The organism is Pontiella sulfatireligans (assembly GCF_900890705.1).
GTDB lineage: Bacteria > Verrucomicrobiota > Kiritimatiellia > Kiritimatiellales > Pontiellaceae > Pontiella > Pontiella sulfatireligans.
On sequence record NZ_CAAHFH010000003.1, the window covers coordinates 115,344 to 172,257 of the forward strand.

The window sequence follows — 56,914 nt, forward strand, 5'->3', positions numbered from 1 at the left end:
AAATCCTAAATTCTAATTTCTAAATCCTAAGCAAATCTCAAAACACCCAACCTCAAAATCAAAAACACCCTGTTTCCTGCCTTTGGATTTTCCAATTTGAATTTGTTTAGCATTTCGGAATTGGGATTTAGCGTTTCCTGTTTGGCAACGCCAATCGGGTTATTTGCCGGTGATGCGCTCGCGCATGATCTTGCCGGGCTTGAACTTGACCACCTTTCGCGCCGGAATAGTCACTACGTTTTCAGGCTTGTTCGGATTGCGGCCAATGCGCTGCTTACGCTCGCGGACTTCGAATACGCCAAAGTTGCGGAACTCAACCGTGTCTTCGTTTTCGAGCGCTTCAACAATGTAGTCGAGGCTCTTCTGAATAACGGCGTAAACATCCTGCTGAATCAGGCCGGTTTCGTCTGCAATGCGCATTACCAAATCTCTTTTAGTCATTTATATATCTCCTTGAGTTTTAAACGGTTCAATAAAAGGGAAAACTGCTTTCCAAAAAATGAAGCACGGATAATAGTCTGCCGCGTTTTGCGGTCAAGCTAATCCGATCATTATTAGTGGATTAGATGAATTTGGCAGATGAATTTGGTCAGCGCGCGAGAACGTGGATTCCGAGAAAAATCCAGAACGCGAAGAAACTGAAGATGGCCAGACTTTTGTTGAAGAGGTAAAAATGATCCTTGGGATTGATCACCACAACGGTTTCGCCTGCGTCCACTTGGCTATGGGTAAAGGCCTTCAGCTCCTTCACCACCCCCTTGCTCGGAGACTTCAGCTCTGTTGAATCAAGCATTTCCCGCTGCTCGGTCACCTCAGCCAGCGCCGCGTTCATGGCGGTTTCGGTCGAAGAAAGGTTTTTCTTCAAATCCGCAATGCCCCCGTCGGAGGCGCCGTTCTTTTCGGCGTTGCGCACGGCGGCCTCCAGCATGGCGTGATGGTCCTTGGCTTCGGTATATCCCTTTTTAGCCATGTCGAATTTTTTCTGCATAGTAACCCGCCTCAACACGGCCAGAAGCTGCTTTTCGCCAATCGCATCGCCTTCCTGAACGTGCATCTGGCCAATTGCGCCGGAGATTTCAAAAGCCGCCACAACCTCACGCGGATGCTTTTCCATAACGTTCGGGGACGGGAACCACGCATCCTTTACCGCCCACAGACAGAGGAAAAAAAAGATGGCGGCAAGGACAATAAAATCATTGGTTCCCTTGATGTTGTACTTCCTTTCAGCTGGCATTATTGGCTGCTCCTGTTGGCAAAGAAGGGAGAAGATGACAAAGACCGCCAAGGTTGTCCACCCCGAAATCAAGGCACAAAGACATCCGCACCCAAGAAATAAAGGAAAGAAACGGGTCAGGGGAACAGGTCAGGCTTATTGGTTTGAGCACTTGGATTAAATCATGCTAGTTTCATTTCAATTTTAACCGTTGAACGAAAAAATGACTGCCTTTAAACTTATTATAACCGGCATGGCGCTGCTCGCAGCACCCTATCTAAACGCCGCCGTATTCCATGTGGACGGCGACTTCCAGGGCGACGCCTCAACCGGCAGCTCTTGGCTGGATGCATTTCCTAGCGTACAGGATGCCATCGACACGGCCTCGGCCAGCGGAGGCGGTGAAATTTGGGTGAAGGCCGGCATTTACCGGCCGGCCGGCACAGACCGGACCCATTCCTTTGCGCTCAAGCCGGACATTCAGCTCTACGGCGGCTTCCGGGGAGACGAAACCGAACGAGACGCCCGCAACCCCAAAGCCTACCGCACCGTGCTCAGCGGCGACATCGGCCAAATCGGCTCAGCCGACGACAACTGCTACCACGTGCTCCGCGGCGCGTCCAACTGCCGCATCGACGGCTTTTGGATTACAGGGGGCAAAGCCGACGGAAACGAGGTTGATGCCCTAGGCGGCGGCCTGCTGCTCGACAAAGCGCAAAACTTCACCGCCGCCAACTGCACGTTCGAGAAGAACCATGCCGAAGTTGGTGGCGCAATCCGGCTTCATACCGCCTCGGCGGCATTCAATAACTGCACCTTCTACGCCAACTCCGCAGATACCGGCGGTGCAATCATGACGCAAAACCGCACCACGCTGTGGATTGAAGACTCCATCTTTTCATCCAATTTTTCAAAAGAAAACGGTGGAGCCGCTATGGTGGAAGGAAGCACCGACACCCGCTTTGTGAATACCGTGTTCCTCTACAACTCCACAGAAGCTCATGGAGGGGCCGTGTGTGTCTGGGCACAGAACAACGACAGATCGAAAATTGGATTTTCCAACTGCACCTTCAATGAAAATTCAGCCCGAGAGTCTGGCGCGGCCATACAGTTCCACCATTCTTCGGCCCAGCTCTCGGAGTGTGCGTTCAACCGCAACTTTTCGGCCAAGGGCGCGGGGGCCATCGGCGCAAAAAATGCATCAACCATCAGAACCTCGGCCTGCACTTTTTCCAAAAACCGGGGCGCGCCCGGCATGGCCGAGACGGCGTTTGATGAGACATCCAGCCTCTCCGACGGACCGGTTGACATGGCGCATTTCACATCCATGCCCAAAACCGGCTTTCAAAAACCCGTAAAAGCCGCGCCGGCCGCACCAAGAGCCAAGCCCGCGCAAGCCCGCCCTAAACCCCAAACCCAAATGCCCGATGTCTTTGTGCTCAACGCATCCGGCAATAAAGTCAAACTGCGCAACATTGTGGCGGCGGCGGAATACACCGCGGTCGTTTTTGGCGACCTGACCGATCCCTACTTCATCAAAGCCACCCGCCAGATCGAAGCCTCCGGCCTTAGCTACAAAGACAACGGCGTAAACTTTTTCTACATCTACCGCCATCTGGCCTACCCCGAGAACCATGGCTACGTGCAGCCCATCAACGACCTCGAACGTCTGCGCCACGCCACCCTGGCCGCCAAGCACCTGAATACCCGCATTCCCTGGCTGGCCGACCCGATAGACAACCAAGTGGCCAAGGGCCTTAAGGTACGCTCCGGACGAGCCATCATGATCTACAACCAAAACGGATTCGAAGAATACGCGGGCTCTATCTCGGATATAAAACCGCTGAACGCCGCCCTCGAAAAACGGGTAGGCGCCCCAGCCGTCTCCGTCCAGCCCGAACAACTGCCCGAGCCGAACATCGCACCGGTTTCAATGCCGCAAGCCAAACTGGTCGACCGCATCGAAATCAATCCAAAGCGGAACCGCTACATCACCTTGCTGGCTACGCCGGTTGATTCGGATGCCCCCCACTATGTAAAAGCGCGCTTCGAGGGCACAGAAGAGCTGGTGAAAACCGGCAACGGAAAAATCTATATCGGCTTCCACATCGACCCCATCTATCAAGTGACTTGGAACAATCTGGAAACCCCGTTGAAATATTCCATCAAAACAACGCCCGGAAGCACCGTTGCACCCTCCGTCAATGTTGCGCCGCGCATTACCCAAGCCGCCACCGACAGCGAGCCGCGCGAATTCCTGCTCGAAGCCCGGAAGCTGAGCACCACCGAGCCCTTCAAACTGGCTGTGGCCTATTCCGTCCGCTCAAAAACCTCCAAACGCAACATTTCCGTCGTCCAGCAATACCTGGTTTATCTGAAGCACGATCCATTCGGAGGCAACACCCCCAACAGGCAAACCGAGCTCAAAGGATTCAATACCTCCTCGAAGGACAGTGCCACCCGGGCCCGCTTCAACCAGTTTCTCAAGATTATGGACCTCGATCGCAACGGCCGGATATCGCGCGACGAAGCCAGCGGGGTGATCCGCTTCAACTTCCATCAGCTAGACACAAATCGGAACGGATATGTTGAGCGGTCGGAATATGAAGCCTACAAACGGCAGCAATAATACCCCTTTTCGTCCGGGCACAAAAAAAACCGCCCGGCAAAGGGCGGCTTGGCATTTCCATAAAGCGGGAAACTAAGCTTTCTTCACTGCGCCGGAACGCAGGGCCTTCGTGGAAACCCATACACGCTTGACGGCTCCGTTTTCATCACGAACCCGTACACGCTGAAGGTTAGGCTTGAAAGTGCGCTTGGTTGCACTGGTCACGTGGAGACCGATTCCGCCTTTTTTCTTCGCCAAACCTTTACGGACGATACGACGTCCACTGATGGTTTTCTTCCCTGTAACTGCACATTCTCTGCCCATCTCAAATACCTCGGTAATGTTTCTTCAAAATTCTCTCTGATCAACAAGAGCAGGGAAATCTAAGCATTCCCGCCTGCTTTGCAAGTCTAAACCTGCGGTTTTTATACCCATCAAACCAGTTCAGAGAAAACCGCATTGCAGACAAACAGCGCTTCTGGGCTTAAAGCCAGCCGGTTTTCCCCTCTTTGGAGCAGCCCTTCCTCCTCCATTGACTTGATTGCATCGCCGCACAGCGCATCGGCATGATGGCCGGTCAACGACTCAAAACGGGCCAGATCAACCCCCTCGGTCATGCGCAGCCACATCACGAGGGTTTCGCGAGCCTTTTCCTCGAAGGAAAGCGTTTCCACTTCGTCAAACGGCCTTTCGTCCCGTTGCAGGCGGTCGCAATAGGCCTGCAAATCAGGAATGTTTCCAAACCGCCTGCCCCGCCAGTGCGAGTGGGCCGACGGCCCGCAGCCAAAATATTCGCCGCCCTGCCAATAGAGCACGTTATGCAGGCAACGGTTGTCACTTCGCTGCCGTCTCTCCGAGCCCGCCTCTCTTCGTGTCCGATTCTTTGCAAAATTGGAAATCTCGTAGTGGCCATAGCCGGCCTCTTCGAGCAGCGCCTTTACGGCAAAATAATTGTCGGCCTCTTCGTCGTCGCCCGGCGGCGAAATCCGCCCGGCATCGCGGTCGTGCGTCATCGGCGTGCCCGGTTCATAAATCAGATTGTAGTAGGAAACATGCTCCGGCCCTAGGTCCGCCAGCATCCGGGCATCCGCCAATATATCGGCCGGCGTCATTCCCGGTATGCTTTGGATCAGGTCAATGTTCACGTTGTCGAACCCGGCCTCGCGCAACATGTAGTATCCATCGATCGCCTCTTGCGATTCATGAATGCGCCCCAGCAGCCGCAGCGCCTTGTCGTTGAACGACTGCACGCCGATTGATACGCGGTTGATCCCGCCGTCGCGCATGGCCGCCAGCTTTTCCGGCGTCAGGGTTCCCGGATTCGCCTCGCTGGAAAACTCGACCACGTTCGACAGGTTGATGTGCCGGCGGATGGATTCCAGCATTTTGGCATAGTCAGCCGGCTCCAGCGCCGTCGGCGTGCCGCCGCCAATAAACACGGTGTCCGGCGCAAAATCTGCCGGGAGCCGCCCCAGCTCGACATCCAGGCAATGGAGAAACAAAGCGACGTTGTCCCACTCATCGGGCGTCATTTTATAGAAATCGCAGTAGCGGCACCGCGAAATGCAAAGAGGAACATGGATGTAAAGACCGGTCATGAGTAGGTTAATGGTTATTCGTTAGGATCTTACAGTCCAGCTCTTTGGCAGGCGCTTGCTTGCTTCCAAGCAACGACAAAGGGTTTTTAGCAGCTAATGAATGTAAAGCAACGAATTCTCCGTCGGTTTGGATTCGCTGCTTTTCATTAATTTGTTGCCATTCAATCTCTGATGCAGAGCCACCCGAGGGTATTGCCTTCGCTGAACTTGCCCTCAGAGTGTGTTCTTAGCTCCTAATAACCAATAACAAATAACAAATAACTGACTTTTTACGCTTGAGGCACACGTATCTTCTCGCAACTATACGTATGCCATGAAAACAAAACTCACCGTCACGATGGATGATGCGCTCATCCCAAAAGCAAAACGCTATGCACAGCAGCATGACCGCTCGCTGTCGAGCCTGATCGAGGAATCGCTCCGCAAACTCACCAGCGGCCAACCCGAAAGCTTTTCCAGCCAGTGGAAAGGAAAAATCGAAGTGGCCGAGAAAAAGGATGCGCGTTTCCAGCAGCTCGCGAAAAAATATCTATGAAAATTCTCGTCGATACGGATGTGCTGCTGGACGTTGCTCTTGACCGCCCTCCTTTTTCGGAACCGGCCGGCGAATTGATGGATCTGCTCCAACAGGGCCGTGCAACGGGATTTGTTGCGTGGCATTCGATATCGAACTTCTACTACATTTGCGCATCCAGCCAAAACGACAAGACGGTGCGCGCCTTTCTGGCCGACCTGTTCTCTTTCATCCAAATCGCACCGGTTTCCACAACGGACATGCAGCGTGCCCTATCCCTCAACATGAAGGATTTTGAAGATGCCATGCAGGCCGCCTCGGCATTGGCCTGCGGTGCGGAGATCATTGCCACACGAAACCTGCGCGACTACGTTAAATCGCCAATCAAAGCAAAGTCGCCCAAAGAGGCGCTTAGCCTAATTCAATAGTCAAGGCCCCTTCCTCAATGCCCAAAATACGACTCGACCAACTCCTCGTGCAAAACAATCAGGCCGACAGCCGCGAGCAGGCGCAGCGCCTGATCCGCGCCGGCATGGTGCGCGTCAACGAGCAGCCGGCCAACAAGCCGGGGCATCAATACCCGGACGACGCGACCCTTTTTGTGAAGCAGAAAGAAAGATATGTCAGCCGGGGCGGCCTTAAGATCGAGGGCGCGCACAAGCAGTTTGGCTTTAAGCTAGAAGGCGCCGTCTGCCTCGACATTGGCTCGTCCACCGGCGGCTTTACCGATTTCATGCTCCAGCACGGTGCGGTCAAGGTTTATGCCGTCGACTGCGGCACCAACCAGCTGCACTACAAGCTGCGCAAAGATCCGCGCGTGGTCGTGATGGAAAACACCAACGCGCGCTACATCACCACCGACGACATTCCCGAGCCGGGCGACTTCTGCAGCATCGACACCTCGTTCATCTCGTTGACCAAAATTCTCCCGCCGCTTAAGAGCCTTATGAAACCCGGTGGGCATATTATTTCGCTCATCAAGCCTCAGTTCGAGGCCGGCAAGAACCAGGTCGGAAAAGGCGGCGTCGTGCGCGATCCCGCCATCCATGAAGAAGTCATCGAAAAGGTCAAGGCATTCGGCACCCAAGAGCTCGGCTTCCAATGGCTCGGCCTCGCCACCTCCCCCATCACCGGCCCCGCCGGAAACGTCGAATTCCTCGCCTATTGGGAAGTTTGACCATCCAGAAAGCGGCTGCTCCTCTTGGATTTCAGGCAGAATAATTGGGTGGCAAAATAATTTTTCCTGCCCATGCGCAAAGGAAATTATTCTGCCCACCTCTCGCCCGCACAGAAATTTCCTGCGCATTGGCAGGTCTGATTATTTCGGTGTTTTTCTGAAAAACTGGATTGCGTTGCCCCTTACTTTCAGGCTCACTCTGCGGCGCTCGGGAAAAAGAACCCCGGGCGCAGGAAATCGCCATGCCAGAAACCAAGTCCATCCCACAGCAGGAAATCAGCAAGTCGCTTCGCAATAGCTCCTTAGCCGGCGCCATCGGCGTCTTCTTTTTCATGATCGTCCAGAACGGGCCGATTCCGCTGATGCTCGAAAAGCTGGGCGCCGGAGGCATCGCCATCGGACTGACGGCCACTTTGTTCCAGCTGGGCATGCTGATCCAGATTCCGGCGGCATTCTTCACGGAGCGGCTCGCCAGCCGAAAAATTTTCTGGGCCTCCACCACCATCACCGCCCGCGCGGCCATTGCGGTTCCCGGCATTTATCTGCTGCTCTTCCCCGACCGGCAGTCGCCGATGATCTGGCTGACGCTCACCGCGATCGGCGTATTCAGCTTTTTGGCTCAAACTAGCGGGCCCGTCTGGTTCAGCTGGATGGCCGACCTGATTCCCGACAAGGTTCGGGCCGGCTTCTGGGCAAAGCGGCAGGGCCTGTCCATGATTGCCAGCGTCGTCAGCGTCGCCCTGACCGGCTGGTTTCTGGATATGTTCCCTGACGACTCCATGGCTGGCTTCGGGTGGCTGCTGATTTTTGCTTCGTTCATGGGAATCATGGATATTGTGGTCCATTGGTTTGTGATGGAGCCACCGCCGAGCCCGGCCAACCGAACCCTCTCGCCGACGAAACGTATTCTTCAACCGTTGAAAAACCGCGACTTTCTCTTTTTCACGCTTTCCATGTGCATTTGGTTTTTCGGGCTCGGACTGTTCGGCCCGTTTCTCAACGTCTACCTGAAAACCACGTTCGGCATCACCTACACCCACCTCTCCGCCATCCAGCTGGCCGGCATGGTCAGCAGCGTGGTTTCCAGCTTCATCGGCGGCCGCCTGATCGACCGCGTAGGCCTGCGCACCTACGGCCTCGCCATGGTGGTGGCCATCCCGCTCTTCAGCGGCGTCTGGTTTTTCCTGAACGGCCGCGCAACCGGCCTGCTCCCCATTCTTGGAACCGTGCCCCAGCCGGTCATGATGCTCTGCATCAGCTCGCTGCTCGCCGGCGGGGTCTATGCCGCGGTCGGCATGCTGCAGCTCAACCTGCTCTCCACCCTCGCGCCCGCTCAGGGCCGCACCATGGCCATGGCCGTGCACTGGTCGCTCGTCGGAATTCTTTCTTCGGCCGGGCCGATTACCGGCGGATGGATCAAGAACTTCTTCACCGCGCACCCGCTCAACATCACCCTCTACGGCGGCACCGCGTTTTCCTACTTCCATGTGATCCTGCTGCTTCATGCCCTGTTGATCTGGCTGGTGATGCTCCCATTGCTGATGAAGGTTCAGAAAAAGGACGGCGAATGGCCGTTGGAAAAAGCGCTGGCTGATATTTTCGTCTTTACCCCGTTGCGCTCGGTTCGAAACGCCTACAACTTTAACCTCGCCGCTAGCACGGTGGCGGTCAATACAGTCAAGAAAACCGGCACCATCGCCATCCGCGCTGTAAAGGAGACGGTGGAAGCCGCCAGCCGCGCCGGCAAGGAGTCGGTGGAAAAGGTCAAAAAGAAGCAGGAAGAAAAACGTCCAAAAAACGGCTAGCCCACCGGAATGTCGTCGTCGGCTTCCACCGCCGGCACAACGACGGCTTCCGCCGGTTCATCCTGCAGCTGTTCGCTCGGCTCGATAACAATCGGAGCGGCGTTCGTGGCCGAAAGCCCTCCCAGCGCACCGCCCTCCAACCCCGGCAAGCCAGACATCGTAGATTCGGGCTCCGGTTCATCGCGCTCCTGAGGAGCCTGCCTTGGAAGCGAATCGGGATGCTCGCCGACCAGCTTTAGATAGGGTTCATAGGCCCACGGCGCAAAACGGCCGACGGTAGACGCCTTCAGCTCCACGATCCCGCCAATCACAGCCGCCTCGAAAATAAACAGTGCAACCACCAAAGCGGTCGCCACATATGCGGCCGGCATCGATCTGCGTGTTTCCAAATCTTTCATGGCCTACTGAAGTAATGGAGTTTGGCGCCCTTGTACACGCTTTTCTTGCGTTTGTTCTGCTTGACCCCCCCAACCGCCTTGGGCATTCTCGCCGGCTTATGAAAGCAAACGACTATCACGTAACGATGGACGCCCTTGTGAGTCTCTGCAAGCGGCGTGGGTTCATTTTCCAGACTTCGGAAATCTACGGCGGCATTAACGGCTTCTGGGACTACGGCCCCCTCGGCGTAGAGCTCAAGCGCAACATCAAGGCCTGCTGGTGGAAATCCATGACGCAGCTGCGCGAGGACGTTGTTGGCCTCGACAGCTCGATCATCATGCATCCCCGCGTCTGGGAAGCGTCCGGCCACGTCGGCAACTTCAAGGATCCGATGCTCGACTGCCGCGAAACCAAGAGCCGCTACCGCGCCGACCAAATCTTCGTGCTCAAGCACAAGACCGACGCCGAAGCCCTCATGTTCGCCTTCCACGAAAACGCACCGGCCCCGGCCGAGAAAAAGGTTAAGAAGGTCGCGAAAGGCAACGCCGCCGACTACGACCAAGTCGCCCTGCTCGACATTCCGCTCGAAGCCTACACCAAGCTCGTCGGCCCCGACACCAACGAACCCGGCACCCTCACCGAGCCGCGCGCGTTCAACCTCATGTTCAAAACCTACGTCGGCCCCGTCGAAGAAAGCTCCAATGTGGCGTACCTCCGCCCCGAAACCGCGCAGGGCATCTTCGCCCAGTTCGGCAACGTCTGCTCCACCGTCCGCAACAAGGTGCCCTTCGGCATTGCGCAGATCGGCAAGGCGTTCCGCAACGAAATCAACCCGCGCAACTACACCTTCCGTTCGCGCGAGTTCGAACAGATGGAACTCGAATTCTTCATCAAGCCCGGCACCGATGCCGAGCAGCATGAATACTGGGTCGCCGAGCGCCTCAAGTGGTACGAAAAGGTCGGCCTCCCCGAAGGACGCATGCACCGCGACATCCACGAAGGCGACGCCCTCGCCCACTATGCCAGCGCCTGCACCGATATTCTCTACGACTTCCCGTTTGGCACGCAGGAGCTCGAAGGCATCGCCGCCCGCGGCAACTTCGACCTGACCCAGCACCAGAACACCAGCGGCAAAAAACTCGAATACCACGACGAAGCGACCAAGGAAACCTACATTCCCCACGTCATCGAACCGTCCGCCGGCGTCGACCGCATCGCCCTCGCGCTGCTGTGCGAAGCCTATCGCATCGAATGGATTCCAAAAGGCAAAGACGGCGGCGAAGTCCTCACGGCCGAAGTCGGCGTTGAACGTGCCCCCGAAGGCTACGAAGCCCGCACCGTGCTGCGCTTCTCGCCCTGCATTGCTCCGTACAAGGTGGCCATCCTGCCGCTGGTCAAAAACAAGGAGCCCTTGGTTGAAAAAGCCCGCGGACTCTACGAGCAGCTTTCCAAGCGTTGGAAATGCTTCTACGACCAAACCGGCGCCATTGGCCGCCGCTACCGCCGTCAGGACGAGATCGGAACGCCGCTGTGCGTCACGGTCGACTTCGAAACGATCGAAGAAGACGATTGCGTCACGATCCGCGACCGCGACACCATGAAGCAGATCCGCCTGCCCATCGCCGAGTTGGAAGCCTACATCGCCAACATCGTCGACTTCTAAGGTTTCAATCCCTGGAAAAGCCCGCCCGCAACGGCGGGCTTTTTTGTTTGGCAGGGCGTGCTCGCCGAGCGCGCCATGCGGAGGACTCGGCCACCCGCATTGCGCACGGGCGGACGGCTCGGAGAGTTAAGGCACTCACTTGACGGAATAATTCAGAAATTTACCTATCTACTTCTGTCATCCGAGTTTATCGGTGGCAACAACTCCCGCCTGGTCGTTCTTGTGCGGTTCATTTCCGTTTCCAGGTTTACCTGCCCCACTCGTCAAGTCGAATGCCTCCGCTTCCAGTAATTCTAATTTTGGGACATGGCGAAAAGGTGCCGCCTGAACTTAGCCATTCTGATGGCGTAGGTCTGGCAAAAGCTCTGTGGCTGCGGCTGCCGGATCTACGGCTTCGCCTAAGTTCCGGCGTTACTGCTCCACAATTAGAATTGCTGCTCCACTTCGCTCCAGCTCGTCATCGCCATTCCGTGCGCTGGCTCGGACAGAGCCTCGCCCTCCAACCCTGTTCATGAAAAATCCAGCACAGCTGGCGGGGGTACTAAAACGAGGACAATGAAGAAGGCATGTAGTCCACAGCCTTTAGGCTGAATATGCGTGAGCAGGAAGCAGCTGCTCACGCCTCACCCGTCACTCGTCACGCTCAGAGCAAATCCAGCGGGCTCTTCGGCTTGCTGCTCATCTCCTTCACCACATGCGTATAAATCATCGTGGTTTCCAGGCTCTTATGCCCCAGCAACTCCTGCACCTCCCGAATATTCGTACCGCCCATCAGAAGATGCGTCGCAAAACTATGGCGCAGCGTATGAACCGTGGCGTGCTTATAAATCTCCGCGGCTTTAACCGCCTTCGATAACGCCCCCTGCATCACCTTTTCGCTCACATGATGCCGCCGTGTTTTTCCAGACCTTGGATCCACCGAAAGGTTTTTTGCCGGGAACACATACTGCCATTTGAACTCGCGCGGAGCATTGGGATATTTTTTATCCAGCGCGCCCGGAAGATAAACCGCCCCGAAACCCTTCTTCAGATCTCGCTCATGCAAATCCTTCACCTTTTTCAGATGCTCCTTCAGATCAGCCGTCAGCGAATCCGGAAGCAGCGTCGCCCGATCTTTATCCCCCTTGCCGCTCCGCACAAAAAGGAGATCATTTTCGAAATCCAGATCCTGCACCCGCAGCCGAATCGTCTCGGAGACCCGAAGCCCCCCGCCATAGGTCAGGCGCAACATGAGCTGCTTCGTCCCTTCCACTTCATTCAGGAGCCGCTTCACCTCATCCACCGAAAGCACAACCGGCAGCCGCTTGCCTCGCCGGGCGCGCACCGCGTCCACCTCAGGAACCTCAATCTTGAGCGTATCCTTAAACAAAAACATCAATGCGCTGAAGGCCTGATTTTGCGTGGAGGATGCCACATTTCTTCGGAGTGCCAAGTGCGAGAGGAAACTACGCATCGAACCCGTCGCCTTCCAGTCCAACCCCTGATCGGAAACATACCTGAAATAGCGGGCCACCCATTCCAGATAGGTCTGCTCCGTCCGGTAGGCATAATGCCGGATCCGCAGCAGCTCGCGCATCCTGCAGGCCGTCTCGCCGGCCTCCGCCGGCAGCGGTTCACCGGCCGGAACCGCAGGCGCGGCATCCAGCGGAGGGCGGTGCCCGTTGGCCTCGGGAAGATAAACATTCAGGTAGAGTTTCACCGCCTGTGCGGCCTGCCGTTGCCGCCACTCCTCCACCGAACCATCCCGCGCAAGTTGATCCGCAAAGCACATCACCTGATCCCGCCCCGAAAGCTCCTCAGCGGAAAACTCCGACAACAGAAAACGCCGTACCCAGCCCACATAGTACGAACGATACTTCTCTTCGACGAGATTTCTCAACTTCAAGAAATCCTCAAACTCCTTGAGATCAATATATTGCATCGACTGCTCCTTGTTTCGGAGATTATAAGAGGCTCTTATAATCTCCGATATACGTGGTTTTAGGAGCCTTTTCGCCCCAAAACCGACCTGTTCACCGATATTTGAACAGGATTATCAGAGCCTCTTATAACCCTGCTATTTCCGGTTTTTAAGATCATATCCATCCACAGTCTTATTCGCCCGGAACAAAATTTATATACTTTCTGGCAATAAGTATTTGAAGTTTTATCTCCAAAAAATTACGCTGTATTCAAATGAAATGCATTTAAAGAGAAGGAGCACGGGCCTCCTGCCGAAGCATAAAACGTCGATGCTTCGCTAAAAAAAAACCAAGGACGGTAGTTTGATGTCGCAAGAGAGCCAGACAGCGAAGATGCCAAAACCGGAAATTAAGAGGCTCTTCTAATTAACGTTCTCTTAGTAAAATGAAAATATACAAAACAATAATTACATCACTGTCTTTGCTCTTCTGTTTGCAAGGAATTGCCAATGCCGATAGTGAAGCAGCTCCATATCCATGGGTGACCACTTCAAAAAATGAAAAGATACTGTTCAAGATGGTTCCTCAGAAATTCCATTGGGAAAACGATGACAGAAGTCTGGTAGTAGACAGAGAAGCTTTCGGGATTGCTTATAAAATTGATGATAGCGGAGGTTTCGAGGAATTGTGGCGTGTTGAAGGTTGGTACGCCTTCGGGGGAGAAATATCTGACGATGGAAAATACTTCGTTCGCTATGGACCATGGGCCAGCGACCAAAAGGGGTTCACTGATCTAGCTATTGCCTTTTACGAAAGCGGAGAGTTGTTAAAGGAGTATCAGGTTCAGGAACTCATAAAGAATACAAACAGTCTTGAGCACTCCGTCTCCCACTACCAGTGGAAAGCTAGATCCCAGTCCAAACCCAATGGATTTGAATATCGTTCCTACTTTCATTTGGTCATGATTGATAAAACAGCCTACAGGTTTAATTATGAAACAGGAGAAATCGTAGATGTTGGAATAGATGTCAATGCCAAGTCTCCTACTGAGGCCAGTCATGAAAAGTTGGCCAGAAAAAATATTAGCGGGATCGGGATCTTATCAGAATCCGACTTCCAAGATGCGTATGAGGAACATTTCACCCTTTACTTTATTGAAGCGCACGAGGGAGAGATGTCTGACGTTCATTACAAAGACCCCGTTTGGGAAACGCATTTGCGTCCAAAGAAAAAATATTCGCACGTCTGTATCGGTTCAATGACACTGCCCATTCATGACGGAGGAGTTGTAAGGACTTCCATCACCCCCTCGGAAATTGACAATGCTTTTGAAACAGCCTTATCACATCCGTACATATTGCATCGTTTTGAAGGGGAAACATCACAGGCCCAACTAGTGCTGTATCTTCAAGAGGACTTACTTCACAAAAATACAAAGCATCTCAAGAATCAGTATAAAAAAGTCAAGAGAGCTGAACTGGCAGAAGAGAAGCTTCGTGATTGGACAGAGTTTTGGATTACTCCGAATTCACCTGAATGCACCTCTTTCTTTCTCAACACCAAAACAAAAGAGATCATATATTTCGACAGACCAAGCTGGAGTGCGCCATCTGTACTTTCTTTGGCAGGTCCTGACTGGAAAGAACAAACAAGAGAACCAGAACATTGACCCTACTCGGTACAACGCCCGGTGATCCGGTCAACGTTGGAGTCCCGAGCGGGTCATGTTGAACGTTGGGATGCGATAAAACTAAAACACATGAAAAAGAAAATATTCATTATCCAGCTTGCTGTAACTTTTTTTGTGAGTTTCATCATCGCATTAACGATGCGAGGGGAATCAATAGATTTTTGCTTTATGGAATATGCAGGAGTTATCTCTTCCTTATTGATTCCTGCACCATATTTCATCGCAATTGCAGTGGCTGTACTGGGAAGAATAGGTATATCTGCAGTCATAAATTTAGCACTCAAAAGATGGCCTATAGCTTCCATAATTATAGATGTGTTGATTACGTTATTGATCTCAGCATCGAATAATATTCCGTTAAGTTTTTAACCGTAAAAAATGAAAATATTTCCCAACCAGCAGGTCGAGCCTATCGTGACAACGCCCGTCGATGAAGTTGAAGCACAATCCACTCAGGCTCACCCGTAACGTTAGCGGATCATAAATAAAATGAATGAAGGTCAATCCATAATTCCTAGATACTTCCTCATGGGAACAGCCGGAATATTTGTTTTAAGAAATCAATCAGCCTCTCAATTTGTGAACACCATTGAAGGCACACCAGCCATTATAATTGGTTCAATATTATTCGTGGTTTCATCCTATTTCATTTTAAGAGATTATCTTTCACTTTCCAAAGTCGGGAAATCAGGCCTGACAGGATTAATGATCGTATTTTACATCGCCTTACTTTCAATGATTTGGATAAGCCCATCATTTGAAGAACTCAAGAAAGTTCTAATTTACAGCTCTCTAATTGGGATATTTATTGTTGGGAATATTTTTGAGCGAATTACTTATCGGGAACTAAAATGAAAAAATCGCTAACAATAAAGCAATGAAGTGATCTGTACTGAGGCACGAAGGGAACGATCAGCATCATTGTCAGGTTCATGTAAGCTGCGGAGAGGCGGCATGATTAAAGCGTCGGAGACGCGCTTGATCATCCGTGGAGGAAGGGGCCCCCTTATATATAGGGCAATGCTTAAGCGGCTTTGCCGCTGGTATCGGTTATTCGTTATTCGTTATGAGGAAAAGAGGATGCCTGCGAGTGCAGGTATCGTTTTCCGAGCTTCTTTCTCTCTTTTTTTATCCTGAATTTCGACTGTTTTTCCATTTTTCAAACGTCTGGACAGACCGCTGCGTTGCCGCTTCCAAAGCTTGGAAGCGGGAGGCCTTTATCGTGTCGCGGCCGTCCCGGCTGCGGGCTGAAACAGTCGGTCTACTAGCCCGTGCCGCGCGGACACGGGATAAACTCACGCCAGCGAATGAGACCGCCGCAGGTTTTGCATTTCCAGGGTTTACGGTGCGGTGGTTTCCCGGGGGGCAGCAACTCGACAAGAATCTCATAGAGCGCGCAGATGAGTTCGCGAATCCGCTCGAGCGGTACGCGGCAGTTGGACGCGAGGAATCCGTAGTGCCGCACCTTCATGAACCCGTGCGGCAGGACGTGCTGAAGATAGCGCCGCATGAACTCGAAAATCTTGAGGCTCATTGTTTTCCAGGCTTTGGAACCGGAAGGTTTGTATTTGAAGGTCACCTCGCCGTCGGCCACGCGGATGATTCGGCTCGGCGCGATGGCCACGCGAAAGACATATTGCGCGAGATACTTGAGCGCCCGCTGGCCGTTGCCGACGTTGCGGACATCGACAACCCAGTCGGGGTTCCACACGCACGGCGGCGCGGCGAGCCCTTCTTGTTTGAGCAGCTCCATGAACTTGGCGCGGTAGATTATCGAGAGCGGTTTGCCATGGATATAAAACTCAGCACCGGAGCTTTTCCATTCGGTCTCGTCTTTTGAGAGCCCGCCGCCGGGCACGATGAAGTGCACGTGCGGATGGTATTCAAGCTGTCGCGTCCACGTGTGCAGGATGCCGGTAAACCCGGCGGTTTCACATCCGACAAAGCGCGGATCTTTCGCCAGCTTTTTCAGAGCGCCGGAGGCCGCTTTGAAGAGCGCGGAATAAGCCGCCTTTTGGTTGGACCGGATCAGCGAGCGGAGTTCCTTGGGCACGGTGAAGGTGATCATGAAATAATTAACCGGCAGCGCCTTCTCAAGCTGCTTGATCAACCACTCATCCGACTTTCCGGCCTGGCAGGTCGGACAGTGCCGGTTGCCGCAGGAGCTGTCGGCATAGTGGCTTTCGCCGCAACCGTCGCACGAAAATGAATGTTGGCCGAAAGCACCGGTGCCGCAGTTGCGGATAGCCCGGATCACCTTCCGATGATTTGAGGGCATGTCCGCACCGAAGCGCGCAAGATAGGCCGCGCCGTGAGTCTGGAAAAGGTTCTGAATGGGATTAGGCATCGTCGAGCCCTCCCATCAGGCGGTTGATGCGCGCGGCGGCATCACTGTTGCCCATGTCGGTGACATGAAGATAGATCATGGTGGTTTCAAGGGAGCTGTGACCGAGATACTGCTGAACAATGCGCAGGTTAACGCCCGCCTCGATCAGATGCGTGGCATAGGAGTGCCGCAGCGTATGAAGCGTAGCGTGTTTTTTTATCTTGGGGAGCTCTTTAAGAATCCGGCGCATCATTTGCTGAACCGACGAGCGGGCCATGGGCGTGGTCGCCGTGCGTCCCTTTTTACCATCACGGCCAAGCGCCGGGAAAAGCAGGGCTTTATTACGATGTGTTTTCCAATATTCAACCAACAGATTATAGGTGGATTTCGGCAAAGGAATATAGCGGTCCTTCCCGCCCTTGCCCTGGCGGACATGGAGTGTCATGCGTTCTTTGCAGATATCATGAACCGTAAGGTTCAGTGCCTCCTGCAGACGCAGGCCGCACGAATACACCGTGGCCAGAAACGCGCGGGCCTGAGGCGTACGTGCCGCGCCCAGAATCAGGCGGACCTCGTTAATGCTAAGAACCGTCGGCGGCGTAGTCAGGCGCTTGATCTTCAGCAGCCGAAGCGTCTCCCAGTCCATCGGGAGAGTGTGGGTATAGAAAAACTTAATCCCGCTGTAGGCAATGCGCATCGTCGATGCACTCCAGCCCTGGTCATTTTTACAATACAGGAAATATTCACGCACCTGCTGTTCCGCGATCTCCTCTGCCGGCACATGCCAGAAGTTGGAGAGTTGGCGCACCGCGCGCGAGTATGATTTTTGTGTACGATCGCTGTAGTCACACAGCTGCATGTCCTCTATCATCTTATTTTGTAATTTGTTGTTCATATCAGCTTCCTTTCGCTCTGTTATGAGGACGCTGAATACGTCCTCTTTCAGAGTGGAAGCTATATGATTAACAGGGATTGTTTAACTGCCGCGCAGCGGCTTACTTGAACCAGAACTTGGAGCCTATCGTGACAACGCCCGTTGACAAAGTTGAACCACAATCCACTCAGGCTCACGTTTAACGTTCGACGGATAGAAATAATATGAAACACATCATAATATTAATGGGAATAATGTTTCTGTCTGGATGCACAGTCCGTGAGTCTGCGCACGATAAACTGCAAGGCGAACTCAAAGAGGTTGTCATGCAAAATATAGACGCATGGAATTCTAAAAATTTCTCGCAGTTAAAAGAAACCATCAATTTAGAATCTGATCTGTGGAGAAGAATAAAACAGTCGTGGGATATAGAACTTGAGATAGATTCTACATCTGAACTAGAAAAGGGGTCAGTCCTTGAATATTAACATTCAAAAGGGGCCAAAAAAAATGGCAATTGCTTGGTTAATCCGCCGAAATACATGCGTTAAAAATAGTTGGATATCAGATTTGTTAACGATGGGGCATCCGAGCAGTGTTTCGAGAAACATTAAATTAATGGAGAGCGCAACCAAGGGGGAGTTATGGACGCTGAAGCAGAAAATGTTAAAATTCAAGGACTGACCCCGGACCCAGCTGCATGTCCTCTATCATCTTATTTTGTAATTTGTTGTTCATATCAGCTTCCTTTCGCTCTGTTATGAGGACGCTGAATACGTCCTCTTTCAGAGTGGAAGCTATATGATTAACAGGGATTGTTTAACTGCCGCGCAGCGGCTTACTTGAACCAGTCAATTGAGGCTATCGTGACAACGCCCGTCGAGTCAGGCAAAGTTTGTTCGCACTCAGCCTCATCTCAAACGTTGGGGACATAAAAAATAATGATATATAAAATTCCAGCAATATACCTCGTAATGATCGCCTGTTGCTGGCTATTCATCCAAGTATCGCCTCATTATGTGAAAGAAAAATCCTTCAAACATTCTGAGTTCTCAAAGTACATCGAGGGACTGCAAAGCAGCGAACATCACCACCCCTTCATGATTATCGAGCACCCTCATTCAAAAACTAAGCTGTGGTTTAATATTAATGATGATGAGATAGAAGCATATTTCTCTATGCTCTCTGAATTCGACAAAGCCCGAGAACAGCAACTAACAAATGTATCGGTTCAAAATGATTTGGACCTGAGAGATAAAAAAGAGGGAAACTTTGTTTTGCATTGGGATTTCAAGGGCTCTCCTGAAGAGGTCTCGAAGAAAACCGGAATCCTGCTTGAAGAAGGATTTAACTTTAACGATTTCAGCGAATTGAAAATAATAACTCATGAAATGAAGGTTAAAAAGTAAGTCTCATCAGTGAAAAATAAAAACCAAAACATCTACCTACTCGTTGTCTTAATTTTCTCATTCGCCTGCTGTTGGGATGGTTATCTTGGCTCATGGATGAACACAACCTTCTTCAGTATATATACAGGAATTCCAATAATTCTTTCCTCTATACTTGAGGATGTCGTGGGTAACTGGTTCCGAAATGATTTCATATTCTTCCCCGCGATAACAGTAAGTATGGCTCTCCTTGTATTTTTACCTGTACTCAAATTTTCAAAGTTCAAAAGCATGAAAGGCTTTGTTTTTACACAAACCATTGCTTTTATAATATTCACAATAATCAATTACCCAATTAGTTTACTTACATGGCAATAATACCCCAACCAGGCAATCGAGAGGTACGAGGCAAAGGCGCCAAAAATTTAATTGATGAGGTTTAGCAAGTTGCGCCTTTGCTCGCCCCTCATCGCAGACGTTCGACACGAGAAATAGAAATGGAAGAAATAATATTCCAGAAAAGGGGTCAGTCCTTGAATATTAACAAGTTGGCTTAAACCTCTTTTTTGGATCGCGCAGATTACAGATTCGGTGGATCAATTCTAGGATTATGAGAAAAGGACTGCCCCTTTTCTCTCCACCAAGGCCGCTCCCGCCGAACTTCGTGGCGTCGGAGCCTCCCGCGTGCCGGCTCGGACGGCGCCTCGCCCTCCCCTGATCAGGAAGATGCCCTGAGATCCTGAAGCTGGAGCAAGCTGTTGCCGTTCCAGGGTCTGAACCGGCGCCACGAAGCCCACCCTCACCGGCGGGCTTTTTTTTGTAGGCGACTTCCAGCCGCGTTGCGGCTGAGCAGGAGGATCACTGCCCGCAGCGCCCATGGCCGGCGAGGACGCCAGCCCTCCACTCGCCTTGAACACCGTTCCCCGAAACTCCTTGTGAGGTTGAGAAAAAAGGGGTCAGTCCTTGAATATTAACAATTTGGCTTAAACCTCTTTTTTGGATCGCGCAGATTACAGATTCGGTGGATCAATTCTAGGATTATGAGAAAAGGACTGCCCCTTTTCTCTCCACCAAGGCCGCTCCCGCCGAACTTCGTGGCGTCGGAGCCTCCCGCGTGCCGGCTCGGACGGCGCCTCGCCCTCCCCTGATCAGGAAGATGCCCTGAGATCCTGAAGCTGGAGCAAGCTGTTGCCGTTCCAGGGTCTGAACCGGCGCCACGAAGCCCACCCTCACCGGCGGGCTTTTTTTTGTAGGCGACTTCCAGCCGCGTTGCGGCTGAGCAGGAGGATCACTGCCCGCAGCGCCCATGGCCGGCGAGGACGCCAGCCCTCCACTCGCCTTGAACACCGTTCCCCGAAACTCCTTGTGAGGTTGAGAAAAAAGGGGTCAGTCCTTGAATATTAACAAGTTGGCTTAAACCTCTTTTTTGGATCGCGCAGATTACAGATTCGGTGGATCAATTCTAGGATTATGAGAAAAGGACTGCCCCTTTTCTCTCCACCAAGGCCGCTCCCGCCGAACTTCGTGGCGTCGGAGCCTCCCGCGTGCCGGCTCGGACGGCGCCTCGCCCTCCCCTGATCAGGAAGATGCCCTGAGATCCTGAAGCTGGAGCAAGCTGTTGCCGTTCCAGGGTCTGAACCGGCGCCACGAAGCCCACCCTCACCGGCGGGCTTTTTTTTGTAGGCGACTTCCAGCCGCGTTGCGGCTGAGCAGGAGGATCACTGCCCGCAGCGCCCATGGCCGGCGAGGACGCCAGCCCTCCACTCGCCTTGAACACCGTTCCCCGAAACTCCTTGTGAGGTTGAGAAAAAAGGGGTCAGTCCTTGAATATTAACAAGTTGGCTTAAACCTCTTTTTTGGATCGCGCAGATTACAGATTCGGTGGATCAATTCTAGGATTATGAGAAAAGGACTGCCCCTTTTCTCTCCACCAAGGCCGCTCCCGCCGAACTTCGTGGCGTCGGAGCCTCCCGCGTGCCGGCTCGGACGGCGCCTCGCCCTCCCCTGATCAGGAAGATGCCCTGAGATCCTGAAGCTGGAGCAAGCTGTTGCCGTTCCAGGGTCTGAACCGGCGCCACGAAGCCCACCCTCACCGGCGGGCTTTTTTTTGTAGGCGACTTCCAGCCGCGTTGCGGCTGAGCAGGAGGATCACTGCCCGCAGCGCCCATGGCCGGCGAGGACGCCAGCCCTCCACTCGCCTTGAACACCGTTCCCCGAAACTCCTTGTGAGGTTGCTTGATGCTTGCTAGATTGCGCGGCCTCAAGCAACACGACACGACAAAAAGGGTATTCATGTCTCATATAAGCGATGAAAAGGCGGCGCGCGAGAAGAAGGAACTCGCGCGGAAACTTCAGCTGGTCGAAAAAGAGGCGCGGCGCAAGGCGATCACGGAGCGCAAAAAAATCAAAGGCCTGCAGGTTGAGCCGACGGCTGCCTTCTATGATGACGCGGAAAAAAGGGAACCGGGCGACCGCAACATCAAAGGCTTTGGTTTTGACATACACCCCTAGGTTACTTTTTTTTCCATTGCCGTGCTGACGGTTTTTATTCTCGCCTCCTTGATGTTTGCGGATCAGGCGAGCGAAATCATCGACAGGACCCTCGCCTTCACGACGAGAACCTTCGGCTGGTTCTTTATCCTGTCGGCAAATATATTTGTCTTAGCCGCGACTTACTTTGCCTTCAGCCCGATGGGTCGCATTCGAATTGGCGGCCATGATGCCAAACCGGAGTTCAGCACGGGCGCCTGGTTGGCCATGCTGCTCAGCGCGGGCATGGGCATTGGACTCATGTTCTGGAGTGTGGGTGAACCCATATTCCACCTTCAAACCCCCTCTCCGATGTTCAGCGGCGTTGAGGGCAACACGCCCGAAGCAGCACAGGCGGCGATGGCGACCACCTTTTTCCATTGGGGAATCCACCCATGGGGCATCTATGCCATTGTCGGGCTGGGCCTCGCGTTTTTTTCCTATAACCACGGCTTGCCGCTCACCATCCGATCGATTTTCTATCCTATTCTCGGCGACCGTATCTACGGATTTTGGGGCAACCTGATCGACGTACTTTCCGTGCTGGCCACACTAGCGGGCCTCGCAACATCGCTGGGGCTTGGCGTACAACAGGTGAACGCCGGCCTGAACTATCTCTTCGACATCAACATCAGCAGCACCGTCCAGATTGTTCTGATTGCCGTGATTACCCTTATTGCCACGCTGTCCGTAGTCGCCGGTCTCGACGGCGGCGTCAAGCGGTTAAGCAAGTGGAACATGGGGCTTGCCGGCATTTTCATCCTCGTCATCCTCCTCCTCGGCCCCACGGTCTATCTGCTGGGGAGCCTTCTCCAGAACTTTGGGTACTATCTAACGAAACTGCCGGAAATCAGCCTTTGGACTGAAACCTTCCGGGAGAGCAACTGGCAGGGCTCATGGACGGTCTTCTATTGGGCTTGGTGGATTGCCTGGTCACCCTTTGTCGGCATGTTTATTGCGCGGGTTTCCAAGGGGCGCACGGTACGGGAATTCATTCTTGGAGTGATGGTTATTCCCACGCTGCTCTCTTTTGTATGGATGTCGATACTCGGCGGCGCCGCACTTGAACTGCAACTCAGTGGTGCAGCGGACATTTCGGCTGCCGTTAACGACAATGTGGCCACGGCCCTCTTTGACATGCTGAAACACTTTCCCTTCACCCAGATTCTCAGCATGGTCGGCATCGTGCTCGTCACTATTTTCTTTGTAACCTCCTCCGATTCCGGCTCGCTGGTGGTCGACCACCTGACCTCTGGCGGGAAGCTCGACTCCCCGATTCCGCAACGCGTTTTCTGGGCGGTCATGGAAGGCGTCGTGGCCGCAGTATTGTTACTCGGCGGAGGGCTGAAAACGCTGCAGACCGCATCGCTCATCACCGGGCTCCCGTTTGCGGTCGTCCTTCTGTGCACCATCTATTCGCTCTACGTCGGCTTAAAACAAGAGCTGTTTATTGAAGACCGGGTGCAAAAGGAGCTGGGGCTTGCAAGGGAAAAGCACCGGGTGGACGGGGCGATTGAAGAGTGGGCCGACAATAATGAATCTGAGGGGTAGTAGCAATATATGTTAAATCGAATCAACGTTGTGGCTTTTATTTTTCTAACGGCCGGCCTGTGGAATACAAATACGTTCGGGATTGAAGTGGGGCCACTGGAAATCGGGGGCGCCATGCGTGTAAACTATATCCGTGGAGATTACACCGAAACCGGTGGTGATGAAGCCCAACGGGGCGATAATGGCGGAAATTTTGAGCTGGACACCTTCCGCATAAACCTCGACTACAATCAGGGCCCTTTCACAGGGAAAGCTGAGTACCGCTGGTATGATGGCTATAACTTTTTGCACACCGGCTGGCTGGGGTATAATTTTGAAGAGGCAGGGCAAGTTCAAGTTGGCCTAAATCGCGTTCCGTTTGGCGTAGGGCCCTATGGCCCGGCCAACAATTGGTTTTTCGACCTGCATTATTATGTCGGTTTGTCTGACGACATGGACTACGGCATAAAATACAGCGTGAAGCGTGGAGATCTGGCGCTGGATTTTGCATATTATCTCCGGGCCGAACACAGTTTTGTCGGGGACTCCAAAGAGAGCGCGCGCTACTCGTATGACATTGTCGACAACGGCTCCGACTATTCCGCTTACAAAGAGAAAAATCAGTTGAATGCCCGTTGCGTCTATTCGATTCTGGAAGATTCGGCGCCAACGGATATCGGCGTTTCCCTGCAAGTCGGACAGCTGGATGCCGACAACGCGCGGGCCAAAGACTCCATGGCATACGCCGGCGCCATCCATAGCAAAAGTTCCTTTGGGGCCTGGGGTCTTATGCTGCAATGCTCGAAATACAAATATGATGCCGACTACAAAGACCCGGCCCTCACCGATGATCTGATCGTCATGGGGGCATACGACTATCCAGCAGCGGTCGCCACCGAAGGCACGATTCCTTCGGTGGCTCTCAGCTACAACTGGAAAGTTGATAAACCCTGGGCCGATTCGATTACCTTCTACAACGACTTCAGCGTTTTAATTAAGGACGGGGAGACGGCCAGCGGCGAAAGCTTCAACGACAGCGCGATGAATGTGCTCGGCATGGCCATTGCCAACGGCGGCTGGTACATCTATGTCGATTATGCCTACGCCAGCGGCAATTTCTTTATCGGAGACGAAGGCGACTTTGGCGCCAATCTGGACGATGACTGGCAAAGCCGTTTCAACGTTAACTTTGGATACTACTTCTAATTCCTGCGGTTTCGCCGCCATCCACGGGTCCTCCTCGCGGTTCTATTGAATCCTTTTTTTTTCATTGGCTTGGAACCCCAAACTAACCCAGCAGCTATGTTGGGAAGGAAAGATAACAATGCGTCGTAAAGACCGAAAACTAACTGATAGCGAAGCCCAGTCCATCCTTGAAAAATGTCAATACGGCATCCTTAGCACCGTATCAGCTGACAACCTTCCATCAGGTATTCCCTTGAATTATTGTGTAATGGATAAATGCATCTATTTTCATTGCGCCATCGAAGGAGCTAAAATCGACAACATTAAGAACAACCCTCGGGTGTCATTTTGCGTTGTAGGGAAAGATGAAGTAATTCCTCACAACTTTACGTCTCTTTATGAATGCTGCATTGTTCACGGATTGGCGTCTGAAGTGTTTGAGGAAGAAAAATCAACTGCCCTAAAAGAACTCATATATAAATATTCCAACATTTATATGGCTGAGGGATTGGAGTATATTGAGAGGCTCAAAGACAAAACACGAGTGTTTAAAATTGCGATTGAGGCGATCTCTGGCAAGGCGAACAGATAAAAAGACAACTTTTGCCCACGCGAGCAGCCCCTACTTGGCCAACGCCCGTTTTTGAAGGCAGAGTCGGATTCCCAAGCGACTCACCTCAGACGTTGGGACCAGAAAGAAAAACAGGAAACATTATGACAAGCAGAAGATTCATCTCCATTATTGCAACGACATTAACCCTGTGTTCAATTTCAGCATATTCTAATGAACCTACGGAACAGCCTGCATCGCTCAGAATAGCCTGTGTTGGCGACAGCATTACCTTTGGCTCAGGAATAAAGGATCGAAATGCGAACAGTTATCCAGCGCAGCTTTCTGCGATGCTTGGGAAAAACACAACCGTCCGTAATTTTGGAGTTAGCGGCGCCACACTATTAAAGAAGGGCGATAAACCTTATTGGAACCAGCCAAAATATAAAGCCGCACTTGAGTTCAAACCTGATGTTGTGATCATCAAGCTGGGCACGAATGATTCAAAACCCGTAAACTGGAAACATAAAGCTGACTACGTCCCCGACTATATTCAGCTGATAGAGAGTTTTCAAAAGCTGGAGAGCAAGCCGACAGTATGGATCTGCTACCCAGTTCCAGCTTACCCCGGACGCTGGGGCATCACAGACAAGGTCATGAAAGAGCAAGTCATCCCGCTGGTTGATGAAGTTGCCAAACAAGCAAATGTTGAAATCATCAACCTCTACTCTGCCCTTAGCGACAAGAAAGAAATGTTTCCTGACACAGTGCATCCCAACGCCGCTGGCGCAAAAGTAATGGCGGAGACAATCGTCGCAGTAATCACTAGCAAGAAGTTATAACAGGCCGAACCGCCATTAAACCCTTCTGAGTAAAGACCTGCGAAGCACATTCTGCGAACGGCAGATCAAAATTCCCCCGTCACCGTCTAGGCGGACGTTGCGCCACGGTGGAGCTTGCCGGTCCACCCGCACGCATCATGGAAGCCCCAAAACGGAGCGCGACAGCAACGCCTAGAAACTGAAGGGCTTGTTTCGGGATTAGATATTCGTGCTTAGGATTTCCCTTTTTTCAGAGGCTGGAATACCATGTGAGCTATTTACGAGGAAATTCATGGCGGAGGTTAAACTTGAAGATGCGCCGCAGGGCGTTAAAGCATATTGCGACAAGGGCGTTGCCGCCATGGAGCGCAGCAACCATGACTACGCCATGGATATGTTCGAGGCCGCGCTGAAGGTTGAGCCGGGCCTGCTGCAGGTGCGCAGGATGCTCCGCGCCGCCGCCGTTAAAAAAACCAAGGCCAACCCGCCCGGGAAACTCGGGGCAGCCAAGGGCATCGGTCGATTGATGAAAGCCTCCAGCCTGCTGAAGAAGAATCCGCTTCAAGCCTTGGAGCTGGCCGAAGCGCTGATACGGATCGATCCGTTCAACCTGAAATTCGCCAAAGTGCAGTGCGAAGCAGCCGAGGCCGCTGGACTGCCCGAAGCGGCCATCCTGACCTTGGAATCACTGAAAGGCAACCAGCCGTCCTGCTTGAAGGTGCTGGAGCCGCTGGCCCGGCTCTACCAAAAAACCGGGCAGTTCGATCTCGAATATAAATGCCGGGACGCAATCGCCAAACTTAAACCGAACGACTCGGCCGCCCTCAAGGAACTCAAGGATGCCGCCGCGCGCCTAACCATGGGCCAGGCGGGTTGGCAGCGCGATGCCATGCGCAACCCTGCAGCAACGCCGGCGGCAAACGACATGGAACAAGTCTTGGCCCAAATTGAGAAGGAGCCAGGCAACCTTAACCATCGGCGCACACTCGCCGACGTACAGCTGCGCAGCGGGCAGTATGCCGAAGCGATCCAGACCTTGGAAACCAGCCTGGAACTGGCTGGAGGTACAGATCCGCGACTCGAAAGGAAGCTGTTTACGGCAAACGATCATCTGGTCGGATTCGAACTGGCAAACGCGGAGGATGCGGATGATCGTGAGCAGATCGCCTTCCTTCGGAAAAAACGGGCCGCCATGCAGATTGAACATGCGGCGCGCCAGGCGGAACGCTACCCGAATGATCTGCAGCTCAAGTTTGAATATGGAAAACTGCTTTTGGAGAGTGGTCAACACACGGAAGCCATCCAGCAATTCCAGCTCGCGCAACGCAATCCGCAACGGCGCGTCCGCTCGTTGCTTTATCTGGCGCGGGCCTTCAAGGCCAAGGCGCAACTCGATATTGCAAAGGAACAGCTCGGCGTCGCTCTGGAGGAGCTTCCTTCAATGGATGAGACGAAAAAGGAAGTGCTCTACGAGCTAGGCGCTCTTTGCGAAGAAACCGGCAAACCATCCGAGGCCATGAAATGCTTCAAGGAAATCTATTCCGTGGACATCGGCTACCGAGACGTGGCTTCCAAGGTGGAAGCCGTCTCGAATTGAAGATTAAACCGAGGACTAGTGTTTTCCCGGACGCACGCTGTACCACGGGAGCGGTTTCTTCGGGTTGCGCTTGTCTTGGATGGTAATGAGTTCGCCGGTGCCGTGAAAGACCGGAAGGCTTTCCACCCTCTTCCATGAATATGTCTCTTCGTCCCTGACGAATACCGTATAGTCGCAACCCGCCTCCGACATCCAGCTGAGCGTGACTACGCCATCGCTATTCTGGGCGGTGGATACGCGCGGGATATTCGCCGGTTCGATTATTTCAGAAACGCATCCTGTGAGGCTCAGCATGCCCACGATGGCCGCAATCGCTAAATACATTTTCATCCTATTGCTCAACCTTAGCCTCGACGGCGGCTTCTTCAACCACAACCGCAGCTTCTTCGGCATCAGCAACGCCCATAATGACCGCTGCCGGCACCTCGTTAGTCAACGGAGATTCGAGTGTATCCATTTCCAAAAAGTCTTCGGCCATCTCTTCTTCAGCGGCAGCCTCCTCGAGCATTTCCTCTTCTACGACCGATTCTTCAACTGCCTCGACGTCTATAGGCTCTTCAAACACCTCAAAGACGACCGGTTCGGGAATGCGCACCACGAACCAGTATTGGAGGTCCGATGCACCGACTATCGGCCGCGCCTTGAGGTGCTCATCCAAGCGCTGGTGGTACCATGCAATATTCAACCCTTCTGGATTGATGGAGGCCATGTCCATGCCGTAGCGATTGGCAAACCATTTCCAGTCCTTGTAGTCGAAATCGTAATACTGGCCAATGAGGTGAAGCAGCGGGCGGGTATCGGTAGTTGAGATCTTGTACACCGACTCAACCCAATCAACCGGAGGCACCAGACTTTCGGGAATAGGCATGCCGGGCTCCTCAATCAAGAGCGCAGAATTGGGGCCGTTGCGGAAAAACTCGCCGGTTTTGTATTTTTCCGGAGTAACGTTCACCCACTCGCTTCCGGCCCAGCCATGCAGAGAAACCTCTCCTCGAGCACCGATCTTGTAGCTCAGCAACAAGGTGGGGTAGCGGTTGGCAAGATCCAGCCCCTTTTGGAGAGAAGCCTCATCGCGAGGCACCATGACCAGCGTGACCTCCTTCATGCGACCGGCAAAGGACGACACGGCAGAAAGCAGCATGGCGGCAAGTATGAACAACCGAATGGATTTTATGGATTTCATCATTTTCTCCCAGTTAAGCAACTAGAGGTGTTGGGGCCAGTCGAACGGACAGTTTCTGATCAATCATCATCAGTCCGCCTTTGTCGTTGCCGACCATGCGCAGCGGCGCAAGGATATCATTAACGTTTGCCTCTTCTTCAACCTGTTCACTCACATACCACTGGAGGAAGGTTTGGGTAGCATAGTCGCGCTCTTCAACGGCGAGGCCCATCAACTTGTGAATGTAAGAGGTTATAAACTGTTCGTGCTCCAATGTTTGCTCGAAAACTTCCAGAGGCGTGCCGTATTCCAGAGGGGGCTCCTCGATGGTTTTGAGGTGGATGGTGCCGCCTTGATCAAGAATGTAGTCATACATCTTAGTGACGTGCAGGCTTTCCTCTTCGTACTGCATGCGCATCCAGTGGGCAAACCCGGGCAAGCCGATCTTGTTGCAATAGGCCGACATGGCTAGATACATGTAGGCGGAGAAAAACTCCTTGTTGACCTGCTCGTTCAGCTCTTCTTGCATTTTTTCTGAAATCATAACCACTCCTGTTGTTTGATGTCTCTTGGACTATCTGCCTTGAAAAAAAGTCAGTCAATCCCATTTGCACGCTTGGCCGATACCACCGTGTTGTACAGCAACATCGTAATGGTCATCGGGCCGACGCCGCCGGGCACCGGTGTAATCATCGAGGCTTTTTCCTTTACGGCCTCGAAATCCACGTCGCCGACCAACCGGTAACCGCGCTCCCGAGAGGCGTCCTCAACACGGTTGACGCCAACGTCGATCACCACAACGCCCTCTTTAACCATGTCGGCCGTTACCGTGTTCGGCCAGCCCGATGCGGCAATGATGATGTCCGCCTGACGGGTGTGGAAGGAGAGATCCTTGGTGCGGGTATGGCAGAGCGTAACCGTGGCGTTGGCGCCTTCCTTCTTTTGAAGGAGCATGTTGGCGACCGGCTTGCCGACAATGTTGCTGCGGCCCACCACCACCACGTGCGCGCCAGAGGTTTCGACGCCGCTGCGCATCAGCATTTGCAGGATGCCGTTCGGCGTGCAGGGCAAAAACGCCTCTTCACCGACCATCATCTTGCCCACGTTCATCGGGTGGAAGCCGTCGACATCCTTGTCAGGATCAATCGCCAGCAGCACCGCCGCCTCGTCGATATGCTTGGGCAGCGGAAGCTGGACAAGAATACCGTTGATCTTGGGATCGTTGTTCATCTGATTCACCAGCGCCAGCAGATCTTCCTGCGAGGTTTCGGCCGGCAGGCGGTTGTCGTCGGAATAGATCCCGATCTTTTCGCAGGCGCGCTCCTTCGCTGTGACATACGATTGCGAGGCCGGATCAGCCCCCACCAAAACAACGCCAAGACCGGGAACAATCCCCTTCTCTTTCAATGCGGCCACTTCCGTGGTGAGCTCTTCGCGGATATCCGCAGCAATCTGTTTCCCATCAATAATTTTCGCCGACATGCTTTCCCTCTCCCTCTATTTAATAAACCGAATGCACGCAGGATAGCGGAATGCCACCCCTTCGCTGGCCTTTACAGCCGCAATGATCACAAATATAAAACCAATAAACCTGACTGCAAGCACAACCACCCATCCCCCTATAAAGAGAAACAACCACCCGAGCAACGCATACAAAAAAAGGCTGATTTGGAAATTCAAAGACTCTTTCCCTTGGTCGTCGATAAATTCGCCGTCAACGCGTTTGATCAACCATAATACCAAAGGCCCAAGAAGATTGGCAGAAGCAATCGGAACGATAATGCCGCAAAGCGCAATCAGATGGCATCCCATTGCCCATTGGCGCTCGGTTTTGGACGGGATTGCTGCATTCTGAAAATCGTTGCTTTCCATGGGCTCCTCCTGCTGGTTCCAACGGTTTCGAAACTATACCGCACCCAAGCGCACCCGCAAACCCGATTTCCAATTTTCCGCCCCGAAAAAGCCCCATCCACAGAAACCAAAAAAAAAGCCCCTCCATAACAGAGAGGCCTTCTACAGTCAAAAAACTGAATCCAAACTATTTCTTGGCGTCAGCTTTCTTCGCGCAGCATGCTTTGGCGCAGTCGGCGCCACACTTCTTGACGTCAGCCTTTTTACCGTCTTTGGCCGCAGTGCAAGCGGAGCAGGCCGCTTTCTTTTCAACCTTCTTGGCGGAACATCCGCAACTGTCACAAGCAAAAGCTGAAGAACCAGCCATGAACAACGCAATTGCAGCAATACTCATCATTCTTTTCATTATTCGGTCTCCTGTTAGAATTAACCTATTATGAGTTAAGTGACCAAAGCGGTCTTGTTTTGTTCAAAACAATATCCGAAAAAATGAGTTTGTCACGAAAAACTTAGGCGCATATCGCGGGCGGCCTTGACTTCGTCCAACCGGCCGACCGGCGTTGAAACAGGGGCTTTGTGCAATTGTTCCGGGTCGTTTTTGGCAATTTCAAACAATTCTTCCATCACTTCCACAAAATGGTCGAGCGTATCGCGGTCTTCCGATTCGGTCGGTTCAACCATGATGGCCTCCGACACGTTAAGCGGAAAATAGACGGTCGGCGGATGGATTCCACGGTCGATCATGCCCTTGGCGATGTCCAAAGTATGAAGGCCGTATTGCTTCAGGACGTCGCCTGAATAGACAAACTCGTGCATGCAGCAGCCCTTGTATTCCTCATTAAAGAGCGGACGCAGCTTTTCCTGCAAATAGTTAGCATTGAGAACGGCGCGGTTGCTGGTGCCCAGCATTCCATCGCGTCCGAGCGACAGGATATAGGCATAGGCGCGGGCGATGATCCCAAAGTTGCCGTAGAACGGCGCAATGTAGCCGATGCTCTTGGGTTCGTCATAGTTCAGCGCAAACGTGCCGTCCTTGGTTTTTTCGACGCGCGAGATCGGCAGATACGGACGAATCTTTTCAACCACGCCAACCGGTCCGGCGCCCGGACCACCACCGCCATGCGGTGTGGCGAACGATTTGTGCAGGTTCAGATGGCAGATGTCGAAGCCCATGTCGCCGGGTTTGTAGCGCCCCATAATGGCGTTGAAGTTGGCGCCGTCGTAATACATCAGGCCATCGACCTCATGCACGGCATCGCAGATATCCTTAATGCGCGGGTTGAACACGCCCAGCGTGTTCGGACTCGTCAGCATCACACCGGCGGTCTTTTCATTGAGCGCTTCCATGAACAGGTCAAAATCCATCACGCCGTTTTCATCGGAAGGAATCGTAACAATCTTGTAGCCGGCCAGCCGGGCGCTGGAGGGGTTCGTCCCGTGGGCAGAGTCTGGAATAATGATGTGGTCTTTATCGTTTCCATTGTCCTTGTGATAGGCGGCCATCATCATCACACCGGTCAGCTCGCCGTGCGCGCCGGCCATCGGCTGGAGGGTGAACTCGTCCAGGCCGGTCGCTTCGGAAAGCAGACGTTCGGTGTTGTAGAGAATCCCCAGCGATCCCTGCGTAAGCAAGCCCCCGCCCCGCAGCTGCGGCCACAGCGGATGCACATCCGTCAGCTCCGGCAGGTTGGCGACGGCCTCGCAAGCCTTCGGATTGTATTTCATGGTGCACGAGCCCAGCGGATAGAAATGGGTATCGACCGAAAAGTTTAACCGCGAGAGCGCCGTAAAGTGGCGTACCACTTCTGCTTCCGAAACTTCCGGCAGCTCGGCCGGCTTGCTCCGCAGATACTTTGAAGGAATCTCTTCCGTCGCCGAAATCTTGATCGAGGACATTTGCACCCCGGGACGGCCGGGCGATGATTTTTCGTAGATGAGTTTCATAAAACGTACTCCGTACTGCGTATTTCGTATTATTTAACTTTATATTCTGGAGACTCTTCCTGAATCCGCAGGGCCTCAGCGGCCGAAATCTTGTAGGGCTTGCCGTCGCGTTCAATGATGACATCCAGCCCGAGCCTTGCCTTTTTCACCAATTCATCATGAACAGCTTGCTTGAGGCATTTCCGAGCCTCTTCCGTCTTTTCCAATATGCTTTTTTCATTCATGGCAACCCCCCAGAATCAATTGATAGCGTTCATTATCAAGTATAGTCCTCTGACCGTCTTTTTCTGCAAACACAGGAATCGGTTCCGTCTTCGCGTTGTTATAACACATCACTTCGTCGCAAAGCGGGATGAACACCTTCAGAAAATTGGAGACGGTTCGCTTGTAGCGACGGGCAATGGCATCCGCTGGAATATTATGTCCGCCCGCTTCCACGCGTTGCTTCACGCGGGCGCTCGAAAACTCTGCGCTTGGAATCCAGAGGTAAAACAAAACAATCTTCCAACCTTTGGAACGCAGTTCTTTAAACAAGCGCGCATACGAACGGCCCGACAACGTAGTTTCAAAAGCGAAGTCCTCGCCGTTGTCCACACGCGATCTGATTTGCCGCAGCAACATCTTTCCAGCTTCCAATTGAACCTGTGAAGGATCGAGAGGCGACAAGCCATCCGCAATCAGGTCGGCATTGATGAAATTGCGGCACCCCGTAATTTCCGGCAAATAGCGCAACGCAAACGTCGTTTTCCCCGCCCCGTTGGGGCCAGCGATTACATAACAGGTTGGTTGTTGGCTATCTGTCATTTTTTAACCGTTAATAAACGTGAACAGCATCTTTTCCGCAGAAGACACCGCAGTGGAATGTGGCGCCACGGCGTTGCACCGGATTCCGATCCGGTGTTCCTGCGCATGAGTTGTATGATCGAGAAACATCAATAAACCTTAAAATTCATCTACCGCTTGCGTCTTCGTGCTTCTTGAACCTTTTCGCGGCCATCAGCCACCCATTCTTCCACAACGCGACTGGAAGCTCGCGTCTACAGTTTTCCGCCTGAAGGCGGGACTACAAACTTTTTCCTTACTTCAACGCGCTTTCAAGTTTGGCGACGAGGATGTCGATTTCTTCTTTGGTCCGCTTTTCGGTGAAGGCGAGGAGGAGAATGTTTTCCATGCCTTCATAATAGCGACCGACCGGGAAGCCGGCTGCGATGCCTTGGTCGACCAACGCGCTGACCACTTCGGCAGCATCCTTGGACAGGCGGATGGCAAACTCGTTGAAGAAGCGGCGGTTGAACGCGGGCTCGACCCCTTCGATGGCGATGAGCTTATGGTAGGCGTAGCTGGCGCGGTCCATGCACTGGCGACCCACATCAAGAAAACCTTCGCGTCCAACGAGCGAGAGATAGATGATTGCGCGCAAGGCGCAGAGCTGTACGTTGCTGCAAATGTTGGATGTGGCCTTTTCGCGGCGGATGTGTTGCTCGCGCGCTTGGAGCGTCAGCACATAGCCTCTGCGACCTTCGCCGTCCTCGGTTTCGCCAACAATGCGGCCGGGCATTTTGCGGACATACTTCATTTTGGTGGCCATGAAGCCAAGGTAGGGTCCGCCAAAGTTAAGCGGCAGCCCGAGGCTCTGCCCTTCGCCGGTCACAATGTCCGCGCCCATGGCGCCGGGCGTTTCGACCTGCGAAAGCGCAACCGGATAGGCCGACATGACGGCCAGCGCTTTGACTTCGTGAATCGTTTCGATCAATTCCGTCAAGTTGTCGAGACATCCGAAAAAGTTGGGGTTCTGCAACACCACCGCGCCGACCGTGGCGTCGAGGGCATCGGCATAAGCCGAGCGGTCGGCCACGCCGGAGCCGCTCAATGCGACTTCCTGATAATCGACCGAAAGGTTTTGCGTGTAGCAACGGAGCATTTCGCGATAGATCGGGCTGACGCCTTCATCGATGAGCACCTTGTTGCGCTTGGTTTGGCGCAACGCCATCATGACGCCTTCAATCATCGCCGTGCCGCCGTCGAACAGCGAGGCGTTGGCCACTTCCATGCCGGTCAGACGGCAGATTGCGGTTTGGTATTCAAACGCCGCCTGCAGCGTGCCTTGCGAAGCTTCGGCCTGGTACGGCGTGTAGGCGGTGTAAAACTCGCCGCGACTGGAGAGCGCGCTGACCGCGGCAGGAATATAGTGGTCGTAGAAGCCGGCGCCGCAAAAGTTCACGAGATCCGTGGAATTTTTTGACGCCATCTTACGGATATGCTGCATCATCTCCATTTCGGAAAGGCCTTCGGGCATATTCAATTCGTCGGAGCGCAGGTGGTCGGGAATCGCGGCGAACAAATCGTCAAAGTCGGTAATGCCCAAGGTTTGGAACATTGCGTCCTGATCCTGCTGGCTCGTCGCACAAAACGGTGTTTTTTTCATACTATATAACCTTCTTTTTTCACCACGGAGGCACTGAGACACGGAGCACTAGAGAACTAGTCTTTTTATGCCTTGCTTCAGGGTTGAAACATTAAAATTCAATAACAAGCCAACCTTGCAGTTGGTCAGTTTCATATAGGTCAACAACTGGGCTTCATGGATGGGGGCAAGTTCTTTAACCACTTTCAACTCAACAACCACCTTGTCGCCGACTATTAAATCAAGCCGAAAATCCTCATCAAGGGAAACGCCTTTATAACTTAGTTTAAGCTCCACTTGGCGCTTAAACGGAACACCACGCTTCTCCAATTCAATGGCCAAGCTTTTTTCATAGATGCTTTCTAGCAGCCCCGGTCCCCAGTACTTATGCACTTCAATCGCAGCACCGATGATTTTATCAGTCAGTTCTTCCTCGATCAGTTTGTCATCCATCTCTGTGCCTCCGTGTAAATTGTTCGCTATTCGCTCGCAATCATGTGGTGAAAACCTATCCTCGGGCTGTGCCGTTTTTGTAGAACGGGAGGTCGACGACTTCGGCGGGGAAGCGCTTGCCGCGGATTTCGACGTCGAGCGTGCGGCCATAGTCGGCGAACTCGGGTTCGACGAAGGCCATGGCGACCGCCTGCCCGAGGCTCGGGGCAACGGAGCCGCTGGTGACTTCGCCGATTTCGATATCTTCGAAGAAAATCTTATCGTGCTCGCGAGCGGCGCGCTTGGAGGAGAACTTGAGCCCAATGAGCAACACCTTGGGATCATCGAGATCAACATCGACGTTTTCTTTGCCGATAAAATCCTTTTTCGTGCTGATAAAGGCGCCGCGCGAGGTGGCAACGGGGGTGCGGGCTTCGGAAAGCTCGTGGCCATAGAGCGGATAGCCCATTTCGAGGCGGAGCGTGTCGCGCGCGCCGAGTCCGCCGGGTTCGCAAAGGTCGTGGGCCACAATCTTGTCCCACAGCTCAGCGGTGGCTTCGGTGGGTAGATATATTTCGTAGCCCCACTCGCCAGTATAGCCGGTGCGGCTGGTCATGAAGGAAGAGTCCAATGCCTGGAACTCTTTGAAACGGAAATATCCAAGATCGGGAAGCATGCACTCCAAAACATCTTCAAGTACTTCGCGCGACCGGGGGCCTTGTACGTCGAGCTTGGCCGTTTCGGGCGAGAGATCAGCGAAGGAAGTGCCGTCAGAAATGCGGCTTTTGATCCACTCGGCGTCCTTATCTGCAGTGCCAGCATTGACGACGAGCATGAAGCGGTCGGCGTCGAGGCGGTAGCAGGTTAGATCATCGATGGTGCCGCCGGCAGCGTTGAGCATGAATCCGTAGCGGACCTGCCCAACTTCTAATGACTGAACATTGCAGGTGAGCAGCTGTTCCAAATCCTGAAGGGCGGTTTCACCGGAAAGTTCAAACTCGCCCATGTGGCAAATATCAAATATAGAAGCCTTTGTGCGGGTTTGTTCGTGCTCCTGAAGAATTCCGGCGTATTGGATCGGCATGTCCCATCCGCCAAATTCGCCCATACGGGCGCCAAGTTGTATATGCTGCTCGTGCAAGGGTGTGTTTTTCATAAGCCGGACACTCTACGAAAACGTCCCGAGTGTCGCAAATGGAATTTTATCTTAATAGTCATTTGGCGTTGAAAATGGATCTAGATCTCATTAGTCACTCCACATCGCACCCTTTAAAGAAGGGAAAATCACATTGAAGTTGTTGCAAAGCCTGAATTTGCTAAATTAAGCATATGACGAAGCGAACAACCATTCTCTATGCGCTAGCTTGGGTGGCCTATATAGCCTTCAGCTTCACCATGTTTCCATACTGGAGAATTAGCGTAGTCATCCCCGCAATAGCATTGATTGGACTAGGGGGATGGTTGTTCGGCACCACAAAAGGGCTTTTGCTTATCCTAACATCCAATATCTATCACTATTTCCTAATTAGTGAGATCTATGCCGATATACTGGTCTATTATGAAGCACGTTTAAGCGGAGTTCTAATCATGATAGCGATAACATTGATCGCGGGCAAACTACACAATAACCTCCATGCCATCAAGGTGGCCAACCTCAAGCTGGACGAACTTGTGGCGGTGCGGAACGCAGAGCTGAACGCGCTGGCCTCCAAGCTGATCGAAAACTCGGAACAGACCCGGGTTGCCTTGGGCCAGGAGCTTCACGACGGCATTGGGCAGCATCTGACCGGCATCCAGCTCTTCTGCTCGGCTCTTGCCGAGAGGTTGCACGAGGAACAAAACCCAAACGCTTCGCTGGCCGATTCGCTAATCGACCGGGTCGGCGCCACCCATAATCAAATCCGAAGGATTGCGCGCATGCTATTTCCCGTACAGATCGAGCGGGTTGGATTTATTCCGGTGCTCAATGAACTTACCTCATGCTTCCAAGACATGGAGCATATAGCATTCTCTGTCAGAGAACAGGGCCACCTGCCGGAGCTTCCCGGAAAAACGGCCTTGCAACTTTATCGCATATGCCAAGAGACCGCCATCTATGCGCTCGACCACCTGAATGCCAACCGGATCGATGTGCGGGTGTTTGAAACACCGCAGGCCTACAACTTGGAATTCGAGCACAATGGGTCGCAGCTCGATGAACAACACAACACGTTCCAACTGACCGAGTACCGGCTTCAGCAAATTTCGGGGACCTCCGAAAAATGGCACAGTCGCCATGGGCTGGAAAAGATTGTCTACGCCATACCCTGCCCCGAAACGGAGCCACAGGCATGAGGAGGCAAAAACTAGTTGTCTATATGGTGGCATGGCTCATACACGCCGGCCTCATTTTTTTCCTGTTTCCCGAGCTAAAAATCACTGCAATGCTTTTATCCATGCCGATGGGCATGCTTGCGGCATGGCTCTATGCCTATAAAGGCGCGATCATCACCCTCATGCTCAACATCCTGTTCCACTACTACATGCTGCAATACTACTCCAACGACCCCGGCGTAATTCGTGAGGCGTTCAACCCCTTCGGCAATGGCACCGAGCTCTGCTTCTCGCTTTGCACTGCACTGCTGAAAAAAACGCAATTGCGTTATCAGCATTTGAACAGCACCCTCGAACTAATGGTTGAGGAACGCACAAGGAAACTCAGCCAGCTCGCCGACCATCTGATTAAAGACAAGACAATGGAAGCCGCCCTGGCGGTTGAAAGAATCATCGAAGAGCCCAAACGGCAACTTAGCAACATGATGGCCGACAGCAGCCTTCTTGTTCGCCAATTGAGGAAGGCGCAACATCCTGACGGCGACACGGCCAAAACCATCACTGAACAAATCCGCCTATGCCTCGAACGCTTGAAGGTATTGGAGCTCGGTTTACCGATAAATTCGCGAGCCTCGACAAAACCCGACGAGTCCATCCATCAAATTGCCCAGCAATACGAGACCCTTGCCGCAGGATGCACCAAGATGGTCGTTTCAGGCAACTGGACAGAGCTGCACTCGGCCACATCCGGGCAACTCTACCCCATTGTCCACGAGGCCGTCACAAACGCCTTGCGTCACGCCAGTCCATCCCGAATCATCATTGGATTGCAAAGCAATCCGGGAGCGCTCGTGGTCTATGTTGAAAACGACGGCAAGCCCATGCCCGCCGCCCATCGCGAAGGAATGGGCATTCCGCTCATGCGTTACCGCGCCCAGCGCATGGGCGCCTCCCTTTCGATCCATGCGGGCGAAAAACAAAACACCCGAGTCCAGTGCGTCATTCCGCGAAACGACCACTAGCTTAAAAAAGCTTTCCGAACCGCGGTTAAGTCGCTAAAAAAACCACATGAACTCATTAATCATCGCCGTCGCAGCCGCCCTGCTCTACATCATCGCCTACAACACCTATGGCCGCTTCCTCGCCCGCAAAATCTTCAAGATCGACCCAAACGCCAAGTGCCCCAGCGAAACGCACCATGACGGCATCGACTTTGTCGCCACCGACAAGACCGTGCTCTTCGGCCACCACTTCACTTCGATCGCCGGCACCGGCCCCATCGTCGGCCCAGCCATCGCCATCATCTGGGGCTGGGTGCCCGCGCTGATCTGGATTATTATCGGCTCCATCTTCATGGGGGCCGTACACGACTTCGGTTCCATGGTCATCTCCCTGCGCCATGAAGGCCGTACCATTGGCGACATCGCCGGCGACATCATCAACCCGCGCGTTAAATTTTTGTTCATGCTCATCATCTTTTTTGCACTCTGGATCGTGATCGCCATCTTCGGCGTCGTGATCGCCTCGGTCTTCAGCATATTCCCGGAATCCGTAATCCCCGTGTGGCTCCAGCTGCCCATCGCCGTCTGGCTCGGCTTCATGGTCTACAAACGCGGCAAGTCGCACATCACCTACGGCATCATCGCCACCGTGCTGATGTATGCCACCATTGTCATCGGTGCCTATGTGCCCGTCGATCTCCCTGCCATCGGAAGCCTCTCCAGCGTGGGCGGGTGGGTTATCCTGCTTCTGATCTACGCCTACGTCGCCTCCACCCTGCCCGTCACCGTCTTGCTTCAGCCGCGCGACTACATCAATGCCTTCCAGCTCTGCATCGCCATGGCGTTGCTCTTGCTCGGCATCCTTATCACCCACCCGCCCATGGTGGCGCCAGCCATGAACATCGATGCCGAAGGCGCGCCGGCGCTCATTCCCCTGCTCTTCATCACCGTTGCCTGCGGCGCCATCTCCGGCTTCCACTGCCTCGTCTCCTCCGGCACCTCCTCGAAACAGTGCGATGCTGAAACCAGCGCCAAGCCCATTAGCTACGGAGGCATGCTGCTCGAAGGCATGCTCGCCGTCATCGTCATCATCGCCTGCGGCGCCGGCATCGGGCTCGGCCTTGAAAAAGACGGAGTGCTTTTCCACGGCGTAGAAGCCTTCAACCAACAGTATGCCAGCTGGGATTCCGCCAAGGGACTCGGTGCAAAGATCGCCGCGTTTGTATCCGGCTCCTCCAACATGATCACCGGCCTCGGCCTTCCCAAAAGCGTTGTGCTCACCCTCATGGGCGTGTTCGTCGCCTCCTTCGCCGCCACCACGCTCGATACCGCCACACGCCTGCAGCGCTACATCATCTCTGAGCTCGCCCAAAGTTGCAAAGCCCCGGCCATCGGCAAAAAACACCCCGCCACCTTTATCGCCGTCTTCACCGCCCTGCTCCTCGCCTTTTCCAGTGGTGGAGGCAAAGGCGCGCTCGCGCTCTGGCCGCTCTTCGGCGCCGTCAACCAGTTGCTCGGAGGCTTGGCCCTGCTCGTCATCACCGTCTGGCTCGCACGTAAAAAGATCCCGATAGCCTTCACCGCCATTCCGATGGTCTTCATGATCGCCATGACCTGCTGGGCCATGACGATCAACCTCAGCAGTTTCTTTGCCGATGGGAAATGGCTCCTCTTCACCATCGGCGCCGTCATCACGGTCCTCCAAACTTGGATGATTGTTGAGGGCGTCATCGTTCTTGCGCGCCTTCGGCGTGAAAAGTGAGCCGTGAGTCGTGAACCCATTTCCCGTCACACCTCAATCGTCACTTTTCACGCCTTTACATAGGCTCCAACTTCTCTCATAAACAACGGCATTCAAACGGAGACCCCCATGAACAATCTTTATAAAGACATGCTCGTCAAGATCGGCGAAGACCCCGACCGCGAAGGCTTGCTCGACACCCCCGACCGCGCCGCCAAAGCGATGGCCTTCCTGACCAAGGGCTACCACCAGAAGCTCGAGGACGTCATCAACAACGCCGTCTTTACCGTCGAAGACAACCACATGATCATCGTAAAGGACATCGAGCTCTACAGCCTGTGCGAACACCACATGCTGCCCTTCTTCGGCAAATGCCACATCGGCTACATACCTGAAGGCAAGGTGCTCGGCGTCAGCAAGCTCGCCCGCATTGTCGACCATTTTGCGCGCCGCCTGCAGATCCAGGAGCGCCTCACCAACCAGGTGGCCACCACCCTGATGGACACCGTCGCTCCCGAAGGCGTCGGCGTCGTGATCGAAGCGCAACACCTCTGCATGATGATGCGCGGCGTCGAAAAGCAAAACTCCTGCATGGTCACCTCCGCCATGCTCGGCAGCTTCCGCAGCGAGCCCTCCACCCGCAACGAGTTCCTCAAGCTCATCGGCAAATAGCATACCGCGTCAGCGCATGAAAAAAGGGTTCGTGTTTTTATAAACACGAACCCTTTTTCGTCCTCAGAAACCGAACGGCTTAGTTTATTTATCACCCATGTCGCAAATGTTGCAGGAGTTGCAGTCAAGGCTGGCGGCCTTGTATGACTTGCCCTCCTTCTTCGCCTTGCGCATGTTCATGGCGTTCATGCCGGCGAGGAAAAAGCCGAGAACAATGAAAGCGCCGGGCGCGGAGGTCATCAGCATGAAGTCGACCGTCCAGCCAGGGATCATCTTAACCTGAAAAAGCGAACCACTCGCCAAAAACTCGCGGGTGGCGCCCAGCGCAACGAGCGCAAGCGTGAACCCCAGCCCCATGCCGAGCCCGTCGAGGATCGACTTGCCGACGCCATTCTTGGAAGCAAACGCCTCGGCGCGGCCGAGCACGATGCAGTTGACCACGATTAACGGAATAAAGATGCCGAGCGCTTCATAGAGCGCCGTGGGCGCATAGGCCTGCATCAGCAGATCGACCACCGTCACGAAGGAGGCAATCACCACGATGTAGACCGGAATGCGGATCTTTTTCGGCACAATGCCGCGGATGGCGGAAATCACAATATTGCTGCACATGAGCACGCACATCGTCGCCACGCCCATGCCGAGGCCGTTGGTGGCGCTGGAGGTCACGGCCAGCGTCGGGCACATGCCGAGCAACAGCACCAGCACCGGATTTTCTTTCCAAAGCCCTTTGGTAAATTCTTTCATGACGCTCATTATTCCGCTCCCTTGGAAAGTTGTGCGATGTTATCAACTGCGGTTTTTCCGATGGCGTAGACCGCCCCGCCGACAGCGCGGCTGGTAATCGTTGCACCGGTCTTGCCGTTGATCGATTCGCCTTCTTTGACGATCGGCCAGCGGGCGGCGCCCGCCGTCTTGCCGGCGTACCAGTTGAGATACGTGTTCGGCGCCAGCCCAATGGCTTCTGCGCCGCCCTTGATGATGTCGGCGATGGTTTTCTGCACCTTGCGGTCCGTGATGGCGGTTCCGAGCCCGGGCGTTTCGGTGTTGGCCGTCACGATCACCGTGCGGACCGATCCATCAAGATTCAGTCCGGCCATGACGGTAACGTTGCCGTTGAATCCTTCCGGGGTAATCACCTCGCCGGCATAGCCGACGATTTCGCCGCCCTTGCGGGCAATGTAAAAATTGACCGGCCATCCTTCGGCTGACGCGATTTCCAGCGCGTCATCGCCCGGAACATTGTCGAAGGCCGGCAGCACCTGTTCGAGCGCGGCGTTGGTTTTGGCCTGCAGGTTCAGTTTGATGGCCCCTGCGGTGGAGGTCGATACAAACGACAACAGGCCGGCGGCGATGGCGGCGAGAGCTCCGAGAAAGATTCCAAGCTTTGGAATATTGATTTCTTGCGATGCCATTATGCCGCCTCCCCTTTCGCCGGCGCTATATAGCCAAACGGTTTCTTAATCGTTGCCCGGTCGATGAGCGGCGTGAGCGCGTTCATGAACAGGATTGCAAAACTGACCCCTTCCGGATAGCTGCCCCAGAGGCGGATAACGCTGGTGATGACGCCGCAGCCCAATCCAAAGATCAACGCGCCCTTGCGGGTCATCGGGGAAGTGACCATATCGGTGGCCATAAAGAAGGCGCCGAGCAGCAGACCGCCGGTAAAGATGTGGATGAACGGCGAATGAACCGTTTCGGGGCTGACCACATGCGCAATGCCGGTGATGACAAATACGGAGCCAAGGAACGCAAGCGGCACTTCCCACTTAATCAGCTTGAAGGCCAACAGGATGACGCCGCCAATCAATAGGGCGATCGCTGAGGTTTCGCCCAAACAGCCCCCGATGTTGCCGAGCAGCACGTCCGAGAAAAAGGTTTCGCCCGGCGCAAGCCCCAGCGGCGTGGCTGCCGTCATGGCGTCAATCTTCATGAGGCCGAGTTCCGGCTTGTCCCAGGTGGTCATGATTTCCGGGAAACCAATCAGCAGGCCGACGCGGGCCACGAGCACGGGATTAAAAGGGTTGTAGCCTAAGCCGCCATACAACTGCTTGCCGAGAATAATGGCCAGAAAGCCGCCGAGAATGCAGACCCACCACGGCGTGCCGGCATTGAGGTTCATGCCGAGCAAAATGCCGGTAATGATGGCCGAGCCGTCCTTCCAGGTCGGGTGCCGCTTCACGAGCTTGTTCCAGCCCTCTTCAATCACCACGCAGGAGACGGTGCACAGCAGCAGCACCTCAATCGCGGCAAGGCCGAAGAACAGCACGGCGGCAATGCAGGCGGGCATCAGCGCCGCCACTACCGTGAACATGATTTTCGGAATGTTCTGGCCGCTGTGGATATGGGGCGAGTTGCTGACGATCAGCTTCGCGGGATCCGGCATCTGTATCGTTGGAGTGTTTTCAGTATCAGACATAATCCGGTTCTCTATTTCTTCTTTCTAAGTTGGGCTTGGATTTCAATCTTGGCGCGCTTGAAATGCTGGTTCAACGGTCGGTGCGACGGGCAGACATAGCTGCACGAACCGCATTCGATGCAGTTCATCACGTTCAGCTCCTCGGCCCAGTCGAAGCGTTTGTTTTCGACGGCTTGGCTGATGGTGGCCGGCAGGATGCTCATCGGGCAGCATTCCACGCAGCGCCCGCAGCGGATGCACGGCTCGGACGTGTAGAACGAAACCTCGTCGGCAGAAATCAACAGGATGCCGGACGTGTTTTTCATCACCGTAACGTCCAGCGAGTTTTGGGCGATGCCCATCATTGGTCCGCCCAGCAAAAGCTTGGCCGGCTGTTCGCTAACGCCGCCGACGAGCTCCAGCGCCTTGGAGATCGGAGTGCCGATGCGGAACTTCCAGTTGCCGGGCTGAACCACCGGCTTGCCGGTTACGGTCGTGATGCGCTCAATGGACGGACGCCCTTTAATAACAGCTCCAGCCACCGCCGCCGCGGAGGCGACGTTCTGAACGACGCAGTGGACATCCATCGGCAGCTTGCCGGGAGAAACTTCGCGCCCGGTGATGGCGTAGATCAATTGTTTTTCCGCGCCTTGCGGATAGTTGACAGGAAGACCCTGCACCCTAACATTGTATTTTCCGGCAACCTCGTTGAGCTTGGCAATGGCATCGGGCTTGTTGTTCTCGATGCCGATGATGGCCGTTTTCAATCCGAGGATACGGGCGAGGATGGCCGCGCCGAGCACCACCTCTTCGGCCTGCTCAAGCATGATGCGGTGGTCGGCGGTCAGATAGGGTTCGCACTCGGCGCCGTTGAGAATAAGGGTATCGATGGTCTTCCCTTCGGGCGGGGAAAGCTTAACGTGGCACGGGAAGCCCGCGCCGCCCATGCCCACAATGCCGGCATCCCAAACGCGCTGTTTAAGTGTCGCCGGATCAGTGTTCTTCCAGTCGGCGATCGGTGCAAAAGCTTCGCCCCACTCGTCTTCGCCGTCGGCGGTGATCTCGATGGCCGGCACATGGATTCCGGTCGGGCCAGCGCATTTATCAATCGCTTTAATGGTGCCGCTGGTCGGGGCATGCAGCGGTACGGAAACAAAGCCGGAGGCCTTGGCCAGCAGGTCGCCCTTCTTGACCGTGTCGCCCTTTTTCACCACCAGCTCCGGCGGTCCGCCGATGTTCTGGTGCATGATCACCTTGTAGGACTCGAGCAAGGGCGCTTCCTGAATCGGCTTGGTCGCCGAAAGCGCCTTGCTGTCGTTCGGGTGCACGCCCCCTTTAAACTTTCGCGGCTTGTCGCTCATTTCGAAACTCCTTCATAGCCGCCCGCTGCATGTTTTGAAGCCAAACGAAGCGCCGTGGTCGGGCAGGCGGATGCTTCAACTAAATCAGTCGGCGGCGGATTGTCATAATTGGTTTTCACGAGGAATCCATCCACCAGCATGTGGTCCTCTTCTCCAGAAGCCTTGACGCATTTGCGGCAGGCAATGCAGGCGGTCTTGCAGACCTTGCGCTTGGCCGCGCCCTTTTCCGGCGAGTTGCAGTAGACATGCACGTCCACGGAAGCAGGCACCATCACAATTAAATTTTTCGGGCAGACGGCCACGCAGTTTTCGCATCCAACGCAAAGCTCGGGATGCACTATAGCGAGGGCGTCGCGGATTTCGATGGCGCCGAACGGGCAGGCATCGGCGCAGCTGCCGAAACCGAGGCAGCCGTAGTCGCAGCCCTTGGCGCCACCGGCAACGAGCACCGCCGAACGGCAGTCGCGCACGCCGTTGTAGAGCGAGCGCACCGTATTGGAGGCATTGCCGCTGCAACGGACGACGGCCACCATCTTTTCCTTTTCCTCGGCAACGATGCCGAGATAGCCGGCAATATTGGAAATGTCTTCGGCCGAACAGACCGGGCATTGGTCGGGCGTGGCGGTTTCCCCTACCACCGCTTTCGCAAAATCGGCGCAGCCGGCATAGCCACAGCCCCCGCAGTTTGCGCCCGGCAGCAAATCACCGACCCCTTCAATCCGTTCGTCCACCTCAACGGCGAAGGCTTTGGCCACTACGCCGATGATGACCCCTAAAAGAGCGCCAAGCACGCCCACTGAAACAATTGCTGCGATCATACTGAATATCCTTTAGACGAGACCGGAGAAGCCCATGAAGGCCATGGCGAGGATGCCGGCCGTAATCAGCGAAATCGCGGTGCCCTCGAAGACTTTCGGCACATTGGCCAGATCGAGTTTTTCACGAAGGCTGGAGAAGAGGATGAGCGCGAGGGCAAAACCGAGCGCCGAACAGAAGCCGTAGATGGTTGCGCCGTACCAGGTGGACTGGATCGATTCCGGCGCCGACTTGGCATTAAGCACCACGCAGCCGAGCACCGCGCAGTTGGTGGTGATGAGCGGCAAGAAGATGCCAAGGCTTTCGTAGAGCTTCGCGCTGAGCTTTTGCAGCATGATTTCCACCAGCTGCACCAGCGAAGCAATCACCACAATGAAAACAAGCGTCTGCAGAAACTCGAGCTTCATCGGAATCAGCAGGAAGGTGTTGATCAACGAACTGACCAGCGAGGCCAGCGTCATCACAAACACCACAGCGCCCGACATGCCCAACGCCGTATCCAGCTTTTTAGAAACCCCTAGAAACGGACAGATTCCCAGAAACTTCGACAAAACAAAGTTGTTTACCAGAATTGCACCAACGGTGATGACGAGAAATTCGCTCAACATAATATAACCCAGCCCCTAATTCTTCTTACGCGAAAGGGGGGGATAATACCTACGTGAGCTTTTGCTGCAACCCCGTTCAAGGCCATGCACCCTATTTAGAACGGATGTCAACAACGCCTTTAAATCGAGGGTTTTGTATCGATATTTAACCGGCATAGCCGATCAACCGCCGGCCCGCTTGACCGTATAGCCAAGCGCCTGCAGCTCGGTCACCATAAGATCGCGCTGGTCGCCTTGAATTTCGATGGTCTGGCCCTTAACCGTTCCGCCGGTGCCGCACTTTTGCTTGAGCTTCTTGGCGAGGTCCTTGAGGCCTTCCGGGTGGAGCGGTACGCCGGTAATGATTGTCATGCCCTTCCCCTTGCGCCCCTTGGTCTCGCGCCCAACGCGCACAATGCCGTCGCCTTTCGGCGCCGACGGTTTTTGCTTCTCGGGCTTAATCCGCCCTTGGTCGCTTGAAAAAACAATGTCGAGATCGTCAAAACCGCTCATAAACCAGCTCCTTGCGTATTGCGTTGCGTATTGCGAATGAAAAGCTACCCTAGCGCAGTTCTCGGTCAAGCAATACGTAATACGAAATACCCAACACGAACGGAATCTATGGAAAATATCAGCGTCATCATAACCTTCGCGGCCTATCTCGCCTTCATGCTGGCGATCGGCTCGCACTTCTACAAACGCAACGAATCGCTCTCCGACTACCTGATCGGCGGCCGCCAGCTCAACAAATGGGTGGCGGCCATGAGCGCCCAAGCGTCGGATATGAGCGGCTGGCTGCTGCTCGGCCTGCCCGGCTATGCCTATCTCCAAGGGATGGAAGCATTTTGGATCGCCTTGGGCTTGGCGGCCGGCACCTATCTGAACTGGAAGCTGGTGGCCCGGCGCCTGCGCCGCTACACCGAAATCGCCGGAGACGCCATCACCCTGCCCGACTATTTCGCCAACCGTTTCAACGACCACAACCGCCTGCTGCGCGTGGTCGCCGCGGTGTTTATTCTGGTCTTTTTTCTGATCTACACCGCCTCCGGCTTCGTAGCCGGCGCCAAGCTGTTCGAATCGGTGTTCGGCCTGCCCTATCATAGCGCGCTGTTCATCGGCGTGGCGGTCATCATTTCATATACCGCGCTCGGCGGCTTCATGGCCGTCAGCTGGACCGACTTCTTTCAAGGCATCATCATGTTTTTCGCCATCATCGCCGTCCCCTTCCTCGCCATCCACGCCACGGGTGGCTTTGCAGCCTCCTCGGAAGCCATGCGCAACATCGACGCCGGTTTTCTGGATGTATTCACCAACGGAAAAGGCGAACCGCTCACAGCGATTTCCATCCTCTCGCTGACGGCCTGGGGCATCGGCTACTTCGGCCAGCCGCACATCCTCACCCGTTTCATGGCCGTCCGCACCGCCAACGACATCAAGCCGGCGCGGCGCATCGCCATGGTCTGGGTGCTCGTCAGCCTCTGCTGCGCCGTGCTCGTCGGCATGGCCGGCCGGATCGTCCTGCCGGAGATGCTCTCCGAATCCGACTCGGAAAAAATATTCATGGTTCTCGTCAGCCAGCTCACCCATCCCATCATTGGCGGTATTCTGCTGGCGGCGGTGCTGGCGGCGATCATGAGCACAGCCGACTCGCAGCTGCTGGTAACCTCGTCGGCGCTGACCGAAGACCTCTACCGGGTAATCATCCGGCCCCAAGCCTCGGAAAAAGAGCTGGTTTGGGTGAGCCGGGGCACGGTCGTCGGCGTTGCCGCTGTGGCCTGCGGCATTGCCCTGAAGCCCGACAGCAACGTGCTGGATTTGGTATCCTATGCATGGGCTGGGTTTGGCGCAGCGTTCGGTCCGCTGGTGCTGCTGTCGCTCTACTGGAAGCGCATGACCCGCAACGGCGCCATTGCCGGTATTTTTGGAGGAGGCATCACCGTGCTGGGGTGGAAGCAGCTGGAAGGCGGGGTTTTCGATCTATACGAAATCCTGCCGGGCTTCTTGGTTTCCGTGGCAATGATCATCCTGTTCAGCCTGTTGGACAAAAAACCGAACGCTTTAGTGGAAGAGCAATTTGAGCAGGCCAACAAGGAATGTTAGACCATGGATGCACGGGCCTTTTTAGCCGCCTTGTGGCGGGCGACGCGCTGGCGTTCACGGGCCGGAATCACGAAGGTCGGCGTTGCACCCACCAAACCGACCAGCAGAAACAATCCCCCCGCCGTACCATACGGAAAAACGACCAGATTCAAGATGGCCAGTAAATAGCCCGAAGCCAATCCCCACGGTTTTTTTTTCAACAGACCAAAAGCGGCAACAACGGAAACCAGCGCCAGTACAGAAAAAGCAGACACCAAAAGGGTAAACTCCGTCGTTCCGGAAAATCCATAGATCAACTGGAATGCAAGCAAACCAAGATAAACCGAGGGGAATACAACGCAGCCTACCCGAAGAAAAACCATCCAAATTTCAGCAATATCCACCTGGTCTTTTGAGTGCGAGCGGGGGGTCCGCAACCTGCGCCCTTTCCAAACATCGACTGTTTCCGGTGCACAATAAATGCTCGTGCTTTCCAAGCCGTCACTCAAATCTTTGGGCTCATCGCGCCGATGGCGCACATCGCCATATCCCCGGCGCAACGCCAACCGACGCGAACGGGTCAGCTCAAAATATCCCAAAGCGCCAAGAACCAGAACAGAAACGCTTAATACAGTAAGGTTAGCCTTGCGGGCGCTGTTGTAACGCTCGAACAATTCTCCAGACTCATTCATAGACTTCAGCGAATTCGCTGAGAACCCTATCAGCAAAGCAAAGACAACGATCCCTATAATCCTTAATACCCTAAGCATGCCACATCCTCCAAAACCACTAACCAAACACGACCAAAGATAGCCATGAATTAGGTTTTGTCAATATTGATGCTAGTACTTTCCGCTACGCATCAAAAAAAGGAAAACGTTATTTTTAGTGAATAGTTAGCGGTCTCACAAAACTTTGACTGGAGGAAGCTTCAGGCCATCAAACCCAGACAAAAATGCTCGCACTTTGTTCGACAGAGGCTCTACGCCGCCGGGTTTATCGCTTTCAATATTGATCGGCATCTGCGGATCGTGGAGCGATTTTCGAACCAGAATCCAGCCGCCGTCGCAAGTGACGTGCACGCCTTCGTGGTTGTTGGGCGTGAGCGACCAGCCAGCTTCGTTTTCAACAAACTCGGTAAACGAGGCGAGCACCACTTCGGCATAGGTCGAAAAATCTTTAACCAGAATCTGCGGGCGGAACTCGATGGCTTCGGCCGGCTCGGGAAGCTCGGCAATGAGCTCGTCGACCGTCCCCGCGCCCGCCGTCTTGAGCTGCGCAATCTTGATGAGGATCTTTGCAATCTGATAGGCGCCGTCGTCGAGGAAATAATTTTCCTTCAGCGCGCCGTGGCCGGAGGTTTCCAATGCCAGGTAAGACGGCGTGCCGGCTTCGTTCAAACGGATCGCTTCGTTGATCACGTTTTTATAGCCACGCTGATAGCGGTGGTGCACGCCGCAGAGCTTTTCTTCGGTCCACCATTTCAGGCCGGTCGAGGTGACCGAGTCGGTGACGATGGTGGAGCCGGGATGTTCGCCGAGCACGATCGCCGCCATCAGCGCAATAAAGCGGTTGCGGTTGATCGGCTTGCCGTTCTTGTCGACCGCGCCGGCGCGGTCGACGTCGGTGTCGAAAATAATGCCGAAGTCAGCGCTGTTTTCTGTTACCGCCACAATGATGGCATCCATCGCGTCTTTATCTTCCGGATTGGGAATGTGGTTCGGGAACGAGCCGTCGGGGTCGAGGAACTGGCTTCCAGTGGTGTCCGCGCCGAGCGGTTTGAGTACGTCGTCGACAAAGAAGCCGCCCGCACCGTTGCCGGCATCGACGACAATCTTTAGGCCGCTGAGTGGTTGCTCGCTTCCCGCTCCTTTACGAATGATCTGAACCAAATGCTTTGAATAATCTTCCATCAACGAAACTTCGGTGGTGTTCGACAGCTCCACTCCTTCAAACTCGCCGGTTTCGGTGGCGATGGTCAGGATTTCCTTAATGTTCTGCTTTTCGAGCCCGCCTTCGCGGATGAAAAACTTCATGCCGTTGCGGTTGAACGGCAGGTGGCTGGCGGTCAGCATGATCGAGCCGTCGTAGCCGTGGTTCTCAAACACGGTCGACATAAACATCGCCGGAGTCGAAGCCAGCCCGCAGTCGAACACGGCGCAGCCGCCCTTTTCCAAGCCTTGGAAGACCGCCGTTTTGATGGCGTCGGACGAGAGCCGCGAATCGTGGCCCACGGCCACTTTCAAGCCGGTCTTGCCGGTCTGCTTTTCCAGCCATTGGGAAAAGGCATAGCCAATGGTGCGGGCAATCTCGACGGTCAGCGTGACCGGTTCGCCCTCAACACCCTCGAGCGCAACGCCGCGCACATCGCTTCCATTCTGCAATTTGAAATATTGATCCACCGCTTGTCCTCCTATTTTTAAACACAAAGACACGAAGCGCACGAAGGAACGTTTTCTTCGAGTCCTTCGTGCCTTCGTGTTTAATATTTACGCGAGCAGCGCTTTTGCTTTTTCGTAGACGTTTTCGGCGGTGAAGCCGAATTTTTCGGCGAGCACGCCACCCGGAGCAGAGGCGCCGAAGGTGTCTTTGCAGACGGTTGCGCCGCAACGGCCGATGTATTTTTCCCACCCGAAGGAGCTGCCGGCTTCAACGACCATGCGCTTGGAGCAGCCGTCGGCCATCACTTCGCTCTGGTAGGCTTCGTCCTGTGCTTCGAACAGTTCGCGGCAAGGCATGTTGACCACTTTGACGTTGACGCCTTCGGCGGCAAGCTTTTCGGCCGCATCGAGGGTGATTTTGACTTCAGACCCTGTTGCAATCATGAGCAGGTCCGGCTGGCCTTCGCCGCTTTGGCACATGGTGTAGGCGCCCTTGGCGAACTGGCCGTCCATGTTGTATTTTTCGCGGTCGAGCACTTCGAGATTCTGGCGCGTCAGGCAGAGGACGGTCGGTCCGCTGGTGTTCTTGAGCGCGGCGGTCCAGGCACATCCGGTTTCTTTCGGATCGCTCGGACGAAGAACCGTTACGTTCGGCATCATGCGCAGACTGTTGATTGTTTCGATCGGCTGATGGGTCGGTCCATCTTCGCCCACCCAGAAGCTGTCGTGGGTGAGAACGTAGATGACCGGCAGGTTCATCAGCGCGGCAACGCGCAGGGTCGGACGAACGTAGTCGGCGAAGACCAGGAAGGTGGCGCCGTAGATACGGAAGCCGCCGTGCAGCTGCACGCCGTTCATGACGGCGCCCATTCCGATTTCGCGCACGCCGTAGTGGAAGTTGCGGCCTTCGAAGGCGTCTTTTCCAATATCGGAGTAGTCGTTCAGGTGGGTCATGTTCGAGCCGGCGAGGTCGGCCGATCCCCCAACGAGGAAGGGAAGCTCTTTGGCGAGGGACTGCAGCACTTTGCCGGAGGCGACACGCGTCGCGAGCGGGGCGTCGAAAACCGGCAGTTTATCACCAAGGTCGGCGGGAATCTCCTGCGTCATGTGGAGGTTCCACTGTGTGGCGAGGTCGGCGTTTTCGGTCTGCCACTCAGCGAAGAGCGCGTCCCAGTCGGCTTCAGCCTGCTGCAGCTCGCCGAGGCGGGCGGCAAAGGCATCGCGCACTTCCTGCGGGACGAAGAATTTTTCTTCGGAGATGCCGAGCGCTTTTTTGGTGAGCAGCACTTCTTCTTCGCCAAGGGGAGCCCCGTGGCAGCCGTGGGTGCCTTCTTTGTTCGGCGAGCCAAAGCCAATCTTGGTTTTGCAGACGATGAAAGAAGGTTTTCCAGTTTCAGCCTGGGCGGCTTCAATGGCGCTCTGGATTTCGGCGTAGTCGTGTCCGTCGACGGTTTGGACGTGCCATCCGTAGGCTTCCATGCGCTTGACGACATCGTCGGTGTAGGTGATGCGCACATCGCCTTCGATGGAGATAAAGTTTTCATCGTAGAAAACGACCATCTTGCCGAGGCCATGGTTGCCGGCCAGCGAGAAGACCTCGTTGGAGATGCCTTCTTCGAGTTCGCCTTCGGAGCAGAAGACGTAGGTGTAGTGGTCTACAATCTTTTTGGCTTCGGTATTGAAGCGGGCGGCGAGCATTTCTTCGGCGATGGCCATTCCGACGCCGTTTCCGCAGCCTTGTCCCAACGGGCCGGTGGTGGCTTCGACCCCCACGGTGTGGCCGTATTCCGGGTGGCCGGCGGTCTTGCTGTCCCACTGGCGGAAGTTCTGCAGCTCGCTCATCGGCAGGTCGTAGCCGGAGAGGTTGAGCAGGCTGTAGATCAGCATCGAGCCATGGCCGCAAGAAAGGATGAAGCGGTCGCGGTCGGCCCAATCGGGGTTGCTCGGATTGTGTTTGAGATACTGCGTCCAAAGTACGGCGGCAACATCAGCCATGCCCATCGGCATGCCCGGGTGGCCGGAGTTGGCGGCCTGTACGCCGTCCATCGAGAGTCCGCGAATCGTGTTTGCTACAAGTTTAAGATCCATTGTTCGTATTCCTCTAGGTTTTATTCCCTGCGTTTAAAAGAGCGTGGAGATTTCCAGATTCAAGCACGCCTAACCATAAAATTATTCCCAAAAACCAGCACGATATGCTCAATTCCGCTATCCGCGGCAGGCATCGCGCCATTTTGTTAATGCGGTTTGCCATGCATCGGAATCCTGCGGCTCGAATTCGCGCGTTTCCTCGGCAAATGAATTGCGGATGATTTCGCGGCCCTCTTCCAAGGATTGGATGTCGCCCATGGCGAGCATCTGCATAATCAGGTTGCCGGTGGCCGTGGCTTCGGTAGGCCCGGTAACGACCTTGCGTCCGGTGGCATTGGCGGCCAGCTGGTCGAGCAGCGTATCCTTGCATCCGCCGCCGACAATGCGGAGCGTGTCGAGCGTTCGGCCGGCAAGCTGCTCCAACGATTCGTAGACACTGGCATACAGCAGCGCAAGGCCTTCGTAGGCCGCGCGGATGATCTGCGCGTGCGTTTGCGGGCGCGCCTGCCCCGTGCGTTCGCAATAGTCCTGAATGCGCCCGGCCATATCGCCGGGAGCGAGGAATACTTCATCGCTCGGATCAATGAAGAATTCAAAGGGTTCGGTTTCGAGCGCCATGTGCTCCATGGCCGCCCAAGAATAGTCGAAGTCCTGTTCATTCCAACCGCGGCGCAGTTCCTGAATCATCCAGAGTCCGGAAAGGTTTTTCAGGAAGCGGACCGTATCACACACGCCGACTTCGTTGGTAAAGTTCGCGGCCAGCGAAGCATCGTTGATGACCGGTTCGGTCAGTTCGGTTCCTAGCAGCGACCAGGTGCCGGAACTGAGGAACGCGCAATGTTCGCCCTTTTTCACAGGAACCGCCGCGAAGGCGCTGGCCGTATCGTGTCCGCCCACAGCCACAACGGGCAGTCCGTCGGCATCGCCGATCACGGTTCCTGGATCGACCAGGTCTGCAAAAAGATCGGTGCGGATGTTCAGCTTTTCGAGCAGGTCATAGGCCCAGTCTTTGGTGGCCGGATTATAGAACTGCGAGGTGCTTGCAATCGACCGTTCCGCCACCATGTTTCCGGTCAGCCAATAGCTCAGCAAATCCGGGGAAAAGAGCAGCTTGGTCGCGCTGCGGTACTGAAACGAATCCTCCAACGAAAGCGCCATCAGCTGATAGAGCGTGTTGAGTTCCATAAACTGGATGCCGGTTTGAGCGAACACCTCTTCTCTCGGAACACGTTCAAAAACCTTTTCAAACATGCCGGCGGTGCGGCTGTCGCGATAGTTGACCGGGTTGCGCAGCAGGTTGCCATCGGCATCAAAGAGGCCGAAGTCCACGCCCCAGGTGTCGATGCCCATCGAAACGAGTCCATCGCCAAATTCCTTTTTCGCGAGGGCGATGCCTTCCTTGATATTGCGGAAGAGGTGGACAAAATCCCACAGGAGCGTGCCCCTAACTTCGGTCGGCCCGTTCCAAAACCGGTTCATCTCCTTGAGCGTCAACTTGCCGTCTTCAAGGGTTCCAACGATGGTGCGTCCGCTCGACGCACCCAGATCCACTGCCAGATAATGCTTCTTCATTTTATTCCCCCGATCTGATCAATCCTATTTTCAACCATCAAAACATCTACCGCTTCCATGGACTGAACCACCGCATCGGCTTCGGCCAGTTTTGCTTCGGCAGTAGAATTCGTGACTGCGACACAGCGGCATCCCGCCGCTTTCGCCGCAGCAACGCCGTCCGGGGCATCCTCGACCACCAAACAACGTGCCGGATCTAAACCGAGTCGGGCAGCCGCAGTCAAAAACAGCTCCGGATCCGGTTTCTTGTTTTTCACATCGCTGCCGGTTACATAGACCAATTGGCCGTATGGAACTCCGGCAGACTTCAGTACCGCTTCGGATTTTTCCCGAGTACTGCTTGTTGCAATGGCCACGCAGAAGTTCTCCCGCGCCATGGCCGATTTCATCAATGCAAGAACCCCTGGAAAAGCCGGCAGCGGCTCGGCCTCAAGCATCGACAGAAAGTTGTCCTGCCGCGCCGCGGTCGCCGCCTCTACCTGCTCATCCGACAATTCAATACCATGCACTCGCGCGGCCGCACGAACATATTCAGCCGCTCCGCGCCCCAGTCCGGCCTCAAAATCAGCGCGGACGACGCCCTGCACACCGAACAGATCCGCGAAGACCTTGATTGAGGCCTCCGCATTGACCCGCTCCGTGTCGGCAATAACGCCGTCCACATCAAATATCAGACCGTACGATTTCATCTAAATATCGACTTCCCGAAACACCCAACTCCGAATGAAGCTCGAATGCCCAAAGTCCGAAAACACTTCGTCCTTTGTTCATTCTGATTTCTTTAGATATTTGGGTGCTTCGTCATTGAGTTTTTCCTTAGATGGCCGGTGCGTTTTCGAGCAGGAAGCGTTCGGCTTCCGGACTCCATAGGCCGTTGCTTGCTTCCACGATTTTTGTCAGACCTTCATAGAGCTCGCCTTCCATGCCCTTCAGGTCGTCGAGCGCCACCAGCGGCATGCTGACGTTGTTGTAGACGAGCTTCTTGCCACCCGGAATATTCGGCAGGTTGAGCGTGGTTTCAATCACCGCATCCAAACCGCCAACGTGCGTAACCATGGTGGAAGGATTCAACTTGCCGGCTTCCATCATCTTGAGCGACTCGATCATGTCGTCGGTATTGCCGCCGCTGGTGCCGACCACGTGAGTGGCGGCATAGTGGACATTGTAGAAGTTGAAGGTTGCCGAAAACTCAGGATCGGTCGGTCCCGCGAAAAAGTTTAGGCAGCCGTCGAAGGCCATCAGCTTGTCGGCCTGTTCAATGACCGGACGAACCGGTGCATAAACAAACACATCGTTGAAGCCTTCGCCTTTCGGCGTCAGCGACTTCAAGTAGTCAATGCCTTTGCCTTCTTCGGCGGTGTTGACATAGACGAGCTCAACGCCGTTCGCCTTGGCTTCTTCGACCGTGTAGATCGAAGCGGCGCGTTCCAGGCGGGCATTATCGATGTCGGTCACGACCAGCAGACCGGGCTTGCGGTCGCAGTGCATGGCATAGTCGATCGCGCCGAGGCCCATCGGACCCACGCCGGCGAGCAGCGCCATCGCGCCGCCTTCAACAATGCCCATACTGTGGACATAGCTGCCGGGCGTCGTGTGGTAGTTGGCGTGGAAACCGCCCACGATGCACGACATCGGTTCGGCCAGCGATCCGTGGTAATACGCCTCGCCGCTGAACGGCAGCAGGCAGTCCTGCTCCATTACTTCCGCGGGGATGATCACGTATTGCGAATCGCCGCCGATGTGGCGGTAGGAATAGCCCGGCGCGGAAAGGATTCCGACGGGGCCGTCCTCGTAGTTGATCGCGGGCTGAATCGAAAACTTGTCGCCCGCATTAAAAAGATCCGCCCACCTGCCGCCGACCTCCACGATTTCGCCGCAGAACTCATGACCGATAATAATTGGATCATTTGCAACGTCATTGGGGATGCGCTTGTGCTTGATGCCCTGCGTCGCCGCTTTGTAGGACGACATGCAGATGGAATCGGATACAATCTTGGCCAGGATTTCATTTTCTCCAATGGCTGGAAGTTCAAACTCCTCCAACCGCAAATCCTTCTCGCCGTAAAGTCTAACTGCTTTGGTTTTCATAGGTTTCACCTGTTTTAAGGTTTAGGTATTTATGTATTAAGCCACTTCGATATTCGACATTCCTTGTTCGATATTCGTGATTCCCTAATTCAACATGACCTGGCCACCGGTTACCGGGATGGCCTGGCCGGTTTCATACGTTTGCTCAACCGAGTAGAGAATCGCCTTGGTGACGTCCTCGCCATTGCATCCGCGGTTCATGGGCGTCTGCGCCTCGTAGAAGCGGCGAATGTCCGCGACCGTTTTTGCGCCGGGAACCTTGCCCGCATTCAGATACTGAACAAACAGCCCGCGCTCCGGATCGCTCCAGAGCGGCCCGTCGTAAAAGTTGCCTGGGCAGATGGCATTAACCTTGGTGTTGTCAACGACCAGCTCCTTGGCATAGCTCTGCACCAATCCGACGGAACCAAACTTGGAACCGGCATACGCGCCGTTCTTGCTTGAACCTTCCAGCGCGGATTTGGATGTGATGCTGATAATGTCCGTGAAGTAGTTTCCCTGCGGCTTGTTCATCAATTCCATCACCGGCGCAACATGCTTGGTGCAGAGGAAGAAGCCGACATAGTTGACGTCGGTCACAAACTCAAAATCCTTGAGCGTCATGTCCTTCACGCTGCCGGCTTTCAGCACTCCGGCATTGCTCACGAAGACATCAATTCCTCCGACCAGTTGAACGA

The 56,914-nt window shown here is 54.4% G+C and carries 55 protein-coding genes and 1 pseudogene (1 of these 56 running past the window's edge); 21 read left to right on the forward strand and 35 right to left on the reverse strand.

Annotation, left to right across the window (positions count from 1 at the left end):
- Window positions 1-159: 159 nt before the first annotated feature.
- A complete protein-coding gene (locus SCARR_RS24915; protein ID WP_136064954.1) occupies window positions 160-441 on the reverse strand; it encodes an HU family DNA-binding protein in 282 nt (93 codons plus the stop codon).
- 148 nt (window positions 442-589) lie between these two features.
- A complete protein-coding gene (locus tag SCARR_RS24920; protein WP_136064956.1) occupies window positions 590-1,234 on the reverse strand; it encodes an efflux RND transporter periplasmic adaptor subunit in 645 nt (214 codons plus the stop codon).
- Between the two features lie 202 nt (window positions 1,235-1,436).
- On the opposite strand from SCARR_RS24920, the gene SCARR_RS24925 reads away from it, so the two are divergent.
- The gene (locus tag SCARR_RS24925) at window positions 1,437-3,842 is read left to right on the forward strand and encodes a hypothetical protein (RefSeq protein WP_136064958.1); all 2,406 of its coding nucleotides are present in this window, start codon (window positions 1,437-1,439) and stop codon (window positions 3,840-3,842) included.
- A 72-nt stretch (window positions 3,843-3,914) separates the two neighbouring features.
- On the opposite strand, the gene rpmB is transcribed toward SCARR_RS24925, so the two are convergent.
- Window positions 3,915-4,145 carry a 50S ribosomal protein L28 gene (rpmB, locus tag SCARR_RS24930; RefSeq protein ID WP_136064960.1) on the reverse strand — a complete coding sequence of 77 codons (231 nt, stop codon included), beginning with the start codon at window positions 4,143-4,145 and terminating at the stop codon, window positions 3,915-3,917.
- Window positions 4,146-4,255: 110 nt separating this feature from the next.
- Window positions 4,256-5,419 (reverse strand): radical SAM family heme chaperone HemW, encoded by a 1,164-nt coding sequence (gene hemW / locus SCARR_RS24935; protein WP_136064962.1) that lies wholly within the window; start codon window positions 5,417-5,419, stop codon window positions 4,256-4,258.
- A gap of 313 nt (window positions 5,420-5,732) precedes the next feature.
- Between hemW and SCARR_RS24940 the strand changes: the two genes are divergently transcribed.
- From SCARR_RS24940 to SCARR_RS24955, 4 genes are all read left to right on the forward strand, one after another.
- Window positions 5,733-5,954, forward strand: a complete 222-nt coding sequence (locus SCARR_RS24940) for a DUF6364 family protein (RefSeq protein ID WP_136064964.1) — start codon at window positions 5,733-5,735, stop codon at window positions 5,952-5,954.
- Window positions 5,951-6,361: a type II toxin-antitoxin system VapC family toxin gene (locus SCARR_RS24945; protein WP_136064966.1), complete on the forward strand. Its 411-nt coding sequence runs from the start codon at window positions 5,951-5,953 to the stop codon at window positions 6,359-6,361. Before SCARR_RS24940 ends, SCARR_RS24945 begins: the two co-directional genes overlap by 4 nt.
- Before the next feature lie 17 nt (window positions 6,362-6,378).
- Window positions 6,379-7,110, forward strand: coding sequence for a TlyA family RNA methyltransferase (locus tag SCARR_RS24950; RefSeq protein ID WP_136064967.1), 732 nt, complete (start codon window positions 6,379-6,381; stop codon window positions 7,108-7,110).
- Between the two features lie 242 nt (window positions 7,111-7,352).
- Entirely contained in the window at window positions 7,353-8,915 is a 1,563-nt protein-coding gene (locus SCARR_RS24955; protein ID WP_136064969.1) for an MFS transporter, read from the forward strand.
- Here SCARR_RS24955 and SCARR_RS24960 read toward each other — a convergent pair.
- Complete coding sequence (locus SCARR_RS24960) at window positions 8,912-9,286, reverse strand: hypothetical protein (protein WP_136064971.1); 375 nt, start codon at window positions 9,284-9,286, stop codon at window positions 8,912-8,914. The two genes, SCARR_RS24955 and SCARR_RS24960, sit on opposite strands and share 4 nt — an antisense overlap.
- A 125-nt stretch (window positions 9,287-9,411) precedes the next feature.
- Between SCARR_RS24960 and SCARR_RS24965 the strand changes: the two genes are divergently transcribed.
- The gene (locus tag SCARR_RS24965; protein ID WP_136064973.1) at window positions 9,412-10,956 is read left to right on the forward strand and encodes a glycine--tRNA ligase; all 1,545 of its coding nucleotides are present in this window, start codon (window positions 9,412-9,414) and stop codon (window positions 10,954-10,956) included.
- Window positions 10,957-11,599: 643 nt separating this feature from the next.
- Here the strand turns inward: SCARR_RS24965 and SCARR_RS24970 are convergent.
- Window positions 11,600-12,877, reverse strand: coding sequence for an integron integrase (locus SCARR_RS24970; protein WP_222846453.1), 1,278 nt, complete (start codon window positions 12,875-12,877; stop codon window positions 11,600-11,602).
- 425 nt (window positions 12,878-13,302) lie between these two features.
- On the opposite strand from SCARR_RS24970, the gene SCARR_RS24975 reads away from it, so the two are divergent.
- Window positions 13,303-14,526, forward strand: coding sequence for a hypothetical protein (locus SCARR_RS24975; RefSeq protein ID WP_136064975.1), 1,224 nt, complete (start codon window positions 13,303-13,305; stop codon window positions 14,524-14,526).
- Between the two features lie 53 nt (window positions 14,527-14,579).
- Here SCARR_RS24975 and SCARR_RS24980 read toward each other — a convergent pair whose 3' ends face one another.
- Entirely contained in the window at window positions 14,580-14,816 is a 237-nt protein-coding gene (locus tag SCARR_RS24980) for a hypothetical protein (RefSeq protein WP_136064977.1), read from the reverse strand.
- A 220-nt stretch (window positions 14,817-15,036) separates the two neighbouring features.
- On the opposite strand from SCARR_RS24980, the gene SCARR_RS24985 reads away from it, so the two are divergent.
- A complete protein-coding gene (locus tag SCARR_RS24985) occupies window positions 15,037-15,402 on the forward strand; it encodes a hypothetical protein (RefSeq protein WP_136064979.1) in 366 nt (121 codons plus the stop codon).
- Window positions 15,403-15,811: 409 nt separating this feature from the next.
- On the opposite strand, the gene SCARR_RS24990 is transcribed toward SCARR_RS24985, so the two are convergent.
- Both SCARR_RS24990 and SCARR_RS24995 read right to left on the reverse strand, forming a co-directional pair.
- Window positions 15,812-16,894: an IS91 family transposase gene (locus SCARR_RS24990; RefSeq protein ID WP_136060304.1), complete on the reverse strand. Its 1,083-nt coding sequence runs from the start codon at window positions 16,892-16,894 to the stop codon at window positions 15,812-15,814.
- A complete protein-coding gene (locus tag SCARR_RS24995) occupies window positions 16,887-17,768 on the reverse strand; it encodes a site-specific integrase (protein ID WP_136060303.1) in 882 nt (293 codons plus the stop codon). Before SCARR_RS24995 ends, SCARR_RS24990 begins: the two co-directional genes overlap by 8 nt.
- 203 nt (window positions 17,769-17,971) lie before the next feature.
- Here SCARR_RS24995 and SCARR_RS25000 point away from each other — a divergent pair, with 203 nt between their 5' ends.
- From SCARR_RS25000 to SCARR_RS25030, 8 genes and pseudogenes are all read left to right on the forward strand, one after another.
- Window positions 17,972-18,235: a hypothetical protein gene (locus SCARR_RS25000; protein ID WP_136064981.1), complete on the forward strand. Its 264-nt coding sequence runs from the start codon at window positions 17,972-17,974 to the stop codon at window positions 18,233-18,235.
- Window positions 18,236-18,688: 453 nt separating this feature from the next.
- Window positions 18,689-19,156, forward strand: a complete 468-nt coding sequence (locus SCARR_RS25005) for a hypothetical protein (protein ID WP_136064983.1) — start codon at window positions 18,689-18,691, stop codon at window positions 19,154-19,156.
- A gap of 2,271 nt (window positions 19,157-21,427) precedes the next feature.
- Window positions 21,428-21,646, forward strand: a complete 219-nt coding sequence (locus tag SCARR_RS28710) for a hypothetical protein (RefSeq protein WP_222846454.1) — start codon at window positions 21,428-21,430, stop codon at window positions 21,644-21,646.
- A gap of 12 nt (window positions 21,647-21,658) precedes the next feature.
- Window positions 21,659-23,215, forward strand: a pseudogene (locus tag SCARR_RS25010) (BCCT family transporter); the annotation flags it as partial.
- Between the two features lie 9 nt (window positions 23,216-23,224).
- Window positions 23,225-24,400: a hypothetical protein gene (locus tag SCARR_RS25015; RefSeq protein WP_136064985.1), complete on the forward strand. Its 1,176-nt coding sequence runs from the start codon at window positions 23,225-23,227 to the stop codon at window positions 24,398-24,400.
- A 118-nt stretch (window positions 24,401-24,518) separates the two neighbouring features.
- On the forward strand, window positions 24,519-24,971 hold the full coding sequence (locus tag SCARR_RS25020; protein ID WP_136064987.1) for a pyridoxamine 5'-phosphate oxidase family protein: 453 nt from the start codon (window positions 24,519-24,521) through the stop codon (window positions 24,969-24,971).
- A 122-nt stretch (window positions 24,972-25,093) separates the two neighbouring features.
- A complete protein-coding gene (locus SCARR_RS25025) occupies window positions 25,094-25,771 on the forward strand; it encodes a GDSL-type esterase/lipase family protein (protein WP_136064989.1) in 678 nt (225 codons plus the stop codon).
- 271 nt (window positions 25,772-26,042) lie between these two features.
- Complete coding sequence (locus SCARR_RS25030; RefSeq protein ID WP_136064991.1) at window positions 26,043-27,347, forward strand: tetratricopeptide repeat protein; 1,305 nt, start codon at window positions 26,043-26,045, stop codon at window positions 27,345-27,347.
- Window positions 27,348-27,362: 15 nt separating this feature from the next.
- Here the strand turns inward: SCARR_RS25030 and SCARR_RS25035 are convergent, their stop codons facing one another.
- From SCARR_RS25035 to gcvT, 12 genes are all read right to left on the reverse strand, one after another.
- Entirely contained in the window at window positions 27,363-27,677 is a 315-nt protein-coding gene (locus SCARR_RS25035) for a hypothetical protein (RefSeq protein WP_136064993.1), read from the reverse strand.
- A 1-nt stretch (window position 27,678) separates the two neighbouring features.
- Window positions 27,679-28,533 (reverse strand): hypothetical protein, encoded by an 855-nt coding sequence (locus SCARR_RS25040; RefSeq protein ID WP_136064995.1) that lies wholly within the window; start codon window positions 28,531-28,533, stop codon window positions 27,679-27,681.
- Window positions 28,534-28,543: 10 nt separating this feature from the next.
- Window positions 28,544-29,053: a ferritin gene (locus SCARR_RS25045; protein WP_136064997.1), complete on the reverse strand. Its 510-nt coding sequence runs from the start codon at window positions 29,051-29,053 to the stop codon at window positions 28,544-28,546.
- A gap of 50 nt (window positions 29,054-29,103) precedes the next feature.
- Window positions 29,104-29,991 (reverse strand): bifunctional methylenetetrahydrofolate dehydrogenase/methenyltetrahydrofolate cyclohydrolase FolD, encoded by an 888-nt coding sequence (gene folD, locus SCARR_RS25050; RefSeq protein ID WP_136064999.1) that lies wholly within the window; start codon window positions 29,989-29,991, stop codon window positions 29,104-29,106.
- Between the two features lie 15 nt (window positions 29,992-30,006).
- Window positions 30,007-30,381 (reverse strand): DUF4870 domain-containing protein, encoded by a 375-nt coding sequence (locus tag SCARR_RS25055; RefSeq protein ID WP_136065001.1) that lies wholly within the window; start codon window positions 30,379-30,381, stop codon window positions 30,007-30,009.
- Between the two features lie 166 nt (window positions 30,382-30,547).
- A complete protein-coding gene (locus SCARR_RS25060; protein WP_136065003.1) occupies window positions 30,548-30,766 on the reverse strand; it encodes a hypothetical protein in 219 nt (72 codons plus the stop codon).
- A gap of 92 nt (window positions 30,767-30,858) precedes the next feature.
- The gene (gene gcvPB / locus SCARR_RS25065; RefSeq protein ID WP_136065005.1) at window positions 30,859-32,304 is read right to left on the reverse strand and encodes an aminomethyl-transferring glycine dehydrogenase subunit GcvPB; all 1,446 of its coding nucleotides are present in this window, start codon (window positions 32,302-32,304) and stop codon (window positions 30,859-30,861) included.
- A gap of 29 nt (window positions 32,305-32,333) precedes the next feature.
- A complete protein-coding gene (locus tag SCARR_RS25070) occupies window positions 32,334-32,528 on the reverse strand; it encodes a hypothetical protein (RefSeq protein WP_136065007.1) in 195 nt (64 codons plus the stop codon).
- On the reverse strand, window positions 32,521-33,108 hold the full coding sequence (locus SCARR_RS25075) for a zeta toxin family protein (RefSeq protein ID WP_136065009.1): 588 nt from the start codon (window positions 33,106-33,108) through the stop codon (window positions 32,521-32,523). The genes SCARR_RS25070 and SCARR_RS25075 overlap by 8 nt, the downstream gene beginning before the upstream one ends.
- Window positions 33,109-33,382: 274 nt before the next feature.
- Window positions 33,383-34,729 carry an aminomethyl-transferring glycine dehydrogenase subunit GcvPA gene (gcvPA, locus tag SCARR_RS25080; RefSeq protein WP_136065011.1) on the reverse strand — a complete coding sequence of 449 codons (1,347 nt, stop codon included), beginning with the start codon at window positions 34,727-34,729 and terminating at the stop codon, window positions 33,383-33,385.
- A 48-nt stretch (window positions 34,730-34,777) separates the two neighbouring features.
- Complete coding sequence (locus SCARR_RS25085; protein ID WP_136065013.1) at window positions 34,778-35,161, reverse strand: GxxExxY protein; 384 nt, start codon at window positions 35,159-35,161, stop codon at window positions 34,778-34,780.
- Between the two features lie 55 nt (window positions 35,162-35,216).
- Window positions 35,217-36,296, reverse strand: coding sequence for a glycine cleavage system aminomethyltransferase GcvT (gcvT, locus tag SCARR_RS25090; protein ID WP_136065015.1), 1,080 nt, complete (start codon window positions 36,294-36,296; stop codon window positions 35,217-35,219).
- A gap of 431 nt (window positions 36,297-36,727) precedes the next feature.
- Here gcvT and SCARR_RS25095 point away from each other — a divergent pair, with 431 nt between their 5' ends.
- The 4 genes from SCARR_RS25095 to folE all read left to right on the forward strand — a co-directional run bounded on the left by SCARR_RS25095 (window position 36,728) and on the right by folE (window position 40,867).
- On the forward strand, window positions 36,728-37,474 hold the full coding sequence (locus SCARR_RS25095) for a sensor histidine kinase (protein ID WP_168433608.1): 747 nt from the start codon (window positions 36,728-36,730) through the stop codon (window positions 37,472-37,474).
- Window positions 37,471-38,475, forward strand: coding sequence for a sensor histidine kinase (locus SCARR_RS25100; RefSeq protein ID WP_168433609.1), 1,005 nt, complete (start codon window positions 37,471-37,473; stop codon window positions 38,473-38,475). The genes SCARR_RS25095 and SCARR_RS25100 overlap by 4 nt, the downstream gene beginning before the upstream one ends.
- Window positions 38,476-38,521: 46 nt before the next feature.
- Window positions 38,522-40,216: a carbon starvation CstA family protein gene (locus tag SCARR_RS25105; RefSeq protein WP_136065021.1), complete on the forward strand. Its 1,695-nt coding sequence runs from the start codon at window positions 38,522-38,524 to the stop codon at window positions 40,214-40,216.
- Window positions 40,217-40,324: 108 nt separating this feature from the next.
- Window positions 40,325-40,867, forward strand: coding sequence for a GTP cyclohydrolase I FolE (folE, locus tag SCARR_RS25110; RefSeq protein WP_136065023.1), 543 nt, complete (start codon window positions 40,325-40,327; stop codon window positions 40,865-40,867).
- Between the two features lie 84 nt (window positions 40,868-40,951).
- On the opposite strand, the gene rsxE is transcribed toward folE, so the two are convergent.
- The 7 genes from rsxE to yciH all read right to left on the reverse strand — a co-directional run bounded on the left by rsxE (window position 40,952) and on the right by yciH (window position 46,542).
- Window positions 40,952-41,623 (reverse strand): electron transport complex subunit RsxE, encoded by a 672-nt coding sequence (gene rsxE / locus SCARR_RS25115; protein WP_136065025.1) that lies wholly within the window; start codon window positions 41,621-41,623, stop codon window positions 40,952-40,954.
- Window positions 41,623-42,282 (reverse strand): RnfABCDGE type electron transport complex subunit G, encoded by a 660-nt coding sequence (locus tag SCARR_RS25120; protein WP_136065027.1) that lies wholly within the window; start codon window positions 42,280-42,282, stop codon window positions 41,623-41,625. The genes rsxE and SCARR_RS25120 overlap by 1 nt, the downstream gene beginning before the upstream one ends.
- Window positions 42,282-43,286, reverse strand: a complete 1,005-nt coding sequence (locus SCARR_RS25125; protein WP_246044534.1) for an RnfABCDGE type electron transport complex subunit D — start codon at window positions 43,284-43,286, stop codon at window positions 42,282-42,284. Before SCARR_RS25125 ends, SCARR_RS25120 begins: the two co-directional genes overlap by 1 nt.
- Before the next feature lie 11 nt (window positions 43,287-43,297).
- Window positions 43,298-44,626, reverse strand: coding sequence for an electron transport complex subunit RsxC (rsxC, locus tag SCARR_RS25130; protein ID WP_136065029.1), 1,329 nt, complete (start codon window positions 44,624-44,626; stop codon window positions 43,298-43,300).
- Window positions 44,623-45,444: an RnfABCDGE type electron transport complex subunit B gene (locus tag SCARR_RS25135; RefSeq protein WP_136065031.1), complete on the reverse strand. Its 822-nt coding sequence runs from the start codon at window positions 45,442-45,444 to the stop codon at window positions 44,623-44,625. Before SCARR_RS25135 ends, rsxC begins: the two co-directional genes overlap by 4 nt.
- Before the next feature lie 12 nt (window positions 45,445-45,456).
- Window positions 45,457-46,047: an electron transport complex subunit RsxA gene (gene rsxA / locus SCARR_RS25140; RefSeq protein ID WP_136065761.1), complete on the reverse strand. Its 591-nt coding sequence runs from the start codon at window positions 46,045-46,047 to the stop codon at window positions 45,457-45,459.
- Between the two features lie 165 nt (window positions 46,048-46,212).
- Window positions 46,213-46,542, reverse strand: a complete 330-nt coding sequence (gene yciH / locus SCARR_RS25145; protein WP_136065033.1) for a stress response translation initiation inhibitor YciH — start codon at window positions 46,540-46,542, stop codon at window positions 46,213-46,215.
- Between the two features lie 108 nt (window positions 46,543-46,650).
- Here yciH and putP point away from each other — a divergent pair, with 108 nt between their 5' ends.
- Window positions 46,651-48,129 carry a sodium/proline symporter PutP gene (gene putP, locus SCARR_RS25150; RefSeq protein WP_136065035.1) on the forward strand — a complete coding sequence of 493 codons (1,479 nt, stop codon included), beginning with the start codon at window positions 46,651-46,653 and terminating at the stop codon, window positions 48,127-48,129.
- On the opposite strand, the gene SCARR_RS25155 is transcribed toward putP, so the two are convergent.
- The 7 genes from SCARR_RS25155 to SCARR_RS25185 all read right to left on the reverse strand — a co-directional run.
- Window positions 48,126-48,800, reverse strand: coding sequence for a hypothetical protein (locus SCARR_RS25155; protein ID WP_136065037.1), 675 nt, complete (start codon window positions 48,798-48,800; stop codon window positions 48,126-48,128). The two genes, putP and SCARR_RS25155, sit on opposite strands and share 4 nt — an antisense overlap.
- A 213-nt stretch (window positions 48,801-49,013) precedes the next feature.
- Window positions 49,014-50,510: a phosphohexomutase domain-containing protein gene (locus SCARR_RS25160; RefSeq protein WP_136065039.1), complete on the reverse strand. Its 1,497-nt coding sequence runs from the start codon at window positions 50,508-50,510 to the stop codon at window positions 49,014-49,016.
- 87 nt (window positions 50,511-50,597) lie between these two features.
- Entirely contained in the window at window positions 50,598-52,577 is a 1,980-nt protein-coding gene (gene tkt / locus SCARR_RS25165) for a transketolase (protein ID WP_136065041.1), read from the reverse strand.
- A 117-nt stretch (window positions 52,578-52,694) separates the two neighbouring features.
- Window positions 52,695-54,149, reverse strand: a complete 1,455-nt coding sequence (locus SCARR_RS25170) for a rhamnulokinase (protein ID WP_136065043.1) — start codon at window positions 54,147-54,149, stop codon at window positions 52,695-52,697.
- Window positions 54,146-54,838, reverse strand: coding sequence for an HAD family hydrolase (locus SCARR_RS25175; protein ID WP_136065045.1), 693 nt, complete (start codon window positions 54,836-54,838; stop codon window positions 54,146-54,148). Before SCARR_RS25175 ends, SCARR_RS25170 begins: the two co-directional genes overlap by 4 nt.
- Window positions 54,839-54,965: 127 nt before the next feature.
- A complete protein-coding gene (locus SCARR_RS25180) occupies window positions 54,966-56,237 on the reverse strand; it encodes a zinc-binding dehydrogenase (protein ID WP_136065047.1) in 1,272 nt (423 codons plus the stop codon).
- A gap of 84 nt (window positions 56,238-56,321) precedes the next feature.
- A protein-coding gene (locus tag SCARR_RS25185; RefSeq protein ID WP_136065049.1) for an SDR family NAD(P)-dependent oxidoreductase crosses the window boundary here: on the reverse strand, window positions 56,322-56,914 show its 3' portion. It continues 481 nt past the right edge of the window; 593 of the gene's 1,074 nt are visible here — the last part of the coding sequence; its start codon lies beyond the right edge, outside the window — the gene reads right to left on this strand; the stop codon is at window positions 56,322-56,324.

Excerpts from the sequence above, each read along its gene's own strand:
- SCARR_RS25005 (WP_136064983.1), top strand. The coding sequence starts at position 18,689 with ATGATATATAAAATTCCAGCAATATACCTCGTAATGATCGCCTGTTGC.
- SCARR_RS24915 (WP_136064954.1), bottom strand. The coding sequence starts at position 441 with ATGACTAAAAGAGATTTGGTAATGCGCATTGCAGACGAAACCGGCCTG.
- rsxC (WP_136065029.1), bottom strand. The coding sequence starts at position 44,626 with ATGAGCGACAAGCCGCGAAAGTTTAAAGGGGGCGTGCACCCGAACGAC.
- SCARR_RS25120 (WP_136065027.1), bottom strand. The coding sequence starts at position 42,282 with ATGGCATCGCAAGAAATCAATATTCCAAAGCTTGGAATCTTTCTCGGA.
- SCARR_RS25020 (WP_136064987.1), top strand. The coding sequence starts at position 24,519 with ATGCGTCGTAAAGACCGAAAACTAACTGATAGCGAAGCCCAGTCCATC.
- SCARR_RS24920 (WP_136064956.1), bottom strand. The coding sequence starts at position 1,234 with ATGCCAGCTGAAAGGAAGTACAACATCAAGGGAACCAATGATTTTATT.
- SCARR_RS25040 (WP_136064995.1), bottom strand. The coding sequence starts at position 28,533 with ATGATGAAATCCATAAAATCCATTCGGTTGTTCATACTTGCCGCCATG.
- SCARR_RS25055 (WP_136065001.1), bottom strand. The coding sequence starts at position 30,381 with ATGGAAAGCAACGATTTTCAGAATGCAGCAATCCCGTCCAAAACCGAG.
- SCARR_RS24955 (WP_136064969.1), top strand. The coding sequence starts at position 7,353 with ATGCCAGAAACCAAGTCCATCCCACAGCAGGAAATCAGCAAGTCGCTT.
- SCARR_RS24945 (WP_136064966.1), top strand. The coding sequence starts at position 5,951 with ATGAAAATTCTCGTCGATACGGATGTGCTGCTGGACGTTGCTCTTGAC.
- rsxE (WP_136065025.1), bottom strand. The coding sequence starts at position 41,623 with ATGAGCGTCATGAAAGAATTTACCAAAGGGCTTTGGAAAGAAAATCCG.
- SCARR_RS25070 (WP_136065007.1), bottom strand. The coding sequence starts at position 32,528 with ATGAATGAAAAAAGCATATTGGAAAAGACGGAAGAGGCTCGGAAATGC.
- hemW (WP_136064962.1), bottom strand. The coding sequence starts at position 5,419 with ATGACCGGTCTTTACATCCATGTTCCTCTTTGCATTTCGCGGTGCCGC.
- gcvT (WP_136065015.1), bottom strand. The coding sequence starts at position 36,296 with ATGAAAAACACACCCTTGCACGAGCAGCATATACAACTTGGCGCCCGT.
- SCARR_RS28710 (WP_222846454.1), top strand. The coding sequence starts at position 21,428 with ATGTCTCATATAAGCGATGAAAAGGCGGCGCGCGAGAAGAAGGAACTC.
- gcvPB (WP_136065005.1), bottom strand. The coding sequence starts at position 32,304 with ATGAAACTCATCTACGAAAAATCATCGCCCGGCCGTCCCGGGGTGCAA.
- SCARR_RS25095 (WP_168433608.1), top strand. The coding sequence starts at position 36,728 with ATGATAGCGATAACATTGATCGCGGGCAAACTACACAATAACCTCCAT.
- tkt (WP_136065041.1), bottom strand. The coding sequence starts at position 52,577 with ATGGATCTTAAACTTGTAGCAAACACGATTCGCGGACTCTCGATGGAC.
- SCARR_RS25100 (WP_168433609.1), top strand. The coding sequence starts at position 37,471 with ATGAGGAGGCAAAAACTAGTTGTCTATATGGTGGCATGGCTCATACAC.
- SCARR_RS24925 (WP_136064958.1), top strand. The coding sequence starts at position 1,437 with ATGACTGCCTTTAAACTTATTATAACCGGCATGGCGCTGCTCGCAGCA.
- rpmB (WP_136064960.1), bottom strand. The coding sequence starts at position 4,145 with ATGGGCAGAGAATGTGCAGTTACAGGGAAGAAAACCATCAGTGGACGT.
- putP (WP_136065035.1), top strand. The coding sequence starts at position 46,651 with ATGGAAAATATCAGCGTCATCATAACCTTCGCGGCCTATCTCGCCTTC.
- gcvPA (WP_136065011.1), bottom strand. The coding sequence starts at position 34,729 with ATGAAAAAAACACCGTTTTGTGCGACGAGCCAGCAGGATCAGGACGCA.
- SCARR_RS24990 (WP_136060304.1), bottom strand. The coding sequence starts at position 16,894 with ATGCCTAATCCCATTCAGAACCTTTTCCAGACTCACGGCGCGGCCTAT.
- SCARR_RS25085 (WP_136065013.1), bottom strand. The coding sequence starts at position 35,161 with ATGGATGACAAACTGATCGAGGAAGAACTGACTGATAAAATCATCGGT.
- SCARR_RS24985 (WP_136064979.1), top strand. The coding sequence starts at position 15,037 with ATGAATGAAGGTCAATCCATAATTCCTAGATACTTCCTCATGGGAACA.
- SCARR_RS25180 (WP_136065047.1), bottom strand. The coding sequence starts at position 56,237 with ATGAAAACCAAAGCAGTTAGACTTTACGGCGAGAAGGATTTGCGGTTG.
- SCARR_RS25170 (WP_136065043.1), bottom strand. The coding sequence starts at position 54,149 with ATGAAGAAGCATTATCTGGCAGTGGATCTGGGTGCGTCGAGCGGACGC.
- folD (WP_136064999.1), bottom strand. The coding sequence starts at position 29,991 with ATGTCGGCGAAAATTATTGATGGGAAACAGATTGCTGCGGATATCCGC.
- SCARR_RS24950 (WP_136064967.1), top strand. The coding sequence starts at position 6,379 with ATGCCCAAAATACGACTCGACCAACTCCTCGTGCAAAACAATCAGGCC.
- SCARR_RS25175 (WP_136065045.1), bottom strand. The coding sequence starts at position 54,838 with ATGAAATCGTACGGTCTGATATTTGATGTGGACGGCGTTATTGCCGAC.
- SCARR_RS25075 (WP_136065009.1), bottom strand. The coding sequence starts at position 33,108 with ATGACAGATAGCCAACAACCAACCTGTTATGTAATCGCTGGCCCCAAC.
- SCARR_RS24940 (WP_136064964.1), top strand. The coding sequence starts at position 5,733 with ATGAAAACAAAACTCACCGTCACGATGGATGATGCGCTCATCCCAAAA.
- SCARR_RS25060 (WP_136065003.1), bottom strand. The coding sequence starts at position 30,766 with ATGAAAAGAATGATGAGTATTGCTGCAATTGCGTTGTTCATGGCTGGT.
- SCARR_RS25015 (WP_136064985.1), top strand. The coding sequence starts at position 23,225 with ATGTTAAATCGAATCAACGTTGTGGCTTTTATTTTTCTAACGGCCGGC.
- SCARR_RS25025 (WP_136064989.1), top strand. The coding sequence starts at position 25,094 with ATGACAAGCAGAAGATTCATCTCCATTATTGCAACGACATTAACCCTG.
- SCARR_RS24980 (WP_136064977.1), bottom strand. The coding sequence starts at position 14,816 with ATGACTGCAGATATACCTATTCTTCCCAGTACAGCCACTGCAATTGCG.
- SCARR_RS25125 (WP_246044534.1), bottom strand. The coding sequence starts at position 43,286 with ATGTCTGATACTGAAAACACTCCAACGATACAGATGCCGGATCCCGCG.
- SCARR_RS25105 (WP_136065021.1), top strand. The coding sequence starts at position 38,522 with ATGAACTCATTAATCATCGCCGTCGCAGCCGCCCTGCTCTACATCATC.
- folE (WP_136065023.1), top strand. The coding sequence starts at position 40,325 with ATGAACAATCTTTATAAAGACATGCTCGTCAAGATCGGCGAAGACCCC.
- yciH (WP_136065033.1), bottom strand. The coding sequence starts at position 46,542 with ATGAGCGGTTTTGACGATCTCGACATTGTTTTTTCAAGCGACCAAGGG.
- SCARR_RS25000 (WP_136064981.1), top strand. The coding sequence starts at position 17,972 with ATGAAACACATCATAATATTAATGGGAATAATGTTTCTGTCTGGATGC.
- SCARR_RS24975 (WP_136064975.1), top strand. The coding sequence starts at position 13,303 with ATGAAAATATACAAAACAATAATTACATCACTGTCTTTGCTCTTCTGT.
- SCARR_RS24970 (WP_222846453.1), bottom strand. The coding sequence starts at position 12,877 with ATGCAATATATTGATCTCAAGGAGTTTGAGGATTTCTTGAAGTTGAGA.
- SCARR_RS25155 (WP_136065037.1), bottom strand. The coding sequence starts at position 48,800 with ATGAATGAGTCTGGAGAATTGTTCGAGCGTTACAACAGCGCCCGCAAG.
- SCARR_RS24965 (WP_136064973.1), top strand. The coding sequence starts at position 9,412 with ATGAAAGCAAACGACTATCACGTAACGATGGACGCCCTTGTGAGTCTC.
- SCARR_RS24995 (WP_136060303.1), bottom strand. The coding sequence starts at position 17,768 with ATGAACAACAAATTACAAAATAAGATGATAGAGGACATGCAGCTGTGT.
- SCARR_RS25045 (WP_136064997.1), bottom strand. The coding sequence starts at position 29,053 with ATGATTTCAGAAAAAATGCAAGAAGAGCTGAACGAGCAGGTCAACAAG.
- SCARR_RS25035 (WP_136064993.1), bottom strand. The coding sequence starts at position 27,677 with ATGAAAATGTATTTAGCGATTGCGGCCATCGTGGGCATGCTGAGCCTC.
- SCARR_RS24960 (WP_136064971.1), bottom strand. The coding sequence starts at position 9,286 with ATGCCGGCCGCATATGTGGCGACCGCTTTGGTGGTTGCACTGTTTATT.
- SCARR_RS25030 (WP_136064991.1), top strand. The coding sequence starts at position 26,043 with ATGGCGGAGGTTAAACTTGAAGATGCGCCGCAGGGCGTTAAAGCATAT.
- SCARR_RS25135 (WP_136065031.1), bottom strand. The coding sequence starts at position 45,444 with ATGATCGCAGCAATTGTTTCAGTGGGCGTGCTTGGCGCTCTTTTAGGG.